The sequence below is a fragment of the Microbacterium sp. ZKA21 genome, assembly GCF_050434165.1.
GTDB lineage: Bacteria > Actinomycetota > Actinomycetes > Actinomycetales > Microbacteriaceae > Microbacterium.
The window spans coordinates 1-54598 of the sequence record NZ_JBNPVV010000010.1 but is presented as its reverse complement, the minus strand read 5'-3'; the positions used below and the strand labels follow the sequence as shown (position 1 = coordinate 54598).

Below are 54598 nucleotides of genomic sequence, written 5' to 3'. Positions count from 1 at the left end.
CGGCCCGGACCAGATCGGTGTTCTCGACCTCCAGGTGCCAGCCGAAGGAACGGGCGGCGTCCATGAGGATCTTCAGGTCGCGGTCGTAGGCGCCGTTCTCGTCGTCGTCTCGCTCTGCGATGAGCATCCGCGTCGGCAGATACGCCGTGGGATACGCCCGGATCTCGGGTATCGGATCGACAGTGGGGTCCAGTGCCGTCCCCCGAGGGATCGACCCCTCTGCTCTGTCCTGCCAGGTCCAGTTCCTCGGCTGATCCATGCGTGTCCCCTCCCGGCGGCAGGGCCGCCGCGTTCATCCCCCGTGGAGCTCACACCTCGAACTGAGGCGTGAGCAGATCCTTGGCGTCCCCTGCGGTGACGGCCTGCACGCGGCAGAGTCCCGGCGGTACGTCCTCGAACGCGAAGCGGCCGTGCTCGGCCGGCTGCGTCGTCCAGGTGCGCTCGCCCTGCGACAGCCGCACCTCCGCGGCGTCGGCATCGATCCAGCCGTCGACGCGGCGTCGACCGTTCTCGGCGCGGCTGATGTGCAGCAGCACCGTGGCAGAGCCGTCGCTGAACTGCATCGTCGTGGTCTCTGCGTCCCCGCGGACGGGTGACTCGATGCCCTCCATCAGCGTGAGCAGCGCGTACTCGCGGGAGAGGTCGGCGACCGCGACGACCGCGACCATGCGGTCTGCGAGGTCCGCGGGCATCGGGTCGTGGAGCTCGGCCGCCGCACGGACGGCGGCGAACAGGTCGTCGTCGCTCATCGTGCACCTCCGGCATCCACCAGCGCCGTGCGCAGCTTGGCGAGGCACCGTTGTCGGGTCGGACCGATGCTCCCGATCGGCATGTCCAGGTCGGCGGCGATCCTCGCGTAGTCGGGTCGGTCGTCGAAGGCGACGACGCGTAGCAGCCGCTGGCAGCGATCGGTGAGTGTGGCCAGCGCCGTCCAGAGCCGGGCGGCCTCGTCGGCATCGGCGACGCGGTCCTCGGTCGACTGCTCGTGCGGAAGCATCGGATCGAGCACCTCGTCGGCCGTCGCCGTCGCGAGCCGGTGCTTCTTCACGACTCGCCACGCTTCGCGGCGGGCGGTCACGGTCAGCCATCCGGAGATCGCCTGCGGATCGGCGACCGACTCGTGGCTGCGCACGAGGGCGAGCCAGGTCGTCTGGACGACGTCCTCGGCGAGGGTGCGTTCGAGTCCGTACGCGCGTACGACATGCCAGAGCACGGGCGTCATCAGGCGCACCAGCTCGTCCATGGCGCGCGCGTCGCCGGCACGCCAGTCAGCGAAGAGGGCTGCCGCGCGTTCCCAGCGTGCGGTGCCATCGCTGACGGCGCCTTCGGGGGAGGCGTCGGTCATGGTGCTCATTGTGCTCACACCTACCAGGAGCAGGGCAAGAGCTTTCTGATACATGGACTCGGTACAAACCCGTCTCCATGGCGCGTGTGCACGCGCTGCACGGCGTGTCGCGGCGTCGGCGCCATATGGACGGGGGCTGCGGCGGGATACCGTGGACGGGTGATTCCTCTCGCGATCCTCCTGTTCCTGAACGCCGCGTTCAACGTGATCGTGTGGCCGCGGTTCTACAAGCGGGTCGCGCAGGACCCGCGCGCGAGGGATGCCGAGGGCAGGGCGACCGCGTTCCTGAAGGTGCACGTGGTGCTCATCGTGATCGCCCTCGTGCTGGCGCTCGTGTCCGCGATCGCCGGCGTGGCGGCGCTGGTCGGGGCGCTGTAGCCCCGGCATCCCGAGGGCCCGGCAGCGCCTCTGCACCGACACGACTTCGGGGATCGCCGCGGCGCCGGCACCGCCGGGGGGTCGCCGCCGCCCGGGCCGGCCCGCCCGGACCGGCCCCGCCCGGGTCGGCCCGCTTCCCGGACCGGCACCAATTCGGGGGCCGACACGCCAGATGTCGGACGGATGCCGCGAACCGGTCCGACAAGTGGCGTGTCGGCCCCCGGGATGACGGGCGGCCGCGTCAGGCGCGGGCGACCGGCTGCTGCAGCTCCGTCACCCAGTCGGACTGGTCATTCGACACCGCGCGGACGTACAGTTCGCGGCACGGGCCGGCGGGCACGAAGCCGCGCGCGATGATCTCGGTGTGGATCTGCTGCCAGCTCACGGCGATCCGGTCCATGGAACCGAGGTGGATGCCGCAGATCGCCAGCTCTGCCGCCGGAAGGTCGATGAACTCGAAGCCGTCGCGTGCCGGTCCGTTGTACGCGTAGCCGGCCACGATCTCCGTTCCGTCCTCCGTGGCCGAGTACTGCGCGATCGGGGTGGTCAGAGACCCCTTCTCCGCGCCGATGATGTCGGCGACCGCATCGAAGGCGGGGCCGACGACACCGGCGACCTCGGGCTGGGATGCGACGGTCGCGCGACGCGCTGCCAGCCGGACGGAGGGAAGGGGCTTCTCGATGATCTCGATGGTGGACATCTGGTTCTCGCTTTCGATGAGGTGGAGGCGCCGCTCCACGTCGACGAGTCGTGCGGCTGCGAGCCGATGCTCCTGTTCGACCTCGGCCCGACGGATCCGCAGCAGGGCGCCGATGCGCTCGGCATCCACTCCCTGCTCGAGGATCAGGCTGATGTCGTCGAGACCGAACCCGAGCTGGCGCAGCGCGACGATCCGATGCAGCCTCTCGAGCTGCGACGGATCGTACGAGCGGTAGCCGCTGAACTCATCCACGTGGGCGGGCACGAGCAGCCCGGCCGTGTCCCAATGCCGTAGCTGGCGGTGGGTCACCTGGCCGATCTGCGCGAACGCCCCGATGGATAACATGTCTCTGTTCTCCCGCCTCACACGGTGTCAGGGTCAAGCATCCCAGGTCGGCGCCCAGATCAGTCGGCCGCGAGAGGGCAGTTGCGCACAGTGTTCGCGTGCCGCACTGTGCGCAACTGCCCTCTCGACGCCGAGTCAGCGCATCTCGAACTGCCTTGCGTGCGCCGCCCAGCCGGACTCGGCCGGCAGCGCGCGCAGGCCGCGGTTCGCGACGGCCAGCACGACCGAGATCGTGCACAGAACGGATGCCGCGATGAGAGTGTTCTCCCGGCCGATCGAGGCGAGCCCGAAGCCGGCGATGAGCGGCGCGAGCGGCATGGCGCCCATGCCGAGGACGGCCGATGCGCTGTTCGCGCGGCCGAGCAGCTCGGTGGGCGTCGCCACCATGAAGTACCCCATCAGAGCGGCGTTGACGGCCGGGATGAAGAACACCGTCACCCCGAGCATGATCATGAGCGCCCACGGCTCCTGTACCGGGATCATGCCGAAGACGCCGAGCGTCGCGACGGCCAGGCCGGCGATGATGACGACGCTCGCCCGCACGCGCGAGACCAGGAGCGGAGCGGTCAGCGCACCCAGCAGCATCGCGACGCCGCCCGCCGTCGCGAGGAACCCGATCGTGATCGTGGAGTGACCGGACTGCTGCAGCGAGTAGATGACGGTGGTCATCGCGGTGCTGAAACCGAGGTTCACGATCGTAGCGACGAAGAGCACCCCGCGCAGGTCCGGTCGGGAGAACAACCATCGGAATCCCTCGGCGACCTCGCGCAGGGCGTTCGGCTTCCCGACGGTCACGGCGGCGGCTGCGAGCCCCACGTCGGATGCTGCGGCATCCGCTTCTCCGACGCCCGGCGTCACCGCATCCGCCGTCGGCGTGCCGGATCCCGGACGGTCCGTCTGCGCAGCGGCGTGTCGCGGCTCGCGCGGCGTCGACACGCGGGAGGCGTCCGGAACCCGGGACGTCCCGACCGGTGCCGAACGCCGCAGCAGCCACGCCGTCGCCATCGCGATCAGATGGCACACCGCCATCGCGGCCCCGATCAGCCACGCCCCGCCCGCGAGCAGCACACCGCCGAGCGGTCCGCCGGCGAGCTGCAGCACCGCGTCGCGCCCCTGGTTCGCCGCCTGCGCCCTGCCCATCGCGTCATCCGGCACGATCTCCTTCAACGCGCTCTCGCCGGCGATGTCGAACAGTCCGGTGCGGGCGGCGAGCGCGATGTCGATCAGCAGCAGTGTGACGAACGTGAGAGCGTCGACGAGGGCGAGAACGGTGAAGGCGCCGGCGATCACGACTCCCGCGGCTGAACCGAGGATCATCATGACGATGCGGTCGTGCCGGTCGGCCAGCACGCCGCCGAACACGGTCGTGACCGTGCGGATCGTCATGCCGACCGCGCTGATGATGCCCGCCTGCGCCGGATCGTTCGTGACGATCAGCGCGATGAGCGGAATCGCGAACCCGAACAGCGCGGACGCGAGCCCCTTGGCTGTGTCGCTGATCAGCCACGTGAGGTAGCGGGCGTTGTGCACCAGGCGGTGCGGCGTGACGGTGGTCATGGCTCGAGCATAGATGCGCAACAGTAGGTGCGCAACAGTCATTGCGCAATGATCGGTGTGGATAGACTCCGAGAGTGGCAGAAGGTGAGAACGCGATGCCGGTGCATTCGGACGCGAAGCCCGCGACGACGGCGATGATGAAGGCCTACGCGCATCCGCTGCGCCGCCGCATCGCCAGGGCGGTCGCGGGTCGCGGTCACGCGCGTGCGGCGGACCTCGCCGCGGATCTCGGCATCCCGGCCAACAGCATCAGCTTCCATCTGCGTGTTCTCGCCGCGGCCGGCCTCATCGAGGAGGCCCCCGAGTATGCCCGCGACAAGCGCGACCGGGTATGGAAGTCGGTCGAGGGGTCGTGGAACGTCGGCTCTCCCGAGCATCCGATCGCCGACGAGGTTCTCGGCGGCGTGCTGATGAACGCGCTCGCGGACGATCATCTCGAGATGCTGCGCAAGGTCATGGTCTGGGCGCCGGAGTACGTCTCCGGTCGCGATCCGGTGGTGCACGGCACCTTCTCACAGGCGAACCTGCGTCTGAACGAGGCGGAGTTCACCGAGCTCGAACGCCGCATCCAGGAGGCCATCAAAGAGATCGGCGATGCCCACGACCCCGACGACCCGGAGACCCGGGTCTGGAGTCTCGACATCATCGCCGCGGACGACACGCTCTGAGGGGACGGATGCCGCGGCATCCGTCCCCTCAGAGAGCGTGCGGTCCTTACGGGATCGTCCGGCGGAATGCGATGAACGAGATCACCGAGAGCACCGCGACGGCGACGAGGCCCCAGAGCGCCAGGCCGACGGCGCCGAGTGCCAGGATGCCCTCCCAGACGTCCCCCCACAGCTCGAGACGGGTGACGAGGAAGACCAGCCCCAGGAGCGCGAGGGTGAGCGCGAAGATCGCGATGATGAGGACCATCTGCCCCCAGCTCTTGAAGACGGTCGCTCCGGTGAAGCCGATCACGAAGAAGAACAGGGCGAGGGTGAAGTACACGACGAACGCCCCGAGCGGACCCGCCTCCCACAGCCATGGCAGGTAGAAGACGTAGCCGTTGACGCCGTATCCGTTGGTGAGGATCTCGATCCCGCCGCCGATGAGGAACAGCACGCCCATGAGGGCGCTGGCGAGAATCGCGGTGAGCATCGTGCCGAGGAAGAACTCGCGGCGGGTGATGCTCATGGCCTGCGAGAACGGGAAGGTCAGGGTCATCGCCGACATCCCGATCGCGAAGAAGTACCACAGCGGTGCTTGCCCGCCGCCGCCGTACTTCGGCTCGTCGATCGGGATCATCGCGTAGATGAGCACCGAGATGATCACGGCGCCCGCGAGGATCACCAGCGGGTACCAGATGAACGTGCCCTTGTTGATCAGCTGCAGTCGGATGACGTTGAGCGTGCGCATCAGCGGACCTCCTCCGTGGTGGTTGCGGTGCCGGCCTTCTGGGTGAGGCGGACGACGAGCTGCTGCAGCGACACCGGTGCCAGATCCAACCCGGATGCCGCGATGCCGGAGCGATCCTCGTCGGTGAGCGCTCCGAGCACGGTCGCCGACGCGACACGTCCGAGCGCCTCGCGGTGCAGGACGTCGCGCCCGGCGGACCAGGCGTCGACCTTCGCCGCGTCGCCGATGACCGTGACGGCGCGGTCGCGCACGGCATCCGTGTCCTCGTTCAGCAGGATCTGGCCGTTGTCGATGACGATGACCTTCTCGATGAGGTTGGAGACCTCGTCGATGAGGTGCGAGGAGAGGATGATCGTGCGCGGGTGCTCCGCGTAGTCCTCGACCAGGCGGTCGTAGAAGATCTGTCTGGCCACGGCATCCAGTCCGAGGTACGGCTCGTCGAAGAAGGTGATCTCGGCGCGCGAAGCCAGCCCGATGATCACGCCGACCGCGGAGAGCTGCCCACGGGAGAGTTTCTTGATCGTCGTCTTCATCGGCAGCTGGAACTCGGCGATCAGTTCGTCGGCGAGTGCCTGATCCCAGTTCTGGAAGAACAGCCTCGCCGCCGTGAAGGCGTGCTTCGGATAGGCATCGTCCGGGTACTTCTGGCTCTCGCGGACGAAGCAGATCCGGCTGAGCACGTGCGCGTTCTCGTACGGGTGCTCGCCGAAGACCTTGACGGTGCCGGACGATTCGAAGTTCTGGGCCGTGAGGATGGACATCAGCGTGGTCTTGCCGGCGCCGTTGCGACCGAGCAGGCCGTAGATGGCGCCGCCCTCGACGGACAGCGACACGTTGTCGAGCGCACGCTTGTCCTTGTAGCGCTTGGAGAGGTTCTGCACCTCGATGACGGCGGTCATGCGGGGTTCTTCCCTTCTGTGGTGGTGCCTGTGGTGGTGGATGCCGCTGCGCGTTCGCGCAGCAGTGCGGTGAGGTCCTCCGCGCCGAGTCCGAGAGTGCGGGCTTCGGCGAGGAGGGGATCGATGTAGCGGTCGGCGAACGCGGCGCGACGCTCGCCGAGGAGCTGATCGCGGGCTCCGGCGGTGACGAACATGCCGATTCCGCGCTGCTTGTACAGCACGCCCTTGTCGGTGAGCATGGCGACTCCCTTGGCTGCGGTGGCGGGGTTGATGCGGTAGAAGGCGGCCAGCTCGTTGGTCGACGGAGCCTTGGACTCCTCTTCCAGCGAACCGTCGACGATCGAGTCCTCGATCTGCTCGGCGATCTGCAGGAAGAGCGCCTTGCCTTCGTCGATCACGATGCCTCCGATTGGTTTATGGGTTACCTACTCGACTAAATAACCATAGAACCCGCATGGATGTCAAGGGATGCATTAAGGCCGGCACCTGATGGTGCCGGCCTTTCTGCGTGGATGGGTGCGCGCGTCAGCGGTAGAAGCCCTCGCGCAGGTTGATGCCGTGCTCCAGCCAGGCCTTCATGGCGGAGAGCATCCCGGTCCATCCTTCGCAGTTGCCGAAGGCCGACTTCGCCCCGTCGGGCGTCGCCTGCCAGGACTGCTCGGTGATGGTCACGAGTGTGCGGGCGCCGTCGTCGATGGAGGAGAACTCGAACGTGGTGCGAGTCATCTCGGCGCCGCCCGCAGCGTTCTCGCCGCCCCACTCGATGACGATGCGATCCGGGGCGGATGCCTCGACCACCGTGACGGGGAATCGACCCGGGAAGTCCGCGAAGTCCCAGGTGACCTCGGCGCCGACCTCCAGGCGACCGCGGGCGCCGCCGGTGGTGAAGTAGCGCGAGAGCTGCGCGGGGTCGGCGACGGCCTCGTACGCCTCGGCGATCGGCCTGGCCACGCGGCCCGACACGGAGAAGGACAGTTCGGTGAGCGTTTCGATGCCTGACATGTTGTAAGATTACAACATGAATTCGGACGAGGGAAGCGTCGGTGACGACGACCTCGTGTTCAAGGCGCTGGCCGCCCCGATCCGCCGGCGGATGCTGGATGCGCTGCGCGCCGCTCCCTGCACCACTGGCGCCCTGTGCGCCCAGTTCCCCGAGCTCGATCGGACCACCGTGCTCCAGCACCTGCGCGTGCTCGAGCAGGCCGAGCTCGTCATCGGCCAGAGGATGGGCAGGGAGCGCCATCTGACGCTGGCTCCGCTGCCGATCAAGCGCATCCACGACCGCTGGATCGGCGAGTACGCGCGCGCAGCTGTGGACCTGCTCGCCGAGCTGGATGCCGGGGCTGACGGGGAGCGCGATCCCGACGCCTAGGGTGGGGTGGTGTCCGAGTTCCCGTACGAGCGCCTGCGGCGCTTCCCCGACGTCGAGGCGTCGAATCTGCAGGCGCACGATGCGACGGATCTGCTGCTCGTCGACCGGGGGCTCGATCTCGCCGCCGACCGGGGGCTGACCGGCGCCGAGATCGTCGTGATCGGCGACGGATACGGCGCGATCACGCTCGCCCTGATGGATGCCGGAATGGCGGGTCTCCGTGTGCATCAGGACCTGGCGACCGGGCGGCGTGCGCTCGCGCACAACGCGGCCGCCCTCGGACTGGTCCGAACTCCGGACGGCGACGGCGTGTCGGCCGAGGCGGAACCAGGACGCGCCGCGAGCCATCCGGAATCCGGCACGCGGTTCGTCCCGCACGAACTGGATGCCGAGCTGCTGACCGGTGCCCGACTCGTCCTGCTGCAGCTGCCGAAGGCGCTCGCCGAGCTCGAGGAGATCGCGGATGCCGTGGCGCGCTGGGCTGCGGACGATGTGGTGCTCGTCGCCGGCGGTCGGGTCAAGCACATGACTCTCGCGCAGAACGACGTGCTCACTCGGTCGTTCGCGCGGGTGCAGGCGCAGCGCGCGGAGCGGAAGTCCCGACTGATCATCGCGGACGGGCCCCGCGACGTGCCGGAGACTCCGCCGTTCCCGGTGCGCGAGACGCATGTCCTCACTGCGTTCGCTGAGCCTGTCGAAGTGACGCTCGCCGCGCACGGCGGTGCGTTCGCGGGTGCCCGCATCGATATCGGCACGCGCGTGCTGCTCGACGTGCTCGACCGGGTCCCGTCCGCCGGGGTCGTGCTCGACCTGGGGTGCGGCACCGGCGCGCTCGCCGCCGTCTACGCGCTCACCCATCCCGATGCCCGCGTGATCGCGACCGATCGATCCGCCGCCGCGGTGGCCTCGGCGAGGGCGACGATGGCCGCCGACGGCATCGCCGATCGTGTTCAGGTCACGCACGATGACGCGGGATCAGAGCTTCCGGATGCCTCGGCCGATGTCGTGCTGCTCAACCCGCCGTTCCACCTCGGGACGAGCGTCCACACGGCCGCGGCCACCCGCCTGTTCGAAGCTGCCGCTCGGCTGCTCGCACCGGGTGGCGAACTCTGGACGGTGTACAACTCGGCGCTCGCCTACAAGGGTGAACTCACCCGACTGATCGGCCCGACCGAGCAGGTGCATCGCACTGCGAAGTTCACCGTGACCCGCAGTATCCGCGCCTGAACCGCATACGCGGATGCATCGTCCAAATCCCCGTTCAGGCCACGATTCCACCCGGTCCCGACACGCCGTCGATTTGCCCTGACCAGCCATTTTGTTACGGTGGAAGACGGGCATGATGCCCGAAGACCAGTCCGCGGCCGCGTCCTTCTTTCGATTCTGCAGTGACTACGAAGAGGCGCGGACGTACGGTCGATGTTCTTTGCGGGGGATCCGAAATCCGCCGCCCGTGCCGCCATGCAGCGTTGTCGAAACGGCCTTGTGAACGTCACCCGGGCGCTACCGAAGCAGGCTCACCGAGACCCTGAAAACGGTGAGTCGCGGGGGAAACGTGACCGAAACCGCACTTGTTGCGCGCCATCTGTTCAAGGTGTTCGGACGGAACCCGAACCAAGCCGTCCGCCGCCTGAAGTCCGGCGAATCCCGAAACGATGTCCTCGACGCCGGAACCGCTGCCGTCATCGACGCCAGCTTCACCGTCAACAAAGGCGAGATCTTCGTCATCATGGGCCTGTCCGGCTCGGGCAAGTCGACGATCATCCGCATGCTGAACGGGCTGCACGACGTGACCGACGGCGACGTCACCGTCGGCGGCGACCAGATCACCGGCATCCCGGCATCCCGACTGCGAGAGATCCGGCGCGACAAGGTGTCGATGGTGTTCCAGCACTTCGCGCTGCTGCCGCACCGCACGGTCGCCGCGAACGTCGCCTATCCGCTCGAGCTCCGCGGAGTCCCGAAGGCTGAGCGCCTGGCGAAGGCCGAAGAGGTCCTCGCCATGGTGGGCCTGCACGGCTGGGGAGACAAGCTTCCCTCGCAGCTCTCCGGCGGCATGCAGCAGCGCGTCGGCATCGCCCGCGCGCTCGCGGCCGACACCGAGATCCTGCTCATGGACGAGGCGTTCAGCGCGCTCGACCCGCTGATCCGCCGCGAGATGCAGGAGCAGCTGCTCGAGTTGCAGCAGAAGCTGCAGAAGACGATCGTGTTCATCACGCACGACCTGAACGAGGCGATGTTCCTCGGCGACCGGATCGCCGTCATGCGCGACGGCCGGATCGTCCAGATCGGAACGCCGGAGGACATCCTCACCGACCCCGCCAACGACTACGTCGAGCAGTTCGTCCAGGATGTCGATCGCGCGCGAGTGCTCACGGCATCCAATGTCATGGAGCTGCCGCGTCCGGTCGTGGCCGAGACGACGGGCCCTCGGACGGCGCTGCGTCAGATGCGCGACGCTTACATGTCGGCCGCGTACGTCACCGGCCGCGACCGCAAGCTGATCGGCATCGTCACCGACCGCGACGCGATCAAGCTCGTCCGCAAGGGCGAGACGTCTCTCGCATCGATCCTCAAGCCGGTTCCGCAGAGCGTGGCCGAGGACGAGATCCTGATGAACCTCTTCGTCCCCGCGGTGGAGTCGCCGCTTCCGCTGGCCGTCGTCGACGCGGGTGGCCGCCTCGTCGGCGTCATCCCGCGCGTCACGCTGCTCGCCGCCCTCGGCCCCGGCCCCGGATCCACCGAGGAGATCACGCTTCCGCTGCGCCCCGTGCCGCAGGCCGAGATCGACGCCGTGCTCGATGAGGCGCAGGATGCCGCGGCCGCCGTCGTCGAAGGCCAGGCCCCCGAGAAGGAGGTGCTGTGATGGATGGCTTCCGCATCCCCATCGGCGAATGGGTCGCATCCGTCGTCGATTGGATCAAGGACAACCTGGAGGGGTTGCTCGACCTGATCAGGTTCGTCGTGCGGTTCCTCGTGGAGGGGCTCACCGACGTCCTGGTCGGCACGCCCTTCCCGATCATGATCGCGCTCTTCGCGCTCATCGCCTGGCTCGTGCGTTCGTGGCAGATGGCGGTCGGCACCGTGATCTCGTTCCTGCTCATCGTCTCGATGGACCTGTGGGAACTGTCCATGGAGACCATGGCGCTCGTACTGGTCTCGGCGCTCGTGGCGATCGCGATCGCCGTGCCGCTGGGCATCTGGTCGGCGCGCAACGACACCGTCCGGATGATCCTCAAGCCGGTCCTGGACTTCATGCAGACCATGCCGGCCATGGTGTACCTGATCCCGGCGATCGTGTTCTTCAGCATCGGCGTCGTGCCTGGCCTCGTCGCGACCGTGATCTTCGCGCTGCCCCCTGGTGTGCGCCTCACCGAACTCGGCATCCGCGGTGTCGACTCCGAGACCGTGGAGGCCGGACAGGCCTTCGGCGCGAAGCCCGGGCAGATCCTGCGCGGCATCCAGCTGCCGCTCGCGATGCCGTCGATCATGGCCGGTGTCAACCAGGTCATCATGCTCTCGCTGTCGATGGTCGTCATCGCCGGTATGGCCGGCGCGGACGGGCTCGGCAAGGAGGTCGTCCTGGCGATCTCCACCGTCGACATCGCCAAGGGCGTGGAGGCGGGGCTGGCCGTCGTGCTGATCGCCGTCTACCTCGATCGCGTGACCGCCGCCCTCGGCACGCCGAACGACTACCCGTCGTCACTGCTGGGCGTGCTCGCCCAGCGCCGCGCGGCGCAGCGGTCCCAGGCAGCGGATGCCGCGGCGAAGGCTGCGCAGGAGGCCGAACGTGCACAGGCCTCTCCGCACCGTGCGCCGAACGTCGGCATCTGAAGCACCAACTGACCCATACGGAACGCACCACAGCATACGAAAGGAAGCACCATGAAGAAGTACCGGCACATCACAGCCGTCGCAGCACTCGGAGTCACCGCATCCCTCGCCCTCGCGGGGTGTGCGACGGGCTCTGACGACACCTCGGCCGGGGGCTCGGGCGAGGACGAGAAGGGCACCATCACCCTTGGATTCCTCCCCTCCTGGACCGACGGGCTGAGCATGGCCTACCTGCTCCAGGACCAGTTCGAGAAGCTCGGCTACGAGGTCGAGTTCGAGGAGCTCACCGAGGCCGGCCCGCTGTACACAGGCCTCGCGCAGGGCGACGTCGACATGTACCCGTCGGCATGGCCCGAGGTCACGCACGCCTCCTACATGGAGAAGTACGGCGACGACCTCGAGGACCTGGGCGCCTACTACGAGAACGCCGTGCTGACGCTCGCCGTTCCGAGCTACACCGACATCGACTCGATCGACCAGCTCAAGGGCAAGGCCGACATGTTCGACGGCACGATCGTCGGCATCGAGCCGGGCGCCGGACTCACCAAGCAGACCCAGGAAGTCGCGATGCCGGCCTACGGTCTGGACGGCGAGTACACGCTGCAGACGTCGTCGACCGCCGCCATGCTGACGGTTCTCGGCGAGGCGATCGACAACAAGGAGGACGTCGTCGTCACGCTGTGGAAGCCGTTCTGGGCGAACAGCTCGTACGACGTCAAGACGCTCGAGGACCCCGAGGGCGCCATGGGCACCCCCGAGACCCTGAACTTCATCGGTCACAAGGGCTTCGCCGAGGAGTTCCCCGAGGCTGCTGAGCTGGCCTCGCAGATCAAGCTCGACGACGCGCAGTACGGCGCGCTCGAGGACCTCGTCGTCAACGAGTACGGCGACGGCAAGGAAGCGGAGGCCGTGGACGCCTGGCTCGAGGAGAACGGCGACCAGTTCGACTGGGTCGTCTCCGAGTGATCCTCGCCTGAGAACGGGGGCGTCGCGGCTTCTGCTGCGGCGCCCCCTTTCCTTTGCGCGTCCGCAGAACAGAACACAAACGGAAGAGACATACGGAACATGACGAAGCGCACACACATCACCGCAGGCATCCTCGTCCTCGGACTGGGGTCGTCCCTGGCACTCACCGGCTGCACGAGCGGGAGCTCTGCAGACGAGGCGAGTTCATCGGACAAGGGCACCATCACGGTGGGGTTCCTGCCGTCCTGGACGGATGCCGTCAACAACGCCTACCTGCTCGAAGATCAGCTGACCAAGCTCGGTTACGACGTGGAACTGGAGACGCTGACCGAGCCGGGCATGCTCTACACCGCACTCGCCCAGGGAGACGTCGACGTCTACCCGTCGGCGTGGCCGGAGATCTCGCAGAAGGCGTTCATGGAGAAGTACGGCGATGACCTCGAGGACCTCGGCACCTACTACGAGGGCGCCCAGGGATTCCTCGCCGTCCCCGACTACATGGACGATATCGATTCCGTCGACGATCTCCACGGGCAGGGCGACCGCTTCGAGGGTCGGATCTACACGATCGAGCCGGGCTCCGGAACCGCGACCATGGCGAGCGAGAAGCTGTTCCCGACGCATGGGCTCGATGACGAGTACACGTTGACCTCGTCCTCGCTCGCAGCCATGCTGACCGTCGTCGATGACGCGGTCGAGTCGGAGGAGGACGTCGTGGTCACGCTCTGGAAGCCGTTCTGGGCGATCGACGCGTACGGCCTGAAGGAGCTCGAGGATCCGGAGAACGGGATGGGAGATCCCGAAGGGCTCCACTTCCTCGGGCACAAGGGGTTCGCCGAGGAGTTCCCCGAGGCGGCCGACCTGATCGGGCGGATCACGCTCGACGACGAGCAGTACGGCTCGCTCGAGAACCTCGTCGTCAACGAATACGGCTCCGGGCAGGAGACCGAAGCGATCGATGCATGGCTGGAGGAGCAGGGCGACCGGCTCGACTGGGCCGTGACCGGATAAGCGCGTCTCGCGCGCCGCGCGTCACGGCTCCGCGGTGACCAGCGGATCCGGTGCGTGGCGCGTGACGACGCCATCGGCTTCGACAGGGAAGCCATTGCGCACCCAGTACTCGTACCCGCCGAGCAGCTCGCGCACATCGAGTCCTGCGCCGAGCAGGACGCGCGCGGTGGCCGTGCTGCCGTTGCAGCCGGGTCCCCAGCCATACACGATGAGGGTGCGATCTCGAGGCAGGTCGTCGATCTTCGCGTCGATCTCCGTGGTCGGCAGATGCAGCGCGCCGGCGATATGCCCGTGCTCCCAGGACTGGCGGCGCCGGGTGTCGACGAGTACAGCCGCGCCCGATTCGACGGCCTGTGCGGCGGCGGTCACATCGATCTCGTAGGCGAGGCGTGCGTCGACGTGGGCGAGTCTCGCCCTGACGTCGGTCACTCCCGGTCCCGATCGCCTAGCAGCTCGGCGAGAAGCGGCAGCTGCGTCGGGTCCTCTAGAGCGGAACCGACGGCGACGACGCGCGCGCCGGCGCGCAGGTAGTCCCCGGCGTTGGCGGCGTTCATGCCGCCGGTGGTCACGAACCGCGCGTCAGGGAACGGCCCGTGCATGGCGGTGAGCCATTCCGGGCCGAGGAGGGAGGCGGGGAAGGCCTTCAGCCAGGTCAGCCCGGATGTCATGGCGAGTTGGACCTCGCTCGCGGTGGCGACGCCCGGGATGCTGAGCATGCCGGCGTCGTGCGATGCGCGCACGACGTTGAGATCCAGGCCGGGGCTCACGGTGAACGCGGCGCCGGCGGATGCCGCCTGCGCCACGTGCTCCTCGGTGATGACGGTACCGGCGCCGACGGTCTTGCCGCGTTCTCTGCCTGCGGCGGCGACCAGGCGCAGTGCTTCGATGTCGTCCGGGGTCTGGATCGGCAGCTCGACGACTTCGATGCCGAGATCCCAGGCTGTGGTCGACACGGCGAGGCTGCGCTGGGGTCCCATGCCGCGCAGGATCGCCATCAGTGGCGATGCGCTGAAGAGTTCTTCGAATCCGGAGTTGTCCATGAGGTCCTCTTTCTCTGTGTTCGGCCCGGTCATTGCGCCGGGCCTGCGATGTCGACGACGTCTTCGGTGGACTGCAGCACGAGGTGCGCACGGCGGTGTCCGGCGTGCAGTCGCTGGTCGGCGGGAGCACCGGAGAGGTGCGCGGCGAGCCACCCTGCGGCGTATGCGTCCCCGGCGCCGACGGCTTCGACGACTTCGGTCGGGATCGCGGGGACGAAGACCGAGCCGGCGTCGGAGAACTCGGTCGCCCCGACGTCGCCGTCCTTGACGATCAGGTGTGCGGGGGCCGGGATCAGGGCGCGCACATCGTCCGGGGCGTTGCAGCCCCAGAGCGTGTGGGCCTCGTCGAGGCCGACGAAGACGATGTCGGACCTGTTCGCCAGGTCGCGCAGCACCGGGTGGGCGGTCGACGCGGCCCACAGGGCTGCACGGTGGTTCACGTCGAAGCTCAGCAGCCCGGTGCCCGCGGTGGTGACCCGGTCGATGACCGTTTCGGTGAGTGCGGCGCAGTCCGCGGAGAGCGCCGGCGTGATGCCGGAGATGTGGACGATCGCGGCATCCTCGAGCGGAACGGCCGCGATACTCGCGGGGCTCATGCGGGATGCCGCGGATCCGGCCCGGTAGTACAGCACGCCGTGACCGGGGTCCTTGAAGTACACTCCGGTCGGGGCGGCAGCGTCGAAAGCGACCCACCGGGTGTCCACCCCCTGTTCGGCGAGGGTGCGGCGCACGCGATGCCCGAGGGCATCATCGCCGAGCGCGCTGACCCAGGCGGTGCGGTGGCCGAGCATGGCGACGTGTGCGGCGACGTTCGATTCGGCTCCGCCGACCGTCAGCCGGAGGCTCTCCGCATCGGTGAGCCGCGACGCATCGTGAGGTGTGAGGAGCGCCATCGTCTCGCCGAGAGCGATGAGCGCCGGACTGGGGTGCGCCGCGTGATCTGCAATGTTCATGAGGAGCTGTCTACCGTCCTGCCCTGGCTTCGTCGAGGTAGCTGTATGCGGTCACGCGTGAGATGCCGAGGCGTTTCGCGATCGCCTCGACCGACTTGCGCATCTGCGTCGCGCCGCGCTGATCGAGGCGTTTGAGGACGCTGATCTTGTCGTCGCGGGACATGTTCTCGACCGGCCGGCCGATCTCGTGGATGGCGTCGCTGATCATCGAGTCCATCACCGCGACGAGGTCCGTGCCGAAGTGCTCCTTCGGGCCGTCCGCTGCCGTCGTGGACGCCGGCAGGAGTGCGGTGAGCATGTTGCGCACCTGCTGGAGCGGGCTGAGGTCGACGTTGATGCACAGCGACGCGATGATGTCGCCGACGGCGTTGTGGAAGTACACGGACGAGCAGCGCAGTTCCCGTCCGTCGCTCGTGAAACCGGTGTACCCGAATGCATCGTGGTCCGCGCGCCGGTCCTTCATGACGTCCAGCCCGAGCGATGTGGACGGGCCGCCCACCGATCGCCCCGTGACATGGCCGTTCTCGATCGCCATGATCGTGTGACCGAGATCGACATCGGCGCCGTCGAGGTTGTGCAGCACGACCTCGGTCGTCGGGCCGGCGGCCGTCGCAAGCGCCCGCATCACCGGGTGATACAGGCGTAGCACCTCCTCCGCGCTCTCATACGTCTGCCGGCTCGCCTCACCCGCGAATGCCTCGGCTGTTTCTTCTGCTGCGGTCCTGATCGTCATCGCTCACCCACTGAACAAAAAATTCGAGAGATAGACAGATTGTCTGCCTTCCTGCTAGCTTAGCGTCACCCAACACGAGACGTCGAGGCCGAGCATCCCGTTCCGGCCCGTCTTCACCCAGCAAGGAGGCTCGGATGACGACTGTGTCCACTTCACGTGGTCTGTCCCCGAAACAGCGCAAGACTGTCGCCGGCGGGGCCATCGGCACGCTCATCGAGTACTACGACTACTACCTGTACGGCCTGGCCGCCGCGGCGGTGTTCCCCGCGGTGTTCTTCTCCGCCAACGACCCCCTCGTCGCCCAGTTGGCGTCGTTCGCGACCTTCGCCGTCGGGTTCTTCCTGCGCCCGCTCGGCGGCATCGTCTGGGGCATCGTCGGCGACCGCGTCGGCCGCAAGGCGGTGCTGATGAGCACCGTGGTCGGCATGGGATTGGCCACGACCGCCATCGGCCTGATCCCCTCCGACCAGACGATCGGGATCGCCGCTCCGCTGCTGCTGCTGTTCTTCCGCATGCTGCAGGGTTTCTTCGTCGGCGGCGAGATGGGAGGGGCGGCGACCATGGTGGTCGAAGCCGCACCCACCGGGAAGCGCGGGCTCTATGGTGCGTTCCTCATCACCGGCGCCGGCATCGCCAACGTCGTCTCGGGCGGATTCATGGCGTTGCTCGGTCTCACCCCTGAGTCGTGGTTCCTGCAGTGGGGCTGGCGCATCCCGTTCGTGTTCTCCATCGTGCTCGCCGTCGCGGCCGTGATCCTTCGCCGACACCTCGAAGATTCCGACGAGTTCGTCGAGACGCAGGCGCTGCAGATCGCCGCAGCCGGGAAGAAGGCGAACCCACTCGTCGAGGCATTCCGGCACCCGAAGAACGCGATCATGGGCATCTTGATCGGCCTGCCGCAGTCGATCGCAGGCTACGTCGTGCTCACCTTCGGCCTCGCCTACATGCTGGCCGACGAGAACATCCCCGTGTGGGTCGGCTTCGCCGGAACGATGATGGTGGGTGTGCTGCAGATCTTCGTCGCGCCTCTGTGGGGTGCGATTTCCGATCGCATCGGCCGGCGGACCGTCTACATCATCGGATGCCTCGGCTTCGCCGCCATGGTGTACCCCACGTTCGCGCTGTTCGATACGGGCAACATGTGGTTGATCTGGACCGGTCAGATCCTCGGCTTCGTCGTGTTCGGTGTGGCCATGCAGGCGACGCTGTCGACGATGCTGGTGGAGATGTTCGACCCGGAGGCGCGCACGACCGGCGTCAACATCGGATACCAGATGTCGAACACTCTCGGCGGCGGCCTCGCACCGCTGATCTGCACCGCACTGGTCGCAGCGGCGGGTGGCGGGTTCTGGCCGGTCGTCATCTATGCGGCCGTGATCTCGATCGTCGGGGTGATCGCCACGCTGCTGGCGTCGATCCGTCCCGATGTCGAGGGCGCCGGTCGACTGCACGAGCTCGCGGCGACGGCCACGCTCAAGACGGTTCGCTGAGAGAAGGGGTCCGGAATGCTCGACAGGGACGAAGCGCTGCTGACGGCGCGTGACAAGGGACTGCCTCAGAGGGCGGTCGGTGCGACGATCGCGGAGTTCCTGGCGACGCGCCCCCATCTGGACGAGTTCTGGACCCCTCTCATCGCGCTCGATGACGCCGCTATGAGGGGCAACGTCACGACGATGGCGACGTGGTGCGCCGAGCGTGGCATCGAGATCATGCCGCACGGCAAGACGACGATGGCACCCGCGCTGTGGAAGCGTCAGCTCGACGCCGGTGCGACGGGAATCACTCTGGCGACGATGGGGCAGGTGCGAACAGGGCGAGACCGCGGTCTCGACTCGATCATGCTCGCCAATGCCGCGGTCGATCCCCGATCGCTGGCGTGGGTCGCCGAAGAACTCGCCGACCCGGGTTTCCGGTTCGTGAGCTGGGTCGATTCCCTCGACGCGGTCGAGGCGATGGAGCACGGACTGCGCGCAGCCGGTGCGTTGCGCGCCGTCGACGTCTGCGTCGAGCTGGGCGCTGCCGGTGGCCGCACGGGTGCGCGCTCGATCGCTGAGGCCGTGCGCGTCGCCGAGCGCATCGCCGCTTCTCCCTGGCTGCGCCTCGCCGGCGTTGCAGGGTACGAGGGCAGCTTGGCGCATGACCGCTCGCCGGCTGCACTCGCGGCAGTGACGTCGTACTTGGAGGCGCAACTCGAACTGCACACCGCGCTCGTGTCGCTCTACGACGACGGCGACGTCCTCCTGACGGCGGGGGGCAGCGCATACTTCGATGTCGTCGCAGACGTCTGGACCGGTGCCGCCCGCGATCACCGCACCCGCTTCACCCTGCGCTCCGGCGCGTACATCGTGCACGATGACGGCTTCTACCGCGGCATCTCCCCGTTCGACGAAGGGGCGGCCGAATCGGCCGGTTCGCCGCGGTTCGTCAATGCCATGCACGGATACGCCCGGGTGGTGTCCAGCCCCGAACCGGGTCTCGCACTGGTCGATGGAGGCAAGCGCGATCTGCCGTACGACGAGGGGATGCCGATCCCACGCGCATGGCGTGCCCCAGCGTCCGAGTCGTGGAACCCGTTGCAGGCGGAGGTCTCCGCGATGAATGATCAGCACTCGTATGTGCGCTCCGAGCAGTCGTTGCCGATCGGATCGGTCGTCCGCCTCGGCCTGTCGCATCCGTGCACCGCGTTCGACAAGTGGCGCATCCTGCCCGTCGTCGAGTCAGCGGACTCCGACCTGGTCGTCGACCTCGTCCGCACCTGGTTCTGAGGAGAGCTCAATGAAGACTCGCACCGTGTTGCGCGGCGGATCCGTGATCACTCCGGGCGGGCCGGTGCGCGCCGATGTCGCGATCGAGGCCGGCGAGGTGACCAGGGTGGGGCGCATCAGCGCGCGCGAGGACGACACCGTCCTGGACGTCTCCGCTCGATTCGTGCTGCCCGGTTTCATCGACGTGCACTCGCACGCGGACGGACTGCTCGGCGACCCCGACGTCACGCGGACGCTGCTGCGCCAGGGCGTCACCACCGTGATCGCCGGTCAGGACGGCGTGTCGTACGCCCCCGGCGACGGCGCGTACGCCTCCGAGTACTTCGCCGCGATCAACGGGCCGCATCCGTCGTATCGCGGCGGCGGTGTGGACGCCTACCTATCGGGGATCGAGGGAACGACGGCGGTCAACGCGGGTTATCTCGTGCCGGCCGGAACCGTGCGCTTCGACGTATGCGGCCGGGACGACCGTCCGGCGAGCGAGGTCGAACGGCGTCGCATGGCGGAGCTCGTCGCAGAGGGAATGGATGCCGGAGCTCTCGGTCTCTCGAGCGGACTCGACTACGTTCCCGGGATCTTCCAGGATGCTGACGAGATCGCCGCGCTGTGCGCGCCTGTCGCGCGCGCCGGTGGCGTCTACGTCACCCACATGCGCGGCGGGTACGAGTCGAACACCGCCGCCGGCATCGCCGAGGTGGCGGAGATCTCACGACGGGCCGAACTCGAGTCCGGATCTCCGCTGAAGGTGCATGTCTCCCATTTCCATGCCGATGCCGACATTGTGCTGGGTCAGCTGGACGCCCTGGACGAGGCGGGAGTGGATGCGACGTTCGACGCCTACCCGTACGTCCGCGGGTGCACACTCCTGGGCATGCCTCTGCTGTCCCCGGAGATCTCGGCGCTGCCCCGGGAGGAGGCCGTTGCCGTCATCACGGACCCCGCACGCCGTGCCGCCCTGCGCGAGGCCTGCACGAATCGCGCGACCCAGAGCGCCAGCCTCGGGCCGGACTGGCCCGACATGATCACGCTCGCGCACATCGCTGCGCCGGAACTGGCATGGGCGCACGGGCTGACGCTGCGCGACGCAGCCGACCGCGCCGACACATCTCCTGTCGACTTCGCGCTCGACGCGCTCGCGGCATCCCACCTGGAGTGCAGCGCCGTCATGGCGGTGCGGCATCCCCGTTCCGACACGGAACTCGCGCGCATCTTCTCCCATCCGGCGCACACCGGCGGCTCGGACGGCATCCACATCGGCGCGCACCCGCACCCGCGTGCGGCGGGAACGTTCGCGCGTTTCCTTCGCGAGTACGTGCGCGAGCTGGGTGCCTGGAGCTGGTCCGACGCCGTGCACCACCTGTCGGCGCTGCCGGCTCGCCGATTCGGACTCGGTCGACGTGGCGCCGTCGAGGTCGGGGCGGTCGCGGATCTCGTGATCGTCGACCCGGCGACGGTCACGGACCTGTCCACCTACGAGCACCCGCGTGTCGCGGCCGTCGGCATCGACGACGTCTTCGTCGCCGGCGTCCGTGTGCTCGCAGGTGGCGAGCCGACCGGTGCGCTGCCGGGCCGCGGGCTGCGCCGAACGGCGGGCGTCGCCGCCTGAGAACGTCCCCGTCCGGGGACCAGACCTGTTGTCAACAGAAAGGAAAACACCATGCCGAAGACCGGTTTCCACACCGAGGGCGTGCCCGCTCCCGCCGGCCCGTACAGCCATGGAGTCGTCGCAAACGGATTCCTCTACACCGCCGGGTTCGGGCCGCAGGATGCCGCGAACGGCAACGCGATCGCCGAGAACGTGGGCGACCAGACCCGTCAGGTGCTGCGCAACATCCAGACCGTGCTCGCCGTGCACGGACTGACGATGGACGACGTCGTGAAGTCGACGGTGCACCTGCAGGATCTCAGCGACTTCGCCGAGTTCAACGTCGCATATGAGGAGTTCTTCACTGCTCCGTATCCGGTGCGCACGACGGTGGGCTCGCAGTTGGCGAGCATCCTCGTCGAGATCGACGTGGTCGCCGCCCTGCCCCAGGGCTGAACGGTGGCGAGCGGGGCGTGCCCAGCGCGCCCCGCTCTTCGAGCACTCCGTGAGTGTTCAGACCGGCTGTCAAGTCCCCGTCCTTCGCTCAGGCGCAGGCGTAGCCTTCCGGCATGGACGGTTTCGCGGCTGTCGATTTCGCCTTCGCGCGTGAGGTCCTGCAGCGGGGCATCGCGGCGCTGTATCTCGTCGCGTTCGTCTCGACGCTGAACCAGTTCCGCCCGCTGCTGGGCGAGCGCGGCCTGCTCCCCGCACCCCGGTTGCTGGAGTGGGCGGATTCGTCGGCATCCCGGAAGCGGATGCTGCACCCGACGCTCTTCACCCGCATCCGCTACTCGGACCGGCGACTGGCGGCCTTGTGCTGGGCAGGGACGGTCATCTCGGCATCCGTCGTGGTCGGCCTCCCGCAGCTCGGCCCGCCGTGGGTGCCGATGCTGGCGTTTCTCGCCCTGTGGGTCGGGTACATGTCGGTGACGAGCATCGGGCAGACGTTCTACTCCTTCGGGTGGGAGATGCTGCTGCTCGAGGCCGGTTTCCTCGCGGCGTTCCTCGGCTCGGTGCACGAGCCGCCGCCGACCGTGGTGATCGTGCTGTTCTGGTGGCTGGTGTTCCGGCTCGAGTTCGGTGCCGGGATGATCAAGATCCGTGGCGGACGCGAGTGGCGCGACCTCACGGCGCTCACGTACCACCACGAGACGCAGCCGATGCCGGGGCCGCTCAGCCGACAGGCGCATCTGCTGCCGCGGTGGTTCCACAAGGGCGAAGTGCTGGGCAACCACTTCGCGCAGCTCGTGGTGCCGTTCTTCCTCTTCGCGCCGATCCTGGCGCTCGTCGTACCAGGTCCGCTGCCGCTTCTCATCGGTGCCGTCGCGGCGGCGATCGTCATCGCGACGCAGCTGTGGCTCGTCGCGACGGGCAACTTCGCCTGGCTGAACTGGGCGACCATCGTGCTGGCATTCTCAGCGATCGGAATCCCTGGACCGGCTCGCCAGGAGCCCATCCCGCTGTACTGGATCGTGGTGACCTCGGCCGTCGGCATCCTGTACGTCGTGCTGAGCTGGCCGGCCCTGCGGAACCTGTTCGCCCGACGGCAGCTCATGAACGCGAGCTTCAATCGGTATCAGCTCGCGAACGCCTATGGCGCCTTCGGCACCGTCACCAAGGAGCGGATCGAGATCGTCGTGGAGGGCACTCTCGCCGAGGAACCGGGGGATGCCGACTGGGTCGAGTACGGGTTCAAGGGCAAGCCGGGGGCGCTGAAGCGGATGCCGAGGCAGTTCGCGCCGTACCATCTGCGTCTGGACTGGCTGATGTGGTTCCTGCCGCTCGGACGATCGCTGGACGACTGGTTCACGGCGTTCCTGGTGCGGCTGCTCGAGGCCGACCCGCCCACGCTGCGTCTGCTCGCTGCGGATCCGTTCGACGGGGAGCGTCCGCGGTGGGTGCGCGCCGTGTCGTACCGATATCGGTTCGCCCCGCGCGGGGCGGATACCGTGTGGGTGCGCGACCGGCACCGCGAGGTCATGGGGGCGGTGTCGCTGCGCTGACGGTCAGAGCTGCTCGAGCCTTTCGGCCAACAGACCCGGTTGCTGCAGGGGGATTCCGTGCCCCGCATCCGGGACGAACTCCAACGCGCTCCCCGACAGTGCGCTGTGCAGCGCTTCCGCGGACGACCGCAGGAGGCTCTTCTCGCGAGACCCCGCGAGAATCAGCGCCCGGCCCGGGAAGGCGCTCCACCCGTCGGGCACGGTGAAGCGGATGTTCTCGCCCACCGCGGCGACGAGGCTCTGTGCCGTCATCGCAGCCGATGTCCGCAGGTAGTCGTCAAGCAGCGCGGGAGGGACGAAAAGCTCCTTCGCCTGCAGGCGGGCAAACCATCGGACCCGGGCGAGGCCGGACGTGGCCCGCAGCAGGCCCAGAGTGAGACCGGGAGCCGGCGTCGGTTCCGCCTGGGCGCTGATGACGACGACGCGGTCGACGAGGTCAGGGCGCACCGCCGCGAGCAGCACAGCCAGCTGGGCACCGAGCGAGAAGCCCACGACTGCCGTGGGAGAGGGCCCGTCGTCCTCGAGAATCGATGCGAGGTCACGAACCACGTCGTCGTGCGAGGAGTACGGCTCCTGCGCACTGCGATCGTGGCCGGGCAGATCCGGGATCAACAGATGCGTTCGGTGATCGAGGTGCTCGCGCAGCGGCATCCACATCCACCCGCCGACGCCACCGCCATGGAGCAGCAGGACGCGCGGTCCCTGCCGGTCTCCATGGTGCTCGACATGCATACAGCGGCTCACGCCTTCCTGGTGCGTGCGACGTAGATCGTGTTGGACGAGGTTCCGCCGGTGACCGGATTGTCGAAGTCGACGACATGCGCGATCGCGTCGTCGAAGACGGCATCCAGTTCGGTCATGAACTCGTCGTCCGGTGGATCGTCCGACCACAGCGCGAACACGCCGCCCGCGGCGAGATGCCTGTCGAGAGAGCGCAGTCCGTCCGCGTCGTAGAGATCCGCGTGCGTCGGGTCCAGCTGGTGACGCGGCGAGTGATCCACGTCGAGGAGGATCGCCGAATATCCCTGATGACCTTCAGGCGGCGCCGCGCGTACGAGAGCGAAGAAGTCGGCCTCGACCAGCGTCGTGCGCGGATCGCCGACGAGCTCAGCGGACGCGGGCAGCAGCCTCCGCTCGTGCCACGAGATGACCGTGCCGAGCCGATCGATCACCGTCAGCGCGCTCACTCGCGGATCGCGGAGTGCGGCGACCGCCGTGTATCCGAGACCGAGCCCTCCCACCAGGACGGAAAGCCGCTCACCGGCCACGGCCGCGAGGCCCAGATGCGAGAGCTCTTCTTCGGCGACCGTGAACAGGCTCGACATCAGGAACTCGTCGCCGAGCTTGACCTCGTAGATCTCCTGGCCGACGGCGGGCTCCGTGCGCCGTCGCAGGGTGAGCTCTCCGATGGGGGTCTGCTGCCAGTCGAGTTCTTCGAACCGAGCGATCACTGCGGCATCCCTCCGTCTTCGGCCACACTACCCCGGGTCGGGACACGACGATCATCGGAGGTCGCCAGCGGCACGGCCGCACGAGCGGGGTCGCTTTGGTTGCGCCCCACAGGGGATCCCGCGTCGTCGGTGCCGGGGTGTCAGGATGCCGGAAGGCAGCGACAAGGAGAATCGATGACGACCTCGCCGATCAAGAAGACCTACGAAGCCCTGCGTTCCCGCCCGCTCGGGAAGCGGATCTTCAGCACGATCGTGAGCTTCAAGGCGCCGTACTTCCGCACCATCCGCCCCGCGATCATCTCGCTGGAGCCCGGTCGAGGGGTGGCGCGCATGCGCGACCGCTGGGGCGTGCACAATCACATCGGCACAGTGCACGCGATAGCCTGCTGCAACCTCGCCGAGCTCGTCGCCGGGACCACGATCGACTACTCGTTGCCCGAGTCGCACCGCTGGATCCCGAAGGGCATGAACGTGGCGTACCTCAAGAAGGCGAAGGGGACGCTCACCGCCGTCGGCACGATCGGTGGGCTGGACACGCTGGAGGTCGGTGAGGCGCGCGACGTCATCGTCGCCGTCGACATCACGGACCGCGCCGGCGTCGTCGTCGTGCACGCGGACATCACGATGTGGGTGACGCCGCGCTCGGCATCCTGACGCGCGGCCGCGGCCGCGGCCGCGGCCGCTACGGCACGATCGCGTCGATGTAACCGCCGTCGACGCGTACCGCGGCGCCCGTCGTGGCCGACGCCAGCGGAGAGGACAGGTACGCGACCATGTTCGCGATCTCCTCGGGTTCGATCAGTCGCTGCAGCAGCGACTGCGGGCGGTGCAGGCGCATGAACTCGCGCTGCGCGTCCTCCCAGGGCAGCGCACGGTCGACCAGTTCGTACACGAACGTCTCGACACCGCCCGTGTGGGTCGGACCTGCCAGCACGGAGTTCACCGTGACGCCGGTGCCGGCGGCATCCTTCGCGAATCCGCGGGAGACCGCGAGCAGAGCCGTCTTCGACATGCCGTAGTGGATCATCTCGGCGGGGATCACGACGGCGGAGTCGCTGGCGATGTTGAGGACGCGACCCCATCCGCGCTCCTTCATGTCGGGCAGCGTCGCCCGGATCAGACGCACGGCGGCGAGGACGTTCACCTCGAAATAACGGCGCCACTCGTCATCGGAGATGGCGAGGGCGTCCTCGGCGCCGAAGATGCCGAGGTTGTTCACCAGCACGTCGACGGGCCCGGCCGCGGCGAGCACGGCATCCGTCCCGTCCGTCGTCGTGACGTCGCCCGGAGCCGCGACGAGATCACGGTCGGCGCTTTCGGCCCGGAGCTCGGTGATCACGGATGCCACGGACGACGCGCTGCGTCCGTTGATCGCGACGCGGGCGCCGGCATCCGCCAGGGTTGCGGCGATCGCGCGGCCGATGCCCTGGGTCGAGCCCGTGACGAGGGCGGTTCTGCCGGTGAGGTCGATGCGCATGGGGATCCCTTCGTTGCTGCTGACCACAGGTGCAACGCGGCGGATGCTCAGGACATGCCCGCGCCTAAGCTGGGCGCATGACGAATCGGACCGCCCTCATGCCGGAGCTCGGACGCATCGAGATCGTCGACCGGGTCGTTCCCGAGCTCGCCCCGCGACAGGCTCTCGTGCAGGTTGAGTCCGTGGGGGTGTGTGGATCGGATGCCGCGTACTTCACGGTCGGCTACATCGGCGACTGGGTGGTCGACGGGCCGATCGTGCTCGGCCACGAGGCATCAGGGCAGGTCGTCGCCGTCGGAGCCGACGTCACGCACGTCGCCGTCGGCGACCGTGTCGCGATCGAGCCGGGTACGCCCTGTCGCGACTGCGCCGACTGCACGGCGGGCCGCTATCACCTGTGCCCGGATCTGGCGTTCCTCGCGACGCCGCCGTACGACGGAGCCCTCACGCAGCTGCTGGCCATGGATGAGCGCAACCTGTTCCGGATGCCGGAGAGCATGTCCTTCGACGAAGGAGCGATGCTGGAACCGCTGTCAGTGGGGATCTGGGCATGCCGCCGGGCGGGTTTCCAGGCAGGAGACAGCGTCCTCGTGACCGGCGCCGGCCCGGTCGGTGTGCTCGCCGCTCAGGTCGCGCGGGCATTCGGCGCCTCACGCGTCCGCGTCGCAGACGTGTCGGACTATCGCCTGGAACTCGCGGCATCCCTCGGCTTCGAGGTCGAGAAGGTGGGTGCCGAAGCCTCGCGCGAGCCGGAGTTCGACGTCCTGCTGGAGTGCTCGGGCGCACCGAACGCGCTCGCCGACGGGCTGTGGCGGCTGAACAACGGCGGACGCGCTGCCATGGTCGGAATGCCGAAGCAGGCCGTCGAGCTGCCGCTGTCGAAGCTGAACGTGCGCGAGCTCTCGGTCGCGCTCGTCAACCGCTACGCGCACACCTGGCCGACCGCGATGGCGCTCGTCGCCGACGGACGGGTGGATGCCGCGGCGATCGTCACTCACCACTACGGTCTGTCCGAGACGGCCGAGGCTCTGATGCTCGCGAAGACGGAACCGAATTCGATGAAGGCGATCATCCGGCCGCAGGAGTGAGGGCGGTCGTCAGCTGGACGTCTCCGTGAGGGCGACGGGGGCGCCGGAGGCGATCGACGCGTAGGCGGCCTCGACGACGGCGATCGCGGCGACCCCGTCCGCTCCGGACACGCGGGCGTCGCGTCCGTCGCGGATGGCCGCGACGAAATCCGCGATCTGGAGCGCGTAGGGGCTGTCCGCCGGGGATGTCGGCGGCAGGTGGCGGGCCGCAGCATCCGGCACCGTGTCCGCGAGCGAAGCGGAACTCTCGTCGCTGTCGTGAGACAGCTCGCCGTGCGTGCCGATGATCTGGACGCGCGTGCGGAACGGGACACCCGGCGCGCCCCAGGTCGCCTGCAGGTGCGACTGCGCGCCGCTCGCATGGGTCAGTACGACCTCGGCGGTGACGGGCAGGGGCACGATGTCGTCCACCGTCGGCGGATTCTGCACCGCGGACACGCTGACGGCCGGACCGGCGAACCAGAGCGCCTGATCGATGTCGTGGATCATGAGGTCGCGGATCACGCCGCCGCCGGTGCTCTCCCGGAAGAACCACGGTGCCGAGGGCGCGGATCCCCTCCGGGACAAGCGCTGCGTCAGAATCTCGCCGATCGCTCCCGCATCGAGCTGCGCCTTGATGCGGGCGTACGCAGGGAAGTAGCGCACGACGTGCGCGGGGAACAGGCGCACACCCGCGGCCCTCGCGGCGTCGACGATGCGCCGGGCCTCGGTCGCGGTCGGCGCCAGCGGCTTCTCGCAGATGACATCGACACCGGCCTCGATGGCGGCGAGCGCGAAGGCGACGTGGGTGCCGCTCGGTGTGACGATGTCGACGACATCGGCCTCGGCGAGCAGCGTCTCGATGTCGGGAGCCACGCGCATGCCGTGCTCGGCGGCGATCTTCGCGGCGCCGGTGCGCGACATGACCGTGACGCGAGAGCCGAGATCACGCCACGCGTCCGCATGGACACGTGAGATGCCGCCGGCGCCGATGAGACCGACCCTGAGCTCGGGCAGGGCGCTCCGCCTCCGGCCACCGCTCATGCGCGGGTCTTCACGCGCGCTCGTCGTCCCGACGCAGCGGCATCCGTTCGGGCTCCGGCGCGGATGCCGGAGTGATCGGCTGCGGCGCGGCCGGCGCCGCCGTGATCTCGCGGGCGACCTGCTTCTCGAGCACCTGCACCGCCTGATCCGACAGCACGATGAGACCGTCGAGCTCTTCGCGCACCCGCTTGTACGCGATGTTGCGCTCGGCCTGCGTGGCGGTGTCGTCGACGGCGACCTTCAGCAGCTGCTGGGCGCGATCCAGCTTCTTGCGCTCGGCCTCGGTGAAGGTCGAATCGCGCAGACGCCGGGCATCCCTCTCGGCGACCTCGAACGCGACCGCGTAGTTGCCGACGGCATCCAGGTACTCGCTGACCTGCTGTTCGCTGACCTTGGCATCGACGGATGCCGGGCGCAGCGCGTCCGCGGTCTTCTTGGCGCGCAGGAAGGCAGCGGTCAACGGCTGACGACCGTCGCTCATCGCCGGGAAGGCGATGAGCTTGGCGACGTCGAGCTCGTAGTCCAGCCAGCGGGCGGTGATCTCGTCGTGCTCGGCGAACAATCGCTCGAGCAGTTGATTCGGCGTCACCTGCGGCTGCGCCGGAATCTGCGTCGTGACGGGCCGCGTCTGGCCGCGTGCGGCGATCTGGGCGGCTTTGATCTCGCCCTTGATGCGGATGGTCTCCAGGCGCCGTTCGTGACGCTGTTTGGAGGCGCGCTCCCACGCCTTGCCGATGCCGCCGGCGACGCCCATGATCGGGAAGATCAGCCACCAGTAGTCGCCGGCGAAGGTCCAGAAGCCCTGGAGGAACTCGTCCATGATGGCCTCAGCCTAGTCCCGCCGTGGTACCGGTGAATCGCTCAGGTGCGCGGGAGTTCGCCGATCTTCGCGCCGTCCTTGTCCTGCACGATGAGGGTGTCGCCGTCGACCTGGACCTTGCTCAGACCGCGCAGCCAGGTGTCCACGCCCTGGCAGGCCTTGAGGGTCGAATAGTAGGGCGCGATCTCGACCGTGTCGTCGACCACGGTGTACGTACTGCCGATGCCGTTGCAGCCGTCGGTTCCGGTCACCTTGCCCTCGGCGGTGAACTCGAGGAAGGGTTCGCCTTTGGCATCCGATCCCCACGTGCCGACGACGTCGGGCTCAGGCGAAGCGGTGGACGTCGGCCCGCCGGCCGGTCCGGCGGCGGGGGCGCAGGCCGTCAGCAGGATGGCGGCTGCGGCCACCATGAGGGCCGCTCGGATGCGGTGGGAAGTCATGCCTCGATGGTACCCACCCGGAAGAAATTCGTAATCTGGGTACAACTACCCATGGAAGTCTGTGAGCAGGCTGTGTACTCTGAACGAGGTTTGCGTTTTCGGCGCGAGCCACCGCATGTTCTTCCGGAGCTGTAACAGGGGTACTCGACTCCGGCGGGGGGACACTGCGCATCATTCGCAGCGAAAAGGACTGTCATACATGACCAGAGGAATGGGGCGCCGCTCACTGGCGCTGACCGCAGCCGCGACGCTGACGCTCGGAGGCCTTGTCTTCGCAGCGCCCGCCGTCGCCGCAGAGACCACGCCAGCGCCGACTCCTGAAGCGAGCTCGACTCCGGCCGCGGAGGAGACTTCCGCGCCGAAGGAGACTGCAGCGCCCAAGGAAGCTGAGGCTCCCAAGGCCGAGGCACCGAAGACCGAGGTCTCCGAGGACGACGTCGCCGAGGCTGCTGAAGACGCAGCTGAGGCCGATGTCGAGATCGTCGCCGTCGGTGTGAACGCCGCAGGCGAAGACCTCATCCTCGTCACGGAGGACAGCGTCAAGGCGCCGGGCAGCGACGAGGCCATCGAGGCCTTCGCGGACAAGCTGGACGTCCAGGACGCGAAGGTCGTCACGACGTCGGCGCCGTTCACGTCCTACGCCGCGGGTGATGTCGTCGGCGGCCAGGGGTACGCGATGATCGAGGAGACGCCCGAGGGCGTCTACGCCTACGCGTGCTCTATCGGATTCTCGGCCTTCTCGCCCGACGGTGAACCTGCCGTGATCAGCGCGGGGCACTGCGCTCTCGGCGAGACGGGCAAGTTCACCGACACGTATCTGACCATCCCGGGTGAGGAGCCCGCCGTCGACGGCGATGGCTACGCATTCGAGGAGCCGCTCGAGCCGTTCGGCACGTTCGGCTTCTCGCAGTACGGCGGACCGGGCAACAGCGAGGGCGCCGAGGGCGACCCCAACTCCACCGACATCTCTGTCATCGATGTCCTGGACGGGTGGAACCCGAAGCCCGTCGTTACCGACTGGTCGACGGCAGGATCTTCGCTGGACTCGCTCGCGGAGAGCGTCACGCCGATCAAGTCCGTCGGCGAGCCGACCGTCGGATCCGTGTCGAAGAGCGGTCGCACCACCGGTCTCACCACCGGAGAGGTCAGCGAAACCGACATCCTCGATGGCTGGGCTCCGGTGCAGGACTCGTCGGGCGCCGTTCACTGGGTCCGCGGCTTCCAGAGCAACGTGGGCTCGGATGAAGGCGACTCCGGCGGAGCCGTCTTCCAGGGCAGCAAGGCCGTCGGCGTGATCAGCGGTGGTAACGGCACGATCACGTGGGCGACGTCCCTCACCAAGGGCCTCGAGTTCACCGACGGCTACACCGTCGCGCTCTCGATCGACAAGCCCAAGATCGACGCAGGCGCAACGGTCGAGCGCGGCTCGACGATCACCGGCACTGTTCCGAGCAACAACGCTAAGTCGGTCATCATCACGCGTGACGGTGGCGAGCCCGAGTCGGTCGACGTCACGGACGGCAAGTTCAGCTTCAAGGTGGCGAACAAGGGCGAGTTCACGTACACGTTCACCGCGGTGAACGGCTACAGCCGTTCGGCCACCACCAGCTGGGACGTCAAGGTCACTCCGCCGCCCGTGGCGGCACCGGTCATCACGACGCCGGCTGACGGTTCGACCGTCGCCGCTCCGCTCGAGAGCGTCAGCGGCACCGGCACGCCGGGCTACACCGTCGAGGTGAGCATCGGCGATGGCCACTCCGGTTCGGGCTACCCGCCCGTCACCGTGGATGCTGCCGGTAACTGGACGCTGACGGATGTCGGCCTCGAGTCCTACGGCGACTACACGATCAGCGCGGTCCAGTACCGTAACGCCGACGAGTTCTCATCCGAGGCCACGTCGACCTTCAGCCTGGCTCCGGCCGCTCCGGCGATCACGTCGATCTTCAACGGCCAGGTCTTCGGCGCTACGGCTGGTCCGACCGGCGTGTCCGGCACCGGCATCGAAGGGGCGACCATCAAGCTCGCCCTGAACGGCACGGATGCAGCCAGCGCCAGCGCGATCACCTCGCTCGCAGCGCAGAGCTTCACCGCGACGGTCGTCGACGGCAACTGGAGCGTCGACTTCGGCGCTGCTCTCCAGCCGGGCGCGTACACGGTTCGCGCGGTTCAGTCCGTTGACGGAGTCAATTCCGCCACGGCGGCTGAGCTGGCCTTCACGGTCTCGGCTGCGGCTCCCGCGCCGGGCCCGGGTGACGGCGGCAACGGCGGCGGCGGCAACGGCGGGGCTGAGGCTCCGGCCGGTGGCGGCGACGACGAGCTCGCGACCACGGGTATGGACACCATCGTCCCGCTGACGGCTTCGGCCGGCGCGATCGCGCTCATCTCGGCCGGCATCATGCTGCTCGTGGTGCGTCGTCGCAAGCTCGTGCAGGACTGACGAGTCTGACTGACTGAGGGGCGGGCGCCGCGAGGTGCTCGCCCCTTCGTCGTCCCATCGTCCGCAGCGTCAGCGTCCGGACTTCTCGGCGCAGGGTACGCACAGCTCGGCGAACGGTCGCGCCTGCAGCCGCCCCGACGGGATGCCGCGGCCGCATGACGCACAGACGCCGTATGTCCCGGCATCCACTCGGACCAGAGCATCTTCGATCTGCCGAAGCTCCGCCTGCGCGGCATCCGCGAGGCCGGTCAGGCGCGACCATTCCGACGATAGTGTCACGCCCTCCGGATCGTGTTCGTCGTCGTCGTTGGAGCCTTCGCGATCGTGCGTGAGCTGAGTCAGTGCCGCGATCGCGGACTCGGCCCGTGCGAGGGCTTCGACGCGCAGGTCTTCCAGGCGGGCGTGTGGGTCGGCTACGCCGTGATAAGGCACTATTCCAGCCACTCCGTGATGAAGCGATCGTTCGCATGGACGTGCGTCGCCTCGTACGTGCCGCCGTCGAGCACCTCGAAGCGGTGCGCGATCAGCGCGGGGACGACGAGGATCTGCCCGCCGGCGCCCACGACCTGCTCCTCGCCGACGGTGAACAGCGCACGTCCGCGGTGGATGACGAACGTCTCGGCGTAGGGATGCCGGTGCAGTCGCGGCCCGGATCCTGGCGTGCTGTCGTACTCGCGGATGATGCTGACCGGCGACCCGATCAGATACCCCTCGAGGTTCTCGTCCGGGCCGACGTTCCTGGGCTGGATGGTCATGGATCTCCCTTCCACGCCGAGGGTACGCCGCGCACCGGCAAAGCAGAACACCGCCGGAGCGAGCAGCGTCGCCGGAATCTCCGCTCTGGTGCCCGCGCGCGGACTCAGCCGAGCAGGAGCGAGAGCACGGTCGCGCCGCCGCCGACGAGGATCAGCGCGCCGATCGTCACCCAGGCCGTGACGCGGATGCGCTTCTGACGGCGCTCCGAGTAGATCGACAGGTCTTCGGCCTCTTCGTGGTGGTGCTCAGACATCGTTGCTCCTCAAGGGGCTGCGTTTCGACTCGCTTCGCTCGCTCAACGAGCGAGCGGCGCCGGCTCGGTGACGGTGGGACCGAAGTAGCTCGGCAGAGTGGCCTGCGAGCGCTCGCGCAGCTCGGCTGCCGAGATGGTGAAGACGTCCTGCACTTCGAGCTGCGGCTCGGTGTCCGTGACGCCGATGCGCATCACCGGATAGTCGCGCCCCTCGCAGAGGCCGCGGAATTTCACGTCGTCCTCGCGCGGCACGGTCACGATGACCCGTCCCGTCGACTCGGAGAACAGTGCGGTCGCGGCATCCACCCCGTCGCGTTCGATGATCTCGTTCAGCCAGACGCGGGCGCCGACGCCGAAGCGCATGACGCCCTCGGCGAGGGCCTGCGCGAGGCCGCCCTCGGACAGGTCGTGCGCCGACGAGATCAGCCACTCGTCACGGGCAGCGCCGATGAGGCCGGCGAGGCGCTTCTCGGCGGCGAGGTCGACCTTCGGCGGCAGACCGCCCAGGTGGGCGTGAACGGTCTCGGCCCAGGCCGAACCGCTGAGCTCCGTCGACGTCGTGCCGAGCAGGTAGATGTTCTGGCCCTCGTCCTGCCATCCGGACGGGATGCGGCGAGAGACGTCGTCGATCAGGCCGAGCACGCCGACCAGCGGGGTCGGGTGGATCGGCACGTCGCCGGTCTGGTTGTAGAACGAGACGTTGCCGCCCGTGACCGGGGTGCCCAGTTCGAAGCAGCCGTCGGCGAGGCCGTCGACGGTCTGGCCGAACTGCCACATGACCTCGGGGTTCTCGGGGGAGCCGAAGTTCAGGCAGTCGGTGATCGCGGTCGGGGTCGCGCCGGTCACGGCGACGTTGCGGTACGCCTCGGCCAGGGCGAGCTGCGCACCCGCGTACGGGTCGAGCTGGCAGTAGCGGCCGTTCGCATCGGTCGCGATCGCGAAGCCGAGACCGGACTCCTCGTCGACGCGGATCATGCCCGCGTCATCCGGGAAGGCGAGGGCCGTGTTGCCGAGCACGTAGTAGTCGTACTGGTTCGTGATCCAGCGGGTGTCGGCGAGGTTCGGCGATGCGACGAGCGACAGGAACTGGTCGCGCAGCACGGACGGCTCGGACGAGCGCGGGAGGTTCTCCGCGGCATCCGCCTGGAGCGCGTCGATCCACGTCGGGTAGGCGACCGGACGGTCGTAGACCGGGCCGTCGACGGCCACGGTCGAAGGGTCGACGTCGACGATGCGCTCGCCCTGCCAATCGATGATGAGGCGGCCGTCTCCGGTGACCTCGCCGAGCACGCTGGTCTCGACCTCCCACTTGTTCACGACCTCGAGGAACGCCTCCAGCTTCTCGGGCGCGACGATCGCCATCATGCGCTCCTGCGACTCCGACATGAGGATCTCCTCGGCCGTGAGCGACGGGTCGCGCAGCAGCACGTTGTCGAGCGAGACCTTCATGCCGCTGTTGCCGTTGGCCGCGAGTTCGCTGGTCGCACAGGAGATGCCGGCGGCACCGAGGTCCTGGATGGCCTCGACGAGCTCGCCGCGGTACAGCTCGAGGCAGCACTCGATGAGCACCTTCTCGGCGAACGGGTCGCCGACCTGGACGGCCGGGCGCTTGGTGGGCCCGCCGTCGTCGAACGAGTCGGATGCCAGGATGCTGGCGCCGCCGATGCCGTCACCGCCGGTGCGGGCACCGAACAGGACGACCTTGTTGCCGACGCCGGTGGCGTTGGCGAGCTTGAGGTCCTCGTGGCGCAGGACGCCGACCGCGAGCGCGTTCACGAGCGGGTTGGCCTGGTAGACCGCGTCGAACACGGTCTCGCCACCGATGTTCGGCAGGCCGAGACAGTTGCCGTAGAAGCTGATGCCGGCGGTCACGCCGTGCACGACGCGCGCCGTGTCCGGGTGGTCGATCGCGCCGAAGCGGAGCGCATCCATGACGGCCACCGGGCGTGCGCCCATCGAGATGATGTCGCGGACGATGCCGCCGACGCCGGTGGCAGCGCCCTGGAACGGCTCGATGAACGACGGGTGGTTGTGCGACTCGGCCTTGAAGGTGACGGCCCAGCCTTCGCCGACATCGACGACGCCCGCGTTCTGGCCCATGCCGACCATGAGGCGTTCCTTCATCTCGTCGGAGACCTTCTGGCCGAAGCGGCGCAGGTAGTTCTTCGACGACTTGTAGGAGCAGTGCTCCGACCACATGACCGAGTACATGGCCAGCTCGCCCGAGGTGGGGCGACGGCCGAGGATCTCGCGGATGCGGGAGTACTCGTCATCCTTCAGGCCCAGCGCGGCATACGGCTGCTCCTTGTCGGGAGTGGCGATCGCGTTCTCGACGGAGTCGGGGACGTGCTGACGGGCGGGGGCTTCAGGGGTGGTCACGCGCACTCCAAGGGAAAGGGCCGAGCGGGGCGTGTTCAGTCTACCGGCGGCACGATCGCGCAGAGTCCGCGTGATCTCGCGGCCCGCGCTACGGCCTCGTGTCGTCGTGGTGCACGATGCGGCCCAGTTCTACGACGTCGCCCGGCAGCTCCCAGTAGTGCAGGCGCCGCGCGCCGGCGACGTTCTGCTCCACGCTGGATCGCATGCAGCGGGCGCCGTCCTCGCGGACGACATAGGCGTCGTCACCGCCCTCGCCGGTACGGAGTCGATGCAGTTCGCGCGCCGGGATCTCGCGGTCCCGACCGGTGATGGCATCCACGCACGTGCGGATCGCCTTGCTCAGCTGGCCCTCGTCGAGAGCCGCGAGGGAGTCGATGAAGCCGGCGCCGAGCGTGTACTCCCGCAGCGGCCACCGCCCACGCTCACCGGGGGCGGTCCGGTTGCCCCACGTGCGCTCGATCTCGAAGCGGATGCCGTCGGCCGTGGTGTCCACATGAGAGCGCTCGGCGGCTCGGCGGGCATCGCGCAGCGCACGGCCGGTCTCTCGCCTGTCCTGCACGGCGTGGTCCAACTTCACCTCGGCGCTCGCGCGCTCGGCCCGCTCGGCGGCCAGCTGCGAGCGGAGGCGGTCGTTCTCGAGGCGCAGTGTCGCGGCCTCCGCGTCGCTCGCGGATGCCGCGCCGCTCGTGCGTCCGACGAGATTGGTCAGTGCCAGGATGTCGGCGCGCAGGCTCGTGATCTCTCGTGCCAGCACCGCGACATCGGTGCGGGTCGCGTAGTCGCTCGGAATCGGAGCCGTGGATGCCGCGGGCACCGGTTCAGCGGCCGGGGCGTCGCGCTCGGCATCCGATGGCCGCTGGATGTCCCGGTCCTCGCTGAGCCACGGGGCTCCGCCGACGACCAGGGGGAGGGCGGGGACCAGCGGTGCGTCAGGATCGGCTTCCGTCCGGCTGAGCGCCAGCGGCTTCCCCGGAGCCCGAGTGACGCGCACGCGGATGACATCGCCCACGGCGAGGACGTCGCCGACCGGGCTGTCACCGGTGTCGACGTCGCGGCGACGCAGGACGGCCGAGAATCGTGGGTGCAGATGCACGGTGGCGCGCAGGTCGGTCACCTTCGCGACGAGCGCGAGCGTGTGGGACCCGTTCGGGAAGGCATCCAGGTCGGGCTCGAGCGGCTCGGGGTGCAGTTCGGTGCCGTCGAGGATCCCGGCGGTGGGCTCGCCGACGATGAGCGCGTCGATCAGCGGGATGTCCGGGGGAAGCAGATCGGCGGTGGCGGTCACCGTCGTGCCGTCGTCGAGCCGGACCATCGCCCGGCTGCCGTCCGCGACGAACCCCTGCACGACGCCTGCAGCGCGGCGGATCGTCCGCGCCGTGGCGGACTGGATCGTGCGGCGTCCGGTCTGCGCCATCGCGTCGTTCACCAGGTCGGCGGTGTCGGAGTGGTCAGGGAAGCGCAGGTGCGAGCGGGCCCACGAGGGATCGACACCGAAGTCCGGGGGATAGCTTCGGGCTGCGCCGTTGAACACCTGCGCCTTGGGCGGCAGGAGTGATTCCAGGTGCTTGCTCGGGATGCCGGTGGCGATCGTGACGACGTCGGCTGTGCCGTCCAGCTCACGGCGGAGACGGTCGACGTCGAACAGCAGTTCGCCTCCGATGGCGGTCGAGACCAGGACCAGCGGGTGCTCTCGCGGCATGAGGATGCGGGTGGCGAGCGCCTCGGCATCCTCAGGGGTGATCACGTCGGCGTACATCATCCCTCGACCATAGGCGCGCGCTCCACTGTCGCCCGGGGACCGCATCGGCTCGTCCCGAACTGGGCGGCTACCGCAGCGCTTCGCGGGCGAAGAGCGCCAGCAGCGGATCCGCCGGTTCGCTGCGTCCAGGGCGCTCGCCCGAGTCGCCGAGCAGGTCGAGCACCTGGCGCACGCGATCGGTCGCGAGGTCGATGTCGCGCTCGGTGAAGCGCCTCCCGGTGGACGATGCCCATCCGCACGCCTCGAGCCCGAAGGCGACGGCACGCCAGCGTTCGGCGGGCTCGGTGCCGTCGGCGATCGCGATGAGCAGCAGCGTCGCGGCATCCGTCTCGGCGTCGCCGAGGTCGCGACCGAGTCCGCCGGCGATCAGCCGCAGCTGCAGCACGGGGTCGCCGAGCGCGCGCTTGGCCGCCGCCGTCAGCAGCAGGTGGCCCTTCTGCACGCGGACCAGGCCGATCCGCGTCGCCGTCTCGCGCAGCACTGCGATGGGAGGGGTGAGGTCCTCCCGGTTTCCCGTGCCGATCCAGCCGTCCAGCCATCCGAGTTCGGTCATGCCGGCGAGGACGGTGGCGGGCGGCATCCATCCGGCCGATGTCAACGCCAGCCCGTCCGGCCCGATCGCATCCATGAGCCAGCCGAACGGCCGGATGATGCGGGAGGCCGTGTCCGGATCGATCTCGGTCGGCTCGAGGATGCCGGTGCGATCGAGGTGCTGGCGCAGTTCGGCGCGCAGCGGCGGGGGGAGCTCCGCGGCGAGGACGACGACGGGCGATGCGTCGTGCACGTCGCCCGGTCGGCGCAGCTCCTCGCGCTTCACGAGACCGGACATGTCGTACGGGTCGAACCCCGACTCCTCGGGGCTGAAGAGGAGATTCAGTTCGGTCTGCACCACGACCGCGTCGAACGTCGAGGCGGTCTGCGGCGCCCACGGGCCGACGGTCGCGTGGATCCACTCGACGATGTCGTCATGCTCGGGGTGCGTCGGATCGGCCGCGATCGCGAGCTTCTCGGCGTAGCCGTCCAGGCCGCCGGAGTCCTCGAACGGTGCCCGGCGCGCGCCGTCGAGGACGACGACCGATGTCAGCTCCGGTGCGTCCTCGCGCTCGTCGAGCACGTCGATGCGATGCGTCCAGCCGTCCCCGGAGTCGTACTCGTACCAGAGCGGGCCACCGTCGTTCAGCACGTCGGTGACCGTCACGTCGTTCTCGGAAATCACGTCCGCCGCGGCATCCGGGAACTCGGGCGGGCCCCAGCGCCGCAGCGGCACGGACGGCGGGGCGGACGGGTCGGCGTCGGTGAACTCGTGCAGATGGAGCTCGCGCCAGCCCATCACCGTCTGCAGGGCGATGTGCAGCATGCGCAGCCGGATGCCGCCGCGCACGTCGAGCTCGCGCCAGATCTCGGGGTCGCTGCCGACGAGGCTCACACGGAGCCGATACCGGGTCATGCTCCGAGCGTAGACGGGGCGACCGACGTGCGGCCGAGGGAGGCCGATGGGCGTCGCTCCACGTGAGGTTCACCGTGCGTTCATCGCGACCCAGAACGATCGGGCGACACCATCCACCGACCCCGAGGAGTCACCGTGATCCCCCGCCTGCTCACCGTCGCCGCGATCGGCGCCTCCGCCGTCCTGCTGGTCGGCACCGTCCCGCTGCATCCCCATCCGGATCCGAAGCCGCCGGCGCACGCCAACGGGCACGCATACGCGCACGGCCACTCGAAGCCGAAGGGCGACGACGTCACCGCGAAGCTCGAGACCCCGGCTCTCTGGGACGAGGACGGCGCGGACGCCGACGACCCGGCCATCTGGATCGACGAGGACGACGTCGAGAGCAGCCTCGTCATCACCACCGCCAAGGAGGCCGGGATGAACGTCTACGACCTCGAGGGTGAGCTGGTCCAGCACATCGACCCGAAGCCGGCGCCCGGCGAGGACGACGCGCCAGGACGCTACAACAACGTCGACCTCCTCCACGGCTTCGAGCTCGACGGCGACGAGGTCGACCTCGCGGTGGTCTCCGACAAGGGCATGGACGACCTCGGCATCTTCGCCATCGAGGACGGCGAGCTCGTCGAGGTGACGGCTCCGGACGCCGGGCGCATCTTCTCGGCATCCCAGGAGGAGGTCAACAGCGAGCACACCGTGTACGGCCTGGCCACGTGGCAGGACGACGACGGAGCGTACGCGCTGGTGAGCCGCAACTCGGAGACCGAGGTCGCGCTGCTCGAGCTGAGCGACAAGGGCGACGGCACCGTCGGCTGGGACGTCGTGCGGAAGCTCGCGCTGCCAGCCGAGTTCGCCATGCCGGACGGCTCGACGTGGACCACCTGCGACGACCCTGGTCAGTACGCGCAGGTCGAGGGCATCGCGGTCGACGAGGAGAGCGGCACTGCCTACCTCGGCCAGGAGCTCGTCGGCATCTGGAAGGTCGACGCCGACCTGTCCGGCGAGCCGGAGCTCGTCGATACCGCGATCGAGTTCGGCCTCCCCGGCACCTACGACGCCGAGCTCGACGGGTGCGTCTACGGAGAGAACCCTGGCTTCGGTGGCGACGTGCTGCACACCGACATCGAGGGGCTCACCATCTACGAGACCGACGAGGGCGAGGGATACCTGCTCGCCTCGAGCCAGGGCGACGACAGCTTCGCGGTCTACGAGATCGAGGACGACAACGCCTACGTCGGTTCGTTCCGCACGGCGGACGGCGTCGTCGACAGCACCCAGCACAGCGACGGTGCGGATGTCGTGAACGTGAGCCTGCCCGGGTTCGACGGCGGACTGCTCGTTCTGCAGGACGGCGACAACACGCCGGAAGGTTCGGACGAGGCGAGCACGAACTTCAAATACTTCGCCTGGGAGGACGTGGCTGAGAACAGCGGCCTCGATCTCGACATCGCCGACTGAGACGAACTCCCCAGGCCCCACGAGAAACCACTTCGCGCGCGAGAAACCACGCACGAAGTGGTTTCTCGCGGCGGAGGTGGTTTCTCGCGGGGCCGCGCGGGGCCGCGCCGGGGCCGCGCCGGGGCCGCGCCGGGGCGGGGTCAGGATGCCGCGGGCTCGGCGTGCCGCGTCGTGCCCTCCGCGAAGCGCGCGGCGGCGCGATCCTGCCTGCGGCCGACCGGGACGGGCTCGGTCGCCTTGACGAGCCCCAGGGGCCTCGTCGAGACGTAGACGCTCTCGGCGCGCTCGACGAGGAACGTCTCGTGCCAGACTCCGACCGCGCCGGGCGCCTTGCGGGCCGCCTGGTTGAAGCGGGTCCAGGCCGGCCGATGCTCCTGCGACGGGGCGGATGCGTAGGCGTAGAGCTTCTCCACCGACGACCAGTACTGCACGACGTAGGGGCCTCCGCCGCCGAACAGCAGTTCGTAGCCGAGGAAGCCCGATTCGGGGTCGCGGGACAGCTCTTTCAGCATCCGGGGCATGGCGAAGAACGCGGGCAGCCAGAGGTCGGGCCGCCACCAGCGGTTGATCTGCATGCCGATGTGGAAGACGACCAGCTCGCCGTCGTACGCGTGCGTCGTGCGGCCGGGGATGATGCGTGACATGGGGATCTCCCTTGTTGGATAGTGTCACTATCCATATTGGATAGCGCTACTATCGATGTCAAGAGGTGGCCATGAGAATTTCCGAACTGTCCGCGCAGAGCGGCGTGACCGTGCCGACGATCAAGTACTACCTGCGCGAGGGGCTGCTCCCCGAGGGCGAGCGCAGTGCGCCGACCCAGGCGACTTACGGGGCGACGCATGTGGAGCGACTGGGGGTGATCCGGGCGCTTCTGGATGCCGGGGTCAGCGTGGCCGAGACCCGTCGCGTGCTCGCGACTCTCGACGATCCGCCGGCCAGCGCGCACGAACTGCTCGGCGCGGCGCACTCCGCCATCACCCGTCCGGCGGACGAGGGCGTCGATCTGTCCGCGACTGAGCGGCTGGTTTCGGGATTGGGCTGGAAGCCGGGAACGTGCGATCCCGACGTGCTCGGCGACGTCGCCCGCGCTCTCGACGGACTCGAGCGCGCCGGCTTCGCCGTGCCGGACGCCGCGATGCCGGTGTATCTGCAGAGCATCAGGGCGATCGCGGATGCCGAGGTCGCCGCCACTCCGACCGAATCCGCCGAAGCGGCCGTGCGCTACGTCGTGCTCGGGTCGGTGCTCGTGGAGCCGCTGCTGCTCGCGCTGCGGCGGGTCGCCGAGCAGGTTGCGTCCGCGGAGCGGTTCGGCGGCACGACGACGGCGCCGTGAAAGAAGAAGAATGTCGGTTCTCGGCATCCGGAACCGACATCTGTCTTCTCTGCTGGAGGTGGCGCGGCGGACGACACGGTCCGTAGATTTCCCGCCAGGGGGCGGTGTTCTCGGCATCCTGTGCCAGCGTGTGTGGATGACCGAACCTCCGCTTGCGCCCGCGGCGACGTCCCACCGGCTTCCGGCATTCGGGATCGGGGCCGCCGGGGCGGTGCTCGGCCTGCTGCCCTGGCTGGTCGCGGGCACGCTGCCGCTGCAGAACCTGTGGGCGACGCAGACGATGCCGGAGGACATGCCCTACGTCCTGCTGCCGCTGAGCCAGTACTACGCGACCATGCTCTTCTCCCTGGTGCTGCTCGGCGGCGTCTTCGCCGGTCTCGCCGTACGGGTGGCGCGACGGGGACGTGCGGTGTCGATGTGGCCGGCTGCGCTCGGCGTCGCGCTCGTGCACCTGATCGCCGCGGCGCAGAGCTTCGTCGTGCTCGCCCGGGGCCTCGGTCTCATGGACGGATCGGGAGACACCCGTGCGGCGCTCTACTTCGGAGGGATGCTGGGAGGCACCGTCGTCGCGGCCGTGCTGGCGCAGGTCGGACTGTGGATGACGTCGCGCCCGTCGGTCGCCGTCGCGTCGCTCGGAATCGCGCTCGCCGCGGTGCCGTTCGGAACGTGGGTGGTGCGCTGGTTCGCAGCATTCGCCGGGCCGAGCGGGCCGTGGATGGTCGTCTCGAGCATCGGCTACTGGCTCCCGGCTGTCGTCGTGGGGGTCGCGCTGGTCTGGTGCGGCGTGCGGCCGGTGGGCCGCCTGGCGGTGTGGGCCATCGCCCTGCTTTCGGTGTGGGTCGTGCCCGCGGTGTTCACCGCGATCGGGTACGGCCTCGGGATGCGCGTGCTGCAGGGTGATGTGCGCGAGATGGCCGAGGCGTCGATGCAGGTCTTCCCGAGCGTGATGGCGGAGATGTGGCGCCCGGTCGTGCTGGCAGTGCTGATCGCGGTGGTCGGCTCGATCGTGCGCGTCGCCGTCGCGAAGCGGTCGGCTCGGCTGGCGGATGCCGCGGTGACGTCATGACCGGCGGAATGCTGATCGGGCTGCTGATCCTCCTCGGCGGGGTGGGGTTCGTGGTGTCGCTGTTCCTCCGGGACCGTCAATTCCGAAAGCACGGGCGCCGGATCCGCGTCCGGCTGGAGGAGGTGCGTCACGTCGGCACGAGTGAGACCGGCGCCGTCACCGTCCGGTACCGGGCGTCGTGGGTCGAGGATGGGATGCGGAAGATCGTCGAGGGGCGCGAGACGATCCCGGCGAAACGACTCCGGCAGATGCGGGAGGGCGCGACCGTGGGCATCTTCTATCTGGGCGACGGAAAAGCGCAGCTCGATCTTGGCTGAGGGGCGGCGGGCGCGGCATCCTGGGACCGTGCACACCGCTGATTCTCCGGCGCTCGAACCGGAGTGGGCTCGTTTCGGTTCGCCGATCCGCGAGCTCGTCATGCTCAACGCGTTGCTGGCGCTTCTGCTCGAACTCGCGATGCTCGTGTTCGTCGCGTGGTGGGCGCTGCTGCTCGATCTGCCCTGGTGGGCGCGGATCCTCGTCGCGGTCGTCGCGGTCGGGCTGCTCGTCGTGCTGTGGGGGACGTTCGCGGCGCCGAGAGCGCGCGTCCGACTCCCCGTCGTCGGCGTCGTGGCGGTGAAGGCGGTCGCGTTCGGAGCGGGCGCGCTGGCGCTGTGGGGCATGGGCAACCCGGTGGCGGCCGTCGTGTTCGCCGGGGTCGTGGCGGTGAGCGTCGCCGTGACGACCTGGGTCAGGATGCGGGCGACGGCGTAGGCGGCGGCTACTGCGGGTCGGGTCGGGTGCCCGGGGGCGCCTGCTGATCGACGTCCGTCCAGACCTCGGTGAGCTGCACGATGAGACCATCCCGCAGTTGCGCGAAGCTCGCGCATTCGAAGTGCTCGATCCCGTCTTCACCGCGGCCGGTGACGTGGGAGCGGCAGGCGGCCACGGTCGGCTCCGCGACGAAGTCCTCTACCGTCAGGTGCTCGAAGCCGGGGTACTCGCGGTTGAAGCGGATCCAGCGGTCACGATCGAACGATTCGCCGGTGTGCACGAGCCGGCAGACGAAGTCGGGGTGCAGGTACGGCGCGAGATCGTCCCAGCGCTTCTCGTCGATCGCGGTCATGAGTCCGTGCAGTGCGGGTCCGGCATCCATGACGGCATCCTAGGGCGGGCATCCGACACCTCATCCCCGCAGCAGAGCCCGCAGGGTCTGGATCGTGTCGGCCTCCGCTGCGGTCTTGTCGGGTCGGTAGTGCTTGACGCGGGCGAAGCGCAGGGCGATGCCGCCCGGGTAGCGGGGCGACTGCTGGACGCCGTCGATGGCGATCTCGACGACGAGTTCGGGGCGCAGGAAGACCGCGTACGGCGACCGGGTGGTCTCGTACGACGGGAACGTGTCGGTCTGCCACTGCAGCAGCTCGTCGGTGAGCCCTTTGAAGGTCTTGCCGACCATGACGAACCCGCCGGGTTCGCCGAACTCGCCGTCGGGATCACGGGCACCGAGGTGCAGGTTCGAGAGTTTGCCTCGGCGGCGGCCGGAGCCCCATTCGGCGGCGAGCACGACGAGGTCGTACGTGAGCACGGGTTTGACCTTGACCCAGGACTTGCCGCGGCGCCCGGCGGCGTATGACGAGTCGATCGCCTTGACGACGACGCCCTCGTGTCCGGCGGCGAGGGCGTCGACGGACAGCTGCTCGGCAGCAGTCGGGTCGGCGGTGACGATGCCCGGCATCCGCCATTCGCCGGCGATGCGGTCGAGCTCCTGAAGCCGGGTCGAGAGCGGCTCGTCGAGGAGGTCGCGCCCGTCGACGTGCAGCAGGTCGAAGAACCAGGGCCGCAGGACGAGGTCGCGCGAAACGTCCGCACCGAAGCGCGACATGGTCTGCTGGAACGGGCGCGGCCCGCCGTCCTCGTCGAGAGCCAGGGTCTCGCCGTCCAGGATGAGGTCCTGCGCGGGCAGCGAGCGGACGATCTCGACGATCTCGGGCACCCGGTGGGTGATGTCGGCGAGGCTGCGCGTGTAGACGCCGACCTCGTCGCCGCGCCGATGGACCTGGATGCGCGCGCCGTCGAGCTTGTACTCGACGGATGCTTCGCCGGTGACCTCGAGTGCTGCGGATGCCGTCGCGGCGGTGGAGGCGAGCATGGGCAGGACCGGTCGCCCGACCTGCAGCCCGACGTTCTCGATCTCGTCCGCCGTGCCGGTGAGGGCGAGCACCGCGGTGTCGCCCAGGTCGCCGGTGAGCATCGCCGCCCGACGGACGGTCGCGACCTTTCGGTCGGATGCTCGGGCGATCGCATCCAACAGCACGCCGCCGAGGGCGCCGGTGCGCAGCTCGCCGAGCATCGCGCGGGCGAGGAAGTCCCACTCCGCAGCGGTGGCGCGGGATGCGAGGCCGGTGAGCGCTGCGGTGCGGACGGCTGCCGACCCGGTTCCGGATGCCGCGGCGAGCGCGTCGAGCGCCTGATCGACGTCGGCGATCGTCAGGGTGGAGGCATCGGCGTGGGTGACGTCGAGGGCGGTGAGCCCGCGCCATCCGACGCCGAGGCGACCCTGCCGGGGGCTCGCAAGGAGCAGCCCAATGAGCGGGGCGATCTCGTCTTGCTCGGCGCGCGCAAGTAGGCGGGCGAGCGCGTCGATCTTCGCGAGGCGGGACGACGTGGCGGCGACCTCTTCGGCGGTAGCGACGAGCTCGGAGAGCTTCATGAGGAGATTGTCGCACCGGGGTGTGACATCGGGTGCAGGTTTTGCGTGTCAAGGGGGTCGCCGCTGGCCGCATGCCGCCGTAGGAATGAGGGGAGAGAAGGGATACGGCATGGCTGCAGGCGACATCGAGACGTTCCAGCGCGACGGCATCTGGTTCAACCGCATCGAGGGGGAGCCCCGCACCCTGGGCACCAGCTTCACCTCGAAGGCGGAGGCCGTGAAGGTCGGGCGCGGGGCGGCTGCGGCGCGCCAGGTGCAGCACACCGTGCGGACCGAGGAGGGGCCGTCGGAGGACGCGAGCGCGTACGACCGGCATCCGCGGGGGTTCATGGGGGAATAGAGCTCGGTGTAGGGGTGCGTCTCGTCATCCGCGGAAACGAGACGTGCGCACGCGCGACGGCGTCCTTAGATTGGGTGTGCCCCGCTTGCGAAGGAGTCCCGCGTGCCCGAGATCCAGACCGCCGACGCGGCCCTGCATCCGTTCGATGCCAGGACCCGCTTCCAGCTCGACCGGCCCCAGAGCCGCAAGTGGAGTCTGCATCCTGGGCGCATCGGTGCCTGGGTCGCCGAGATGGACTTCGGGATTGCGCCCGAGATCGCCGAGGCGATGCACCGCGCGATCGACGAGGAGAACCTCGGCTACCTCTCGCCTCCGCTGGCCGCGGAGCTGGGTGCGGCGACCGCCGACTGGATGAGCGCCGAGTACGGCTGGGTCGTCGACCCCGAGCGCGTGCACGCCGTCTCCGACGTCATGGCCGTCCTTCGGGTGGCGGTCGAAGAGTACGCCCCAGCCGGATCGCCGGTGATCGTGCCGACGCCCGCATATATGCCGTTCCTGACATATCTGCCGACGATCGGGCATCCCGTGATCGAGGTCCCCGGCACCGAGGTCGACGGTCGGTGGCAGCACGACCTGCAGCGCATCGACGAGGCGTTCGCTTCCGGCGCCCGCACGCTCGTGTTGTGCAACCCGCACAACCCGACCGGTACGGTCGCCGACCGTGCCGAGCTCGAGGCCATCGCCGAGATCGTCGAGCGGCACGGCGGCCGGGTGTTCGCCGACGAGATCCATGCCCCGCTGCGATTCGACGGGCGTCCGTTCATCCCCTACGCGTCGGTGTCGGAGGCGACGGCCGCGCACACGATCACCGGCACGAGTGCGTCGAAGGCGTGGAACATCCCCGGACTCAAGACCGCGCAGCTCATCACCTCGAACGATGCGGATCAACAGCTCTACCGCGGTTTCGGGTTCTCGGTGCAGCACGGCGCGGCGACCCTGGGCGTGGTCGCTTCGACGGCCGCGTATCGGTCGGGGAGGCCATGGCTGGACGGCGTGCTCGACTACCTGGACGGTTCGCGCGCGCTGCTCGGATCGTTGGTGTCGGAGCATCTGCCCGGTGCCGTGTATCGGGTGCCGGAGGCGACGTACATCGGCTGGATCGACACGAAGGCCCTCGGCATCCCCAGTCCGCCTGCGGAGTTCTTCCGGGAGCAGGCCGGCGTCGTTCTCACCGAAGGGCGCCTGCTCGGGCGCGGGTACGAGGACTACGTGCGCGTGGTGTTCGCCACGCCGCGACCGATTCTCGAAGAGGCGTTCGCGGCGATGGGAGCGGCAGTCCGGCTCTCGGCGGCGTAGGCACGAACCGGCGCTATGTGAGGTCGACCTTGGCGTTCTCGCCGCCGTCGTACTGCTCTCCCGTGAGCTGCCGGGGCATCCGAGTCGTTCGATGAGGGATGCGGTCTGTTAGCGTGGCGGAAGCGTCGCGTGTCGGTGGCAGTCCGTGCCAGACATGGAGGCGCGGGACCCGAAGGAGAGCGACGATGAACACGTCGACCCCTTCGCCCTCACGTGACTGAGGGCGAGAAGACCAGGCTCATCGCCTGGAGCGATGAACTGCGTGCCGTGCATCGGCGACTGCGAGCGGCGTTGTCGATCGCCCAGGAGGCTCTGGCCTCCGGCGAACCACCGGATCGTGATCTGCTGCTGTTCTGCCATGGATTCTGCACGGCGTTGACGGGGCATCACGAGGGCGAGGATCGCGAGCTGTTCCCGGCCATCGCAGCCGCGCATCCGGAGTTGCGGGATACGCTGCGGAAGCTGGAACAGGATCACTCGATGATCGGGCACCTGATCAACGGGCTGCAGGTGGCGGTGGCGTCGGCCGCTTCGCCGACCGAGCTGGCGCGACACCTGGAGGGCATCGCCGCGATCATGGAGAGCCACTTCCGGTACGAAGAGCGACAGCTGCTCACCGTGCTCGAGGCGCTGGCTCTGGATGCCGATCCGGAACGGGTGCTCGGGCCGTTGTGACCGTCAGTGGTCTGGCTGCTACGCCCAGCCCGACCAGTCGGGGCGATCGACGATGCAGAAGCGGTTGCCTTCGGGGTCTTCCATGATGACGTAATCGGCGTCCTCGGGCAGTTTGTCCCAGTGCACCTCGCGGGCACCGAGCTCGGCGAGTCGGCGCACTTCGGCATCCTGATCCTCGGCGTAGATGTCGAGGTGGATGCGTGGAGGCAGGATCCGCTCGGAATGATGGGCATCGAGGGCGACGCAGGGAGTGTCTGCGTCACGCGGCGTGAGGACGACCCAGTCATCGTCCGCCGGATCCCGCTCGACGTAGTCGAGCGCGGCCTGCCAGAAACGGGACTGCGTGGGGAGGTCGTCGACGCGGATCACGATCGACACGATCTTCAACATGCGGGACAGCGTAAGTCGGGGGCTCCGCCCGAACAAGGGGCATGCGCGGGGCGAAAGCGATCGCCCCGCGCATCCCGCGGCTTACTGAACCGACCAGCCGCCGTCCGAAGCGAGGATCGCGCCGTTGATGTTCACGGCGTCGTCCGAGAGGAGGAACGTGATCGAGGCGGCGAGGTGCTCGGCCGTCGCGACGGTCGGGATCGCCTGCTGGAACGGGGCCAGGCGGCCGGAGCCGTACTCGGACATGTTCGGCGGCATCGGGATGCCGGTGGCGACGCCGCCCGGAGCGACCGAGTTCACGCGGATGCCCTTCGGCCCGTACATGAACGCCGCCGACTTCGTGACGCCGATGATGCCGTGCTTGCTGGCCGTGTAGGCGTTGCCGGAGGAGTTGCCTCGCAGGCCCGCCTCGCTCGAGACGTTGAGCACAGCGCCGGAACCGGCGGCCTCCATCAGGGGCAGGACCGCGCGCATGAGCTTGAACGGTGCGGTGAGGTTGATGGCGATGACGCGGTCCCACACGGCATCCGTCGTCTCGCCTGCGGGGGAGAAGTCGTCGTTGATGCCGGCGATGTTGGCTAGGCCGTCGATTTTGTCGCCGGCGGCGGCGATGACGGCGTCGATGGCGTCCTGCTTCGTGAGGTCGCCGGCGACGGTGATGACGTCGGGGAGCTCGGCCTTGAGGGCATCGAGCTTATCGGCGGAGATGTCGGCGGCGATGACGCGTCCGCCTTCGCGGGCGATGCGGGATGCCGTGGCCTTGCCGATTCCGGACGCCGCACCCGTGACGATCACGGTCTTGCCGGCGAAGCGGCCAGGGGTGGGCTTCTCGGTCCAGCCGGTGGACTCGCCATCCTCGGGGATCACGCCGCCATTGGCGGAGCGGACCAGATCGTCGACGATCGACTGCGGCATGGCGCCCTGGCTCATGGCGACGAGCTGCTGGAGGGGCAGGCCCAGCACGGGGGTGAGGACTTCGGGGTCGGCGCCGGTCTTCTCGAACAGGCCGCGGATGAGCGGTCCGCCGGTCGGATCGTTCAGCCATTCGCCGATGGTGGAGTGTGCGGTCAGGGCCATGTCTTCTCCTTGCTCGGGCATTTCGCAACGGTGCGTCTACTTATTTCCCAGGGTACTCCTCGGTAGCCTGTGAGCGTGCCGAGACCTCGTAGTGAACAGGCGCGCCAGGCCGTGCTGGCGGCGATGCGTGCCGCGCTCGTCGATGAGGGGTACTCGTCGGTGTCGATCGAGGGCCTGGCTGCTGCGGCCGGTGTCTCGAAGCAGACGATCTATCGATGGTGGCCGTCGAAGGCGGCGATCCTGGGGGAAGCGCTGCTGTCCGGTGCGCTTCCCGGTGCGGATGTCGCGCTGCCGCACACCGCGGATCTCGAGTCCGACCTGCGGGCGTGGTTCTCGGCGATGTCCGCTGCCCTCGGGGATGCCGATGGCGTGGCGCTCGCGCGGGCGCTGATCGCCGTGACGGCGACGGATGCCGAGCTGGGTTTGGCTCTCAACGACAAGCTGGCGGCGCCGATCCGCGGGTGGGTGTCGTCGCGGCTCGCTCTGGCTGTTTCGGCCGGCCAGGTGAGGTCGGATGTGGATGCCGCGGTGATCGCTGATCAGTTCGTTGCGATGGCTTCGTATGCGGCTCTTCAAGGGAAGGTGCTCGGGGCGGAGCAGGTGGATGCTGTCGTGCGGGTGCTGATGCGGGGAATTGCGGCGTAGTTCCCCTAGCTCGCTGAGCCTGTCGAAGCGCGCGGACGTCAGCGTCGGGGATGCGCAGCATCTTCGTATGATTCGGTCGTACTCATCCGAGCCAAGCTCACATCTCCGAAGTTGGCGCACGCACAGATTGTCGTGACGCGTCGCGACAATTGTGAGGTGCGAGGCCGGCTCCAGTGACGCGATGCCGCCCGACCGACTCGGCAATTGTTGTGACGGCGTCGCAACAATCAACGACGGGCGAGAACGCCCCGCAACCTCTCCCGCAACCCCGGATCGCACACGTACACGTACGTCCCGAGGATCCCGCGGGTCAGCAGCACGCCGTAGATGTTTCGGATGAACACGAGCAGATCGTCGTCGCCGAAGGCGTCCTTGAGGTGTCCCGTGTTCTCCTTGCCCTTCTTGTCTCGATACGCATCACGATCGGCGACGATCCGGCCGGCAGACTCTCGAAGATCCGGCCCGACGATCACGCCGGCGTAGTTGAGGTCGTACCCCTGTACGGTGTGGATCGACCCGACCTCGTCGAGGGAACCCGGGGAGTTGATCCAGTCCTTGTCCGCGCTGTTCCAGCGCATGCGCTCGCCGTCGAGCTCGATGTCGAAGGCCTCGGCATCCCGGCGCGATTTCCAGTCCCACGCGTAGCCGGCGACGAGGCGGGACAGGCCGACCTCGGCATCCTTCTCCCGGATCGCCCGACGCATTTCGCCGAGGTCGTCGAAGAAGCGCAGGTCGTAGTCGCCGAGGTCCGGACGCGACGGATCCTCGCCGCGCAGAGCGGCACGGACGAACTCGACGTAATCGGCTCCCGCGCGCACCCGCATCTGGGTGGTCAGTCGGTAGTGGCGGTGCGCATCGCGAGCGGCGCGCAGCTCGGCATCCAGAATCGCGGGCGACAGGTCGTGCGGCCGGACGCTCTGCGCGCCGTCCACGAGCAGAAGCTGGTGCCGACTGCGTGTCTTGATCCAGTCGAGCTGCGTGTAGGTCGGGTCGTCCGCACCGAAGAGCTCGATGTTGATGTCGCGGAACTTCTTGTTCTGCACGCCGGATGCCTGGTTCGCGCGCTGTCCGAGCCGGTGCGTCTCATCGACCAGCACCAGGTCGTAGGAGGTGGAGGACTCGCCGAGCTGGAACGGTGTGAGCACCATCGACGGGTCGAGTTTGGGTGTCTTCTTGAACACCTTCTTGATGGACTCGCGCAACGACTGCTGCGGGATCACGAGCGCCATGCGGAACCCGTTCAGGAGCTCGCGGTTCTCGGGGACGAAGAACTCCGAGAACATCGAATCGGGCTCGACGTCGTCGTGATGCTCGAAGTCGCGGATGTCGGCGAGCAGCTTCATCAGATAGATCGCGATGATCGTCTTGCCCGTGCCGGGGTCGCCCTGCACGACGAGCGTGGAGCGCGCGGCCGGGTCGGCGAGGTCGGTCAACAGGCCTTCGACGATGTCGCTGATGGCGATCGCCTGGTCGTCGCCCAGCGCCTTGAACGGCGACAGCTTGAACAGGTCAGAGTTCTCGATCTGCGGGATGCTGCGGCTGAACAGGCCCTCCGCGCGCAACGCCTCGAAGACGTCACGGAACGACTCGCGGTACAGTGCGCGGTCGTAGTAGTCCGCATCGGTCAGGCCGTCGTTGCCGTTGAGGATGCTGTACTGCCCGTCGCCCGAGAACCAGCGGATCAGGTGCGACTCGAGATCCAGGCACGCGGACTTGTTGAAGGTCGGATCGACGACGACGCGGATGCTGTCGAGACCCTCGTTCCGCTTCGGGCCGTCGAGGTGCTGCCGGATCCGCTTGTGCGCCCGAGTCGTCTCGCCGACGTAGAGCTTGCGCGTGCCGTCGATGACGTAGACGACCGGCCAGTTCGTATGCTGCGGATCCTGCTCGGCCCACGCGTCGACGTGGGTCCTCTCGAACCGCACGCGGCGGATGCTGGTCATGCCTGCGGCTCGTGCTTGTTGATGACGCCCTGGTTCTGCTCGACCGGATACTTCTGCTCGGTCTTGGCGAGCTTGTTCATGACGATCTCGTCGAGCTCGACGCCAAGCCTGTTCGCGAGATGGATGCAGTAGGTGACGACGTCGGCGAGTTCATCCTCGACCTGCTGCTGGTCGGGGTTGTCCGTCCACTGGTACAGCTCGAGGAGTTCGGCGGCCTCGATGCTGATGCTCTTCGCGAGGTTCTCCGGGGTGTGGAAGTGGTCCCAGTCGCGCGCGGCGACGAAGGCGCGGAGCGCTGAGGTGGTTGAGGGGGACGGCATGGGAGTGACGGTAGCAGGGGCCTTATCTGACACCTAGGTCGTGGCCGATTCTTGTCAACTCAAAGGTTGTCGATCCACGTGTCCTCTTCTCGGTCGTCCCACGAGCTACCGGTGGACTGCCTGGACTGCGACTCGACTCGCTTACGGAGTCGCGGCACGAGCGCTGCGGCCTTCGTCGCATCCAGATCCGCAACCGACTGAATGCGTGCACCCACCAGGACATGGACGAGTTCGAACTGTTCGCGGGCCGTTGAGATGTCGAGTGCAGCGAATAAATTGCGGATCTCGACACGTTGCGCCTCGGTCATTGGTTCGGCTTCGCGTGTCGGTTGGAGTTCATCGGGATCAGGGAACAGGTCGAGTAGCTCAGATAGCACGGCTCAATTCTCCTCGTCGGCTGCGCGGCTGCCAACATCGCAATCTGCGTGTCTTGAAGCACCGTTGGCACGGTCGAACCCCACACATGCTCTGAACAGGCGAGATAGAACCTGCAGAGAGAATTCTTCGGCGGGGTCCTACCCATCGGGGCGCGGCTAGCTATGCGGCGCTTTGGATCTCGTTTCATTCGATCGCTGAGCGCTCTGCGGCGTCTGCCCCGTCGACGGCAGCGTGACGGCGAGCAACAGCCACTAGCGTTGGCTCATGTCAGAGATAAGGCAAGTCATTGCGCCCAGTTCTCCGGCCGCGATCCGGCTCGCGCAGCTCGCAGGCTTCAACGCCGATCTAGGCGAAGCGCTGAATGGATTCACCATCGCGCTCCACATGATCGAGTCCAGGGAGAGGTGGGAGCAGAACCTTGTGCGGCCACTCGTCTCGGACGCGACCGTTTCCTACGGACGGTGTTTCACAACGTCCAACGTCCGGCCGAACCTCGAGACAATCATCGACGTACCCGATTCGTATATCGACGTACATCGCGCCCTAAAGCGGCTTCGCAACCGCACCATTGCCCATTCCGAGAGCATGCTCACACCGTCCTACGCTGTCACGACCCTCAAGCGCGATGAATCAACTGGAGCTACTCATGCGGCGCAGGCTTTGGCGATGACTGCGCATGTATCCTTCTCCGGAGAGGCGATCCAACAGTTTCGCGAGCTCGCCCTCGTCATGAACGATTTACTGCTTCTCGAGATCGAGAAAGCGAAGGCTGACCTCATCTTCGTTCTTAACGACGACGGCGACCTTCGGAAGCTTTGGAGCGACGGTCAGCTCCCACAGCTGGTCCCTGTCGCGTTGGACCAATGGGACGTCGATTCCAAGCGCCCTGAGTATCCTGATTCGCACATCATCCCGGTGGTGGTCACTCCGGCGAGGACGTTCCTCACGCCCTCGTCCGGGAACCTCTACAAGTCTCGCGAGACCGAGACCGAGACCGAGACCGACACCGCGCCTGCCTGACTCCTCACGTCGTCGACATATGCGAAGCCGACTACGCTTGGAGCAGTGGATAGAGAAGATGCGGGACCGCTGAGCGGGTCTTCGCGCCCGCCAGTTGGCGTACCCACTCATGAGATTGCGCTGCACGATGCGCTCGATAAGCAGTTCGGCAGGCTGTTTCCTCCGGGTGGCGGCCGGAGCGTGTTCATCGTTCGAGAGCCTGAGCTCGGCTTTGGGCGTCCAGACGCGATTGTGATGACGTTGTCGTCGTCGGCACTCAACGCGTTCCGAACCTCGGGCTTGAGACTTCCGAGTCTCAATGCAGCGAGAGGCCTTATCGGTGCCGGCTCGAACGTAACTGATAAGCATGCCCGAGCGCTGGCGCGCGATCTTGAGCGGGCGGGCTGGACACAGCGCGCGATGACGCAGGCGGCCGGCATGGTCGCAGACTCAGTGGCGGTAGAAGCCAAGCTTTCGGAATGGCGACGCGCAATCCGTCAGGCAGCGGGCTACCGTGTGGGTGCAGGTCGGGCCGCGATTCTCGTTCCGGTCCGCGTCGGCGCCTTAGTCGAAGCGCGGAACCTAGAGAGCCACGGTATCGGGCTTCTCACTGAAGATTCAGCCCGCATCAGGTGGTCAGTCGCCGCGCCGTACTCGGAGACGTCGATCAGTCATCGTGTCTGGCTCCTAGAGCTGTTGCTCCGAGGGCTGGAGTCCAATACTGCTCACAGGTCAACCTGATCCGCGAACAGCGCAAGCGAATCGCGCCACGCAACCACGCGGTTCCGATAGCTCGGGTCCGGAAGCATGCCGGCGCTGCTGATCGAATCCCATAGCGTGGTCGCGCTCTCAAGGCTGCTGCTAACGGTTGCTACTCGTGCAGCAACGCTCGGCTCCGCTGTCAACCAATCGGCGCGCGCAGCCAACGCCTTCATGTGTTCCACCTGGGCGTCGACTCGTGTGAGTGCGTCGAACGGAACGCGCTCAAAGTGCTCGACCTCGTCGGTGGTGAAGATGGCATGGCGTTGATCAGATGCGAAGAGTGGCGCGGTCTCCGTTTCGGCGCGGGGTAGCGCCCAAAGCCGTTGCAGATGCGTGCGGACTGCTGGCGCGCGCCCTCCACTAGAAGGTGACATCCACTTCGAGGAGCTGAATTGCCGCAAAGTATATGACCAACCGGTTGCCATCGAACTGGCGCCAGCTGCGAGACCGAGGAGACCCTCGAAGTCCGAGAACCCCCAAATGACCTCTAGTTCGTTTAGCTCGGCAAGTGCATGGATGAGCCTCAGAAGGTTCGCAAGCTTCGTGGGCGCCCACGGGGTTGACGGATACCCGGTTGAGGGGCGACTCACGACGATGTAGAAGCCGCGGACAGGCAGCGTCGTCGCGACATCGAGCCAGCGTTCGATTGCTGACCAATCAGCCAATCCAGCCTCATCCACGGCAAGCGTAGCTATCGTTCTGTCGGGTCCCCACGCCTGGCTTGCAGTGCGTGCAAACTGTACCGACAGTGGAGTCCAAAGATCGGAGAACGAGTCTTGGAGCGGCCCGGGTGCGATCCAGCGCCCTCGAGCGTTAAGCGCTGAGTTGAGCTGACCGATGCGTTCGATGTGGCCGGCGACCGACTGGGCATCCTGAGCCCAGGAGAGACCACTGAAACCAAGCCCATGCGACCCAGGGACTGCTGACGGTTCGGTTGACTCCAACGCTGTGAGGATTTCGGTTCTCACGGGAGGATGGTCAACGTGCCCAAAGCATTTCCCAAAGAGTTC

At 68.2% G+C, this 54598-nt stretch carries 60 protein-coding genes (1 of these 60 cut by a window edge); 26 read left to right on the top strand and 34 right to left on the bottom strand.

Annotated features, from left to right (window positions below):
* The 3 genes in view from M2317_RS17835 to M2317_RS17825 are tightly spaced (at most 49 nt apart) and all read right to left on the bottom strand, a layout consistent with a single transcriptional unit that may run on beyond the window.
* Positions 1–259, bottom strand: the 5' portion of a protein-coding gene (locus M2317_RS17835; RefSeq protein ID WP_429462537.1) for a S8 family peptidase. It extends 1325 nt beyond the left edge of the window; 259 of the gene's 1584 nt are visible here — the first part of the coding sequence; the start codon lies at positions 257–259; its stop codon lies beyond the left edge, outside the window.
* 49 nt (positions 260–308) lie between these two features.
* Positions 309–749, bottom strand: coding sequence for a hypothetical protein (locus M2317_RS17830; RefSeq protein WP_429462535.1), 441 nt, complete (start codon positions 747–749; stop codon positions 309–311).
* On the bottom strand, positions 746–1345 hold the full coding sequence (locus tag M2317_RS17825; protein ID WP_429462533.1) for an RNA polymerase sigma factor: 600 nt from the start codon (positions 1343–1345) through the stop codon (positions 746–748). Before M2317_RS17825 ends, M2317_RS17830 begins: the two co-directional genes overlap by 4 nt.
* Positions 1346–1504: 159 nt before the next feature.
* Here M2317_RS17825 and M2317_RS17820 point away from each other — a divergent pair, with 159 nt between their 5' ends.
* A complete protein-coding gene (locus tag M2317_RS17820) occupies positions 1505–1723 on the top strand; it encodes an SCO4848 family membrane protein (protein ID WP_429462532.1) in 219 nt (72 codons plus the stop codon).
* 241 nt (positions 1724–1964) lie between these two features.
* On the opposite strand, the gene M2317_RS17815 is transcribed toward M2317_RS17820, so the two are convergent.
* Both M2317_RS17815 and M2317_RS17810 read right to left on the bottom strand, forming a co-directional pair.
* A complete protein-coding gene (locus M2317_RS17815) occupies positions 1965–2768 on the bottom strand; it encodes a MerR family transcriptional regulator (protein WP_429462530.1) in 804 nt (267 codons plus the stop codon).
* Positions 2769–2903: 135 nt separating this feature from the next.
* Positions 2904–4325 (bottom strand): MFS transporter, encoded by a 1422-nt coding sequence (locus M2317_RS17810; protein WP_429462528.1) that lies wholly within the window; start codon positions 4323–4325, stop codon positions 2904–2906.
* Positions 4326–4399: 74 nt separating this feature from the next.
* Between M2317_RS17810 and M2317_RS17805 the strand changes: the two genes are divergently transcribed.
* Positions 4400–4993, top strand: a complete 594-nt coding sequence (locus M2317_RS17805) for a winged helix-turn-helix domain-containing protein (RefSeq protein WP_429462526.1) — start codon at positions 4400–4402, stop codon at positions 4991–4993.
* Between the two features lie 46 nt (positions 4994–5039).
* Here the strand turns inward: M2317_RS17805 and M2317_RS17800 are convergent, their stop codons facing one another.
* The 4 genes from M2317_RS17800 to M2317_RS17785 all read right to left on the bottom strand — a co-directional run bounded on the left by M2317_RS17800 (position 5040) and on the right by M2317_RS17785 (position 7624).
* Positions 5040–5723 carry a hypothetical protein gene (locus tag M2317_RS17800; protein ID WP_429462524.1) on the bottom strand — a complete coding sequence of 228 codons (684 nt, stop codon included), beginning with the start codon at positions 5721–5723 and terminating at the stop codon, positions 5040–5042.
* The gene (locus M2317_RS17795; RefSeq protein WP_429462522.1) at positions 5723–6622 is read right to left on the bottom strand and encodes an ABC transporter ATP-binding protein; all 900 of its coding nucleotides are present in this window, start codon (positions 6620–6622) and stop codon (positions 5723–5725) included. Before M2317_RS17795 ends, M2317_RS17800 begins: the two co-directional genes overlap by 1 nt.
* Positions 6619–7020, bottom strand: coding sequence for a GntR family transcriptional regulator (locus tag M2317_RS17790; protein ID WP_429462520.1), 402 nt, complete (start codon positions 7018–7020; stop codon positions 6619–6621). Before M2317_RS17790 ends, M2317_RS17795 begins: the two co-directional genes overlap by 4 nt.
* A gap of 127 nt (positions 7021–7147) precedes the next feature.
* Positions 7148–7624 carry an SRPBCC domain-containing protein gene (locus tag M2317_RS17785; protein WP_429462518.1) on the bottom strand — a complete coding sequence of 159 codons (477 nt, stop codon included), beginning with the start codon at positions 7622–7624 and terminating at the stop codon, positions 7148–7150.
* A gap of 16 nt (positions 7625–7640) precedes the next feature.
* Between M2317_RS17785 and M2317_RS17780 the strand changes: the two genes are divergently transcribed.
* From M2317_RS17780 to M2317_RS17755, 6 genes are all read left to right on the top strand, one after another.
* Positions 7641–7994: an ArsR/SmtB family transcription factor gene (locus M2317_RS17780; protein WP_429462516.1), complete on the top strand. Its 354-nt coding sequence runs from the start codon at positions 7641–7643 to the stop codon at positions 7992–7994.
* Between the two features lie 9 nt (positions 7995–8003).
* Positions 8004–9221: a class I SAM-dependent methyltransferase gene (locus M2317_RS17775; RefSeq protein ID WP_429462514.1), complete on the top strand. Its 1218-nt coding sequence runs from the start codon at positions 8004–8006 to the stop codon at positions 9219–9221.
* A gap of 328 nt (positions 9222–9549) precedes the next feature.
* Positions 9550–10860 (top strand): quaternary amine ABC transporter ATP-binding protein, encoded by a 1311-nt coding sequence (locus tag M2317_RS17770; protein ID WP_429462512.1) that lies wholly within the window; start codon positions 9550–9552, stop codon positions 10858–10860.
* Positions 10860–11828: an ABC transporter permease gene (locus M2317_RS17765; protein WP_429462510.1), complete on the top strand. Its 969-nt coding sequence runs from the start codon at positions 10860–10862 to the stop codon at positions 11826–11828. Before M2317_RS17770 ends, M2317_RS17765 begins: the two co-directional genes overlap by 1 nt.
* Before the next feature lie 51 nt (positions 11829–11879).
* A complete protein-coding gene (locus tag M2317_RS17760; protein WP_429462508.1) occupies positions 11880–12794 on the top strand; it encodes a glycine betaine ABC transporter substrate-binding protein in 915 nt (304 codons plus the stop codon).
* Between the two features lie 99 nt (positions 12795–12893).
* Entirely contained in the window at positions 12894–13805 is a 912-nt protein-coding gene (locus M2317_RS17755; RefSeq protein ID WP_429462506.1) for a glycine betaine ABC transporter substrate-binding protein, read from the top strand.
* Positions 13806–13826: 21 nt separating this feature from the next.
* On the opposite strand, the gene M2317_RS17750 is transcribed toward M2317_RS17755, so the two are convergent.
* Genes M2317_RS17750 through M2317_RS17735 form a run of 4 tightly spaced genes read right to left on the bottom strand, consistent with a single transcriptional unit; the run spans position 13827 to position 16531 of the window.
* Positions 13827–14234: a rhodanese-like domain-containing protein gene (locus M2317_RS17750; RefSeq protein ID WP_429462504.1), complete on the bottom strand. Its 408-nt coding sequence runs from the start codon at positions 14232–14234 to the stop codon at positions 13827–13829.
* Complete coding sequence (locus M2317_RS17745; RefSeq protein WP_429462502.1) at positions 14231–14845, bottom strand: bifunctional 4-hydroxy-2-oxoglutarate aldolase/2-dehydro-3-deoxy-phosphogluconate aldolase; 615 nt, start codon at positions 14843–14845, stop codon at positions 14231–14233. The genes M2317_RS17750 and M2317_RS17745 overlap by 4 nt, the downstream gene beginning before the upstream one ends.
* Before the next feature lie 29 nt (positions 14846–14874).
* Complete coding sequence (locus tag M2317_RS17740) at positions 14875–15798, bottom strand: sugar kinase (RefSeq protein ID WP_429462500.1); 924 nt, start codon at positions 15796–15798, stop codon at positions 14875–14877.
* Positions 15799–15808: 10 nt separating this feature from the next.
* A complete protein-coding gene (locus M2317_RS17735; protein ID WP_429462498.1) occupies positions 15809–16531 on the bottom strand; it encodes a helix-turn-helix transcriptional regulator in 723 nt (240 codons plus the stop codon).
* 134 nt (positions 16532–16665) lie between these two features.
* Here M2317_RS17735 and M2317_RS17730 point away from each other — a divergent pair, with 134 nt between their 5' ends.
* The 5 genes from M2317_RS17730 to M2317_RS17710 all read left to right on the top strand — a co-directional run bounded on the left by M2317_RS17730 (position 16666) and on the right by M2317_RS17710 (position 22884).
* A complete protein-coding gene (locus M2317_RS17730; protein ID WP_429462496.1) occupies positions 16666–18021 on the top strand; it encodes an MFS transporter in 1356 nt (451 codons plus the stop codon).
* Positions 18022–18036: 15 nt separating this feature from the next.
* Positions 18037–19296 carry an alanine racemase gene (locus tag M2317_RS17725; RefSeq protein WP_429462494.1) on the top strand — a complete coding sequence of 420 codons (1260 nt, stop codon included), beginning with the start codon at positions 18037–18039 and terminating at the stop codon, positions 19294–19296.
* A 10-nt stretch (positions 19297–19306) separates the two neighbouring features.
* A complete protein-coding gene (locus tag M2317_RS17720) occupies positions 19307–20902 on the top strand; it encodes an N-acyl-D-amino-acid deacylase family protein (RefSeq protein ID WP_429462493.1) in 1596 nt (531 codons plus the stop codon).
* 51 nt (positions 20903–20953) lie between these two features.
* The gene (locus M2317_RS17715) at positions 20954–21337 is read left to right on the top strand and encodes a RidA family protein (RefSeq protein ID WP_429462492.1); all 384 of its coding nucleotides are present in this window, start codon (positions 20954–20956) and stop codon (positions 21335–21337) included.
* A 113-nt stretch (positions 21338–21450) separates the two neighbouring features.
* Complete coding sequence (locus tag M2317_RS17710; RefSeq protein WP_429462490.1) at positions 21451–22884, top strand: lipase maturation factor family protein; 1434 nt, start codon at positions 21451–21453, stop codon at positions 22882–22884.
* Positions 22885–22887: 3 nt separating this feature from the next.
* Here the strand turns inward: M2317_RS17710 and M2317_RS17705 are convergent, their stop codons facing one another.
* Both M2317_RS17705 and M2317_RS17700 read right to left on the bottom strand, forming a co-directional pair.
* Positions 22888–23628 carry an alpha/beta fold hydrolase gene (locus tag M2317_RS17705; RefSeq protein WP_429462488.1) on the bottom strand — a complete coding sequence of 247 codons (741 nt, stop codon included), beginning with the start codon at positions 23626–23628 and terminating at the stop codon, positions 22888–22890.
* The gene (locus M2317_RS17700; protein ID WP_429462486.1) at positions 23625–24335 is read right to left on the bottom strand and encodes a spermidine synthase; all 711 of its coding nucleotides are present in this window, start codon (positions 24333–24335) and stop codon (positions 23625–23627) included. Before M2317_RS17700 ends, M2317_RS17705 begins: the two co-directional genes overlap by 4 nt.
* A gap of 174 nt (positions 24336–24509) precedes the next feature.
* On the opposite strand from M2317_RS17700, the gene M2317_RS17695 reads away from it, so the two are divergent.
* Positions 24510–24989 (top strand): hotdog fold domain-containing protein, encoded by a 480-nt coding sequence (locus tag M2317_RS17695; protein ID WP_429462484.1) that lies wholly within the window; start codon positions 24510–24512, stop codon positions 24987–24989.
* A 28-nt stretch (positions 24990–25017) separates the two neighbouring features.
* On the opposite strand, the gene M2317_RS17690 is transcribed toward M2317_RS17695, so the two are convergent.
* Positions 25018–25812 (bottom strand): SDR family NAD(P)-dependent oxidoreductase, encoded by a 795-nt coding sequence (locus M2317_RS17690; RefSeq protein ID WP_429462482.1) that lies wholly within the window; start codon positions 25810–25812, stop codon positions 25018–25020.
* A gap of 77 nt (positions 25813–25889) precedes the next feature.
* On the opposite strand from M2317_RS17690, the gene M2317_RS17685 reads away from it, so the two are divergent.
* Positions 25890–26900 carry an NAD(P)-dependent alcohol dehydrogenase gene (locus M2317_RS17685; protein ID WP_429462480.1) on the top strand — a complete coding sequence of 337 codons (1011 nt, stop codon included), beginning with the start codon at positions 25890–25892 and terminating at the stop codon, positions 26898–26900.
* A gap of 9 nt (positions 26901–26909) precedes the next feature.
* On the opposite strand, the gene M2317_RS17680 is transcribed toward M2317_RS17685, so the two are convergent.
* The 3 genes from M2317_RS17680 to M2317_RS17670 are packed head-to-tail and all read right to left on the bottom strand — an operon-like array spanning position 26910 to position 29183.
* Positions 26910–27923 carry a Gfo/Idh/MocA family protein gene (locus tag M2317_RS17680; protein WP_429462478.1) on the bottom strand — a complete coding sequence of 338 codons (1014 nt, stop codon included), beginning with the start codon at positions 27921–27923 and terminating at the stop codon, positions 26910–26912.
* A 10-nt stretch (positions 27924–27933) separates the two neighbouring features.
* The gene (locus M2317_RS17675) at positions 27934–28743 is read right to left on the bottom strand and encodes a hypothetical protein (protein WP_429462476.1); all 810 of its coding nucleotides are present in this window, start codon (positions 28741–28743) and stop codon (positions 27934–27936) included.
* Positions 28744–28784: 41 nt separating this feature from the next.
* Entirely contained in the window at positions 28785–29183 is a 399-nt protein-coding gene (locus M2317_RS17670; protein WP_429462474.1) for an META domain-containing protein, read from the bottom strand.
* Positions 29184–29382: 199 nt separating this feature from the next.
* Here M2317_RS17670 and M2317_RS17665 point away from each other — a divergent pair, with 199 nt between their 5' ends.
* Positions 29383–31620 (top strand): hypothetical protein, encoded by a 2238-nt coding sequence (locus M2317_RS17665; RefSeq protein ID WP_429462472.1) that lies wholly within the window; start codon positions 29383–29385, stop codon positions 31618–31620.
* Positions 31621–31689: 69 nt separating this feature from the next.
* Here the strand turns inward: M2317_RS17665 and M2317_RS17660 are convergent, their stop codons facing one another.
* From M2317_RS17660 to M2317_RS17635, 6 genes are all read right to left on the bottom strand, one after another.
* A complete protein-coding gene (locus M2317_RS17660) occupies positions 31690–32052 on the bottom strand; it encodes a TraR/DksA family transcriptional regulator (RefSeq protein ID WP_429462470.1) in 363 nt (120 codons plus the stop codon).
* Entirely contained in the window at positions 32052–32375 is a 324-nt protein-coding gene (locus M2317_RS17655; protein ID WP_429462468.1) for a cupin domain-containing protein, read from the bottom strand. Before M2317_RS17655 ends, M2317_RS17660 begins: the two co-directional genes overlap by 1 nt.
* A 104-nt stretch (positions 32376–32479) precedes the next feature.
* A complete protein-coding gene (locus M2317_RS17650; RefSeq protein ID WP_429462466.1) occupies positions 32480–32629 on the bottom strand; it encodes a hypothetical protein in 150 nt (49 codons plus the stop codon).
* 42 nt (positions 32630–32671) lie between these two features.
* Positions 32672–35008, bottom strand: a complete 2337-nt coding sequence (gene purL / locus M2317_RS17645) for a phosphoribosylformylglycinamidine synthase subunit PurL (RefSeq protein ID WP_429462464.1) — start codon at positions 35006–35008, stop codon at positions 32672–32674.
* Between the two features lie 88 nt (positions 35009–35096).
* Positions 35097–36767, bottom strand: a complete 1671-nt coding sequence (locus M2317_RS17640; RefSeq protein WP_429462463.1) for a hypothetical protein — start codon at positions 36765–36767, stop codon at positions 35097–35099.
* A 67-nt stretch (positions 36768–36834) separates the two neighbouring features.
* Positions 36835–38214, bottom strand: a complete 1380-nt coding sequence (locus M2317_RS17635; protein ID WP_429462461.1) for a plasmid pRiA4b ORF-3 family protein — start codon at positions 38212–38214, stop codon at positions 36835–36837.
* A gap of 135 nt (positions 38215–38349) precedes the next feature.
* Between M2317_RS17635 and M2317_RS17630 the strand changes: the two genes are divergently transcribed.
* The gene (locus M2317_RS17630) at positions 38350–39672 is read left to right on the top strand and encodes a phytase (protein WP_429462460.1); all 1323 of its coding nucleotides are present in this window, start codon (positions 38350–38352) and stop codon (positions 39670–39672) included.
* 140 nt (positions 39673–39812) lie between these two features.
* Here M2317_RS17630 and M2317_RS17625 read toward each other — a convergent pair whose 3' ends face one another.
* Positions 39813–40316 (bottom strand): DUF4188 domain-containing protein, encoded by a 504-nt coding sequence (locus M2317_RS17625; protein ID WP_429462458.1) that lies wholly within the window; start codon positions 40314–40316, stop codon positions 39813–39815.
* A gap of 71 nt (positions 40317–40387) precedes the next feature.
* Between M2317_RS17625 and M2317_RS17620 the strand changes: the two genes are divergently transcribed.
* The 4 genes from M2317_RS17620 (at position 40388) to M2317_RS17605 (ending at position 42827) form a co-directional block, all read left to right on the top strand.
* The gene (locus tag M2317_RS17620) at positions 40388–41008 is read left to right on the top strand and encodes a MerR family transcriptional regulator (RefSeq protein WP_429462456.1); all 621 of its coding nucleotides are present in this window, start codon (positions 40388–40390) and stop codon (positions 41006–41008) included.
* 136 nt (positions 41009–41144) lie between these two features.
* Positions 41145–42074, top strand: coding sequence for a hypothetical protein (locus M2317_RS17615; protein WP_429462455.1), 930 nt, complete (start codon positions 41145–41147; stop codon positions 42072–42074).
* Between the two features lie 8 nt (positions 42075–42082).
* The gene (locus M2317_RS17610) at positions 42083–42391 is read left to right on the top strand and encodes a hypothetical protein (RefSeq protein ID WP_429462453.1); all 309 of its coding nucleotides are present in this window, start codon (positions 42083–42085) and stop codon (positions 42389–42391) included.
* A gap of 28 nt (positions 42392–42419) precedes the next feature.
* Positions 42420–42827 carry a DUF2568 domain-containing protein gene (locus tag M2317_RS17605; protein WP_429462451.1) on the top strand — a complete coding sequence of 136 codons (408 nt, stop codon included), beginning with the start codon at positions 42420–42422 and terminating at the stop codon, positions 42825–42827.
* 7 nt (positions 42828–42834) lie between these two features.
* Here the strand turns inward: M2317_RS17605 and M2317_RS17600 are convergent, their stop codons facing one another.
* Together M2317_RS17600 and M2317_RS17595 are read right to left on the bottom strand one after the other, a co-directional pair.
* A complete protein-coding gene (locus M2317_RS17600; RefSeq protein WP_429462450.1) occupies positions 42835–43209 on the bottom strand; it encodes a nuclear transport factor 2 family protein in 375 nt (124 codons plus the stop codon).
* A gap of 30 nt (positions 43210–43239) precedes the next feature.
* On the bottom strand, positions 43240–44763 hold the full coding sequence (locus M2317_RS17595; RefSeq protein WP_429462448.1) for an ATP-dependent DNA ligase: 1524 nt from the start codon (positions 44761–44763) through the stop codon (positions 43240–43242).
* Positions 44764–44872: 109 nt separating this feature from the next.
* Here M2317_RS17595 and M2317_RS17590 point away from each other — a divergent pair, with 109 nt between their 5' ends.
* From M2317_RS17590 to M2317_RS17580, 3 genes are all read left to right on the top strand, one after another.
* Positions 44873–45103, top strand: coding sequence for a DUF2188 domain-containing protein (locus M2317_RS17590; RefSeq protein WP_429462446.1), 231 nt, complete (start codon positions 44873–44875; stop codon positions 45101–45103).
* A 102-nt stretch (positions 45104–45205) separates the two neighbouring features.
* Positions 45206–46399 (top strand): MalY/PatB family protein, encoded by a 1194-nt coding sequence (locus M2317_RS17585; protein WP_429462444.1) that lies wholly within the window; start codon positions 45206–45208, stop codon positions 46397–46399.
* Between the two features lie 213 nt (positions 46400–46612).
* Entirely contained in the window at positions 46613–47074 is a 462-nt protein-coding gene (locus M2317_RS17580) for a hemerythrin domain-containing protein (protein WP_429462442.1), read from the top strand.
* Positions 47075–47092: 18 nt separating this feature from the next.
* Here the strand turns inward: M2317_RS17580 and M2317_RS17575 are convergent, their stop codons facing one another.
* A complete protein-coding gene (locus M2317_RS17575) occupies positions 47093–47464 on the bottom strand; it encodes a VOC family protein (RefSeq protein ID WP_429462440.1) in 372 nt (123 codons plus the stop codon).
* Positions 47465–47545: 81 nt separating this feature from the next.
* Complete coding sequence (locus tag M2317_RS17570; RefSeq protein WP_429462438.1) at positions 47546–48541, bottom strand: SDR family NAD(P)-dependent oxidoreductase; 996 nt, start codon at positions 48539–48541, stop codon at positions 47546–47548.
* A gap of 75 nt (positions 48542–48616) precedes the next feature.
* Here M2317_RS17570 and M2317_RS17565 point away from each other — a divergent pair, with 75 nt between their 5' ends.
* On the top strand, positions 48617–49186 hold the full coding sequence (locus M2317_RS17565; protein ID WP_429462436.1) for a TetR/AcrR family transcriptional regulator: 570 nt from the start codon (positions 48617–48619) through the stop codon (positions 49184–49186).
* A 227-nt stretch (positions 49187–49413) separates the two neighbouring features.
* Here M2317_RS17565 and M2317_RS17560 read toward each other — a convergent pair whose 3' ends face one another.
* The 3 genes from M2317_RS17560 to M2317_RS17550 are packed head-to-tail and all read right to left on the bottom strand — an operon-like array spanning position 49414 to position 51757.
* Entirely contained in the window at positions 49414–51129 is a 1716-nt protein-coding gene (locus tag M2317_RS17560; RefSeq protein ID WP_429462435.1) for a DNA/RNA helicase domain-containing protein, read from the bottom strand.
* Positions 51126–51449, bottom strand: coding sequence for a nucleotide pyrophosphohydrolase (locus M2317_RS17555; RefSeq protein WP_429462433.1), 324 nt, complete (start codon positions 51447–51449; stop codon positions 51126–51128). Before M2317_RS17555 ends, M2317_RS17560 begins: the two co-directional genes overlap by 4 nt.
* A 59-nt stretch (positions 51450–51508) precedes the next feature.
* A complete protein-coding gene (locus M2317_RS17550) occupies positions 51509–51757 on the bottom strand; it encodes a hypothetical protein (protein ID WP_429462431.1) in 249 nt (82 codons plus the stop codon).
* Positions 51758–52091: 334 nt separating this feature from the next.
* On the opposite strand from M2317_RS17550, the gene M2317_RS17545 reads away from it, so the two are divergent.
* Entirely contained in the window at positions 52092–52847 is a 756-nt protein-coding gene (locus M2317_RS17545; protein ID WP_429462429.1) for a hypothetical protein, read from the top strand.
* A gap of 704 nt (positions 52848–53551) precedes the next feature.
* Here M2317_RS17545 and M2317_RS17540 read toward each other — a convergent pair.
* Positions 53552–54268: a hypothetical protein gene (locus tag M2317_RS17540; protein ID WP_429462427.1), complete on the bottom strand. Its 717-nt coding sequence runs from the start codon at positions 54266–54268 to the stop codon at positions 53552–53554.
* Positions 54269–54598: the final 330 nt, after the last annotated feature.

What these genes read in the sequence shown, in the direction of transcription:
- M2317_RS17690 (WP_429462482.1), bottom strand. Translation starts at nt 25,812, where the DNA reads ATGCGCATCGACCTCACCGGCAGAACCGCCCTCGTCACGGGCTCGACC.
- M2317_RS17825 (WP_429462533.1), bottom strand. Translation starts at nt 1,345, where the DNA reads ATGACCGACGCCTCCCCCGAAGGCGCCGTCAGCGATGGCACCGCACGC.
- M2317_RS17685 (WP_429462480.1), top strand. Translation starts at nt 25,890, where the DNA reads ATGACGAATCGGACCGCCCTCATGCCGGAGCTCGGACGCATCGAGATC.
- M2317_RS17615 (WP_429462455.1), top strand. Translation starts at nt 41,145, where the DNA reads ATGACCGAACCTCCGCTTGCGCCCGCGGCGACGTCCCACCGGCTTCCG.
- M2317_RS17725 (WP_429462494.1), top strand. Translation starts at nt 18,037, where the DNA reads ATGCTCGACAGGGACGAAGCGCTGCTGACGGCGCGTGACAAGGGACTG.
- M2317_RS17795 (WP_429462522.1), bottom strand. Translation starts at nt 6,622, where the DNA reads ATGACCGCCGTCATCGAGGTGCAGAACCTCTCCAAGCGCTACAAGGAC.
- M2317_RS17760 (WP_429462508.1), top strand. Translation starts at nt 11,880, where the DNA reads ATGAAGAAGTACCGGCACATCACAGCCGTCGCAGCACTCGGAGTCACC.
- M2317_RS17650 (WP_429462466.1), bottom strand. Translation starts at nt 32,629, where the DNA reads ATGTCTGAGCACCACCACGAAGAGGCCGAAGACCTGTCGATCTACTCG.
- M2317_RS17575 (WP_429462440.1), bottom strand. Translation starts at nt 47,464, where the DNA reads ATGTTGAAGATCGTGTCGATCGTGATCCGCGTCGACGACCTCCCCACG.
- M2317_RS17735 (WP_429462498.1), bottom strand. Translation starts at nt 16,531, where the DNA reads ATGACGATCAGGACCGCAGCAGAAGAAACAGCCGAGGCATTCGCGGGT.
- M2317_RS17755 (WP_429462506.1), top strand. Translation starts at nt 12,894, where the DNA reads ATGACGAAGCGCACACACATCACCGCAGGCATCCTCGTCCTCGGACTG.
- M2317_RS17560 (WP_429462435.1), bottom strand. Translation starts at nt 51,129, where the DNA reads ATGACCAGCATCCGCCGCGTGCGGTTCGAGAGGACCCACGTCGACGCG.
- M2317_RS17625 (WP_429462458.1), bottom strand. Translation starts at nt 40,316, where the DNA reads ATGTCACGCATCATCCCCGGCCGCACGACGCACGCGTACGACGGCGAG.
- M2317_RS17640 (WP_429462463.1), bottom strand. Translation starts at nt 36,767, where the DNA reads ATGATGTACGCCGACGTGATCACCCCTGAGGATGCCGAGGCGCTCGCC.
- M2317_RS17710 (WP_429462490.1), top strand. Translation starts at nt 21,451, where the DNA reads ATGGACGGTTTCGCGGCTGTCGATTTCGCCTTCGCGCGTGAGGTCCTG.
- M2317_RS17810 (WP_429462528.1), bottom strand. Translation starts at nt 4,325, where the DNA reads ATGACCACCGTCACGCCGCACCGCCTGGTGCACAACGCCCGCTACCTC.
- M2317_RS17670 (WP_429462474.1), bottom strand. Translation starts at nt 29,183, where the DNA reads ATGACTTCCCACCGCATCCGAGCGGCCCTCATGGTGGCCGCAGCCGCC.
- M2317_RS17830 (WP_429462535.1), bottom strand. Translation starts at nt 749, where the DNA reads ATGAGCGACGACGACCTGTTCGCCGCCGTCCGTGCGGCGGCCGAGCTC.
- M2317_RS17590 (WP_429462446.1), top strand. Translation starts at nt 44,873, where the DNA reads ATGGCTGCAGGCGACATCGAGACGTTCCAGCGCGACGGCATCTGGTTC.
- M2317_RS17555 (WP_429462433.1), bottom strand. Translation starts at nt 51,449, where the DNA reads ATGCCGTCCCCCTCAACCACCTCAGCGCTCCGCGCCTTCGTCGCCGCG.
- M2317_RS17665 (WP_429462472.1), top strand. Translation starts at nt 29,383, where the DNA reads ATGACCAGAGGAATGGGGCGCCGCTCACTGGCGCTGACCGCAGCCGCG.
- M2317_RS17600 (WP_429462450.1), bottom strand. Translation starts at nt 43,209, where the DNA reads ATGGATGCCGGACCCGCACTGCACGGACTCATGACCGCGATCGACGAG.
- M2317_RS17780 (WP_429462516.1), top strand. Translation starts at nt 7,641, where the DNA reads ATGAATTCGGACGAGGGAAGCGTCGGTGACGACGACCTCGTGTTCAAG.
- M2317_RS17815 (WP_429462530.1), bottom strand. Translation starts at nt 2,768, where the DNA reads ATGTTATCCATCGGGGCGTTCGCGCAGATCGGCCAGGTGACCCACCGC.
- M2317_RS17695 (WP_429462484.1), top strand. Translation starts at nt 24,510, where the DNA reads ATGACGACCTCGCCGATCAAGAAGACCTACGAAGCCCTGCGTTCCCGC.
- M2317_RS17715 (WP_429462492.1), top strand. Translation starts at nt 20,954, where the DNA reads ATGCCGAAGACCGGTTTCCACACCGAGGGCGTGCCCGCTCCCGCCGGC.
- M2317_RS17610 (WP_429462453.1), top strand. Translation starts at nt 42,083, where the DNA reads ATGCTGATCGGGCTGCTGATCCTCCTCGGCGGGGTGGGGTTCGTGGTG.
- M2317_RS17740 (WP_429462500.1), bottom strand. Translation starts at nt 15,798, where the DNA reads ATGAACATTGCAGATCACGCGGCGCACCCCAGTCCGGCGCTCATCGCT.
- M2317_RS17545 (WP_429462429.1), top strand. Translation starts at nt 52,092, where the DNA reads ATGTCAGAGATAAGGCAAGTCATTGCGCCCAGTTCTCCGGCCGCGATC.
- M2317_RS17550 (WP_429462431.1), bottom strand. Translation starts at nt 51,757, where the DNA reads ATGACCGAGGCGCAACGTGTCGAGATCCGCAATTTATTCGCTGCACTC.
- M2317_RS17680 (WP_429462478.1), bottom strand. Translation starts at nt 27,923, where the DNA reads ATGAGCGGTGGCCGGAGGCGGAGCGCCCTGCCCGAGCTCAGGGTCGGT.
- M2317_RS17620 (WP_429462456.1), top strand. Translation starts at nt 40,388, where the DNA reads ATGAGAATTTCCGAACTGTCCGCGCAGAGCGGCGTGACCGTGCCGACG.
- M2317_RS17570 (WP_429462438.1), bottom strand. Translation starts at nt 48,541, where the DNA reads ATGGCCCTGACCGCACACTCCACCATCGGCGAATGGCTGAACGATCCG.
- M2317_RS17730 (WP_429462496.1), top strand. Translation starts at nt 16,666, where the DNA reads ATGACGACTGTGTCCACTTCACGTGGTCTGTCCCCGAAACAGCGCAAG.
- M2317_RS17635 (WP_429462461.1), bottom strand. Translation starts at nt 38,214, where the DNA reads ATGACCCGGTATCGGCTCCGTGTGAGCCTCGTCGGCAGCGACCCCGAG.
- M2317_RS17800 (WP_429462524.1), bottom strand. Translation starts at nt 5,723, where the DNA reads ATGCGCACGCTCAACGTCATCCGACTGCAGCTGATCAACAAGGGCACG.
- M2317_RS17745 (WP_429462502.1), bottom strand. Translation starts at nt 14,845, where the DNA reads ATGGACAACTCCGGATTCGAAGAACTCTTCAGCGCATCGCCACTGATG.
- M2317_RS17675 (WP_429462476.1), bottom strand. Translation starts at nt 28,743, where the DNA reads ATGGACGAGTTCCTCCAGGGCTTCTGGACCTTCGCCGGCGACTACTGG.
- M2317_RS17720 (WP_429462493.1), top strand. Translation starts at nt 19,307, where the DNA reads ATGAAGACTCGCACCGTGTTGCGCGGCGGATCCGTGATCACTCCGGGC.
- M2317_RS17655 (WP_429462468.1), bottom strand. Translation starts at nt 32,375, where the DNA reads ATGACCATCCAGCCCAGGAACGTCGGCCCGGACGAGAACCTCGAGGGG.
- M2317_RS17785 (WP_429462518.1), bottom strand. Translation starts at nt 7,624, where the DNA reads ATGTCAGGCATCGAAACGCTCACCGAACTGTCCTTCTCCGTGTCGGGC.
- M2317_RS17595 (WP_429462448.1), bottom strand. Translation starts at nt 44,763, where the DNA reads ATGAAGCTCTCCGAGCTCGTCGCTACCGCCGAAGAGGTCGCCGCCACG.
- M2317_RS17765 (WP_429462510.1), top strand. Translation starts at nt 10,860, where the DNA reads ATGGATGGCTTCCGCATCCCCATCGGCGAATGGGTCGCATCCGTCGTC.